Genomic DNA, 53326 nt, shown 5'->3' on the forward strand with positions numbered 1-53326 from the left:
GTTGCCCGGCATCCAACGCCATTCATGGCCATATCAATGATTTTCTGGTGCGTACCGGGTTGAGAAGCGGTGTAAGTGAACTGCAGTTGCCATGTTTTACGGCAGTGAGAGCAGAGATAGCGCTGATGTCCGGCAGTGCTTTTGCCGTTACGCACCACCCCGTCAGTAGCTGAACAGGAGGGACAGCTGATAGAAACAGAAGCCACTGGAGCACCTCAAAAACACCATCATACACTAAATCAGTAAGTTGGCAGCATCACCGCGGATTTACGTGCCGCGATTGAGCTGGCCCAGCGTATTAAGATGGAAGGTCGCCGTCGTCAGCTGCAGCTGATTGGCAAAATGTTGCGCCAGCGCGATGTTGATCCTATCCGTCAGGCGTTGGACAAGCTAAAAAACCGTCATAACCAACAGGTCGTTGTCTTCCATAAGCTGGAGCAACTGCGTGACCGTATGGTTGACGGTAGCGATGAAGCTATCGAAGAAGTGATGAACCTGTGGCCTGACGCCGACCGTCAGCAACTGCGTTCGCTGGTGCGTAACGCCAGGAAAGAAAAAGCGGGCAACAAGCCGCCAAAATCTTCCCGCCAGATCTTCCAGTATCTGCGTGAACTGGCGGAAAACGAGGCCTAACCTCTTCGTCCGCCGAAAGTGCCGGATGGCGGTGCAAATACCTTATCCGGCCTACGATCCGTTGTAGGCCCGGTAAGCGTAGCGCCACCGGGCATTTTTTTACTCTTCTTCCACCTGAGCTTTCTTCGCCAGACCATCCAGCAGTTTTTGATGAATGCCGCCAAACCCGCCGTTGCTCATCACCAGAATGTGATCGCCAGGCTGCGCGGTTTTCACCACCATATCTGCCAGTGCATCCACATCGCCGCTCCAGTGTGCCGGCTGAACGCAGGCTTCAGCGACTTCTGCTACCTGCCACGGAATGTGCGGGGGTTGCAGCAGGAACACTTCGTCTGCACGCCCTAACGACGGCGCCAGGTCATCTTTGCACAGGCCCATTTTCATGGTGTTCGAGCGAGGTTCCAGCACAGCGATGATGCGCGCCGTGCCGCCCACTTTACCGCGCAGTGCCGCAAGCGTTGCCAGAATGGCCGTCGGGTGATGGGCAAAATCGTCATACACCGTCACGCCATTGGCTTCACCGCGCAGCTCAAGACGGCGACGGGCGTTGATGAACGAGCCCAATGCATTGGCCGCATCCGCAGGCACGACGCCAACATGACGCGCGGCTGCAATCGCCATCAGGCCGTTGTGCATGTTGTGCTCGCCCACCAGGCCCCACTTCACTTCGCCGACTTTTTCACCGTCCAGCCACACTTCCCACTCGGAGGCATCGGTGGTCAGTTTTTTCGCCTGCCAGTGACCTTGTTCGCCCACCAGCTCTTGTTCGCTCCAGCAGCCCATCGCCATCGTCTGTTTCAGATTGATGTCGTTTTCCGGGTAGATGATGCGTCCCTGGCCCGGCACGATACGCACCAGATGGTGGAACTGTTTCTGAATAGCTTTCAGATCGTCAAAGATATCCGCGTGATCGAACTCAAGGTTATTGAGGATCAGCGTGCGCGGGCAGTAATGCACGAATTTAGAACGCTTGTCGAAGAACGCACAGTCGTACTCATCCGCTTCAATCACGAAGAAGTCGCTCTCGCCGAGGCGTGCGGAAACCTCAAAGTTGCCCGGAACGCCGCCAATCACAAAGCCAGGTTTATAGCCGCAGGCTTCGAGGATCCAGGTCTCCATCCCGGCGGTGGTGGTTTTGCCGTGCGTACCAGCAACCGCCAGTACCCAGCGATCGCGCAAGACAAAGTCATGCAGCCACTGCGGGCCGGACATGTACGGAATGTTCTTTTCCAGCACCGCTTCCACGCATGGATTACCACGGGTCATGGCATTGCCGATGATCACCAGGTCCGGCTGTGGGTCGAGCTGGCTGGCATCGTAACCCTGAATCAGATCAATGCCTTGCTTCTCAAGTAAGGTACTCATCGGCGGATACACATTGGCGTCCGAACCGGTTACTTCATGACCGAGCGAGCGCGCCAGCATCGCCAGACCGCCCATGAAAGTGCCACAAATTCCCAAAATATGAATGCGCATACGTCACTATCCTTTTTTAATCTGGGGGCCATTTTACGCACATGTCCGGCAAGTGAGAAACGCATTTCAGGATATTCCGCAGTTTGCTGGCGCGATTCACCTAAGCGCAGCAATGGAAATATTTGTTAATATTGTTGCGGTCGCTTTACTCCACATAAATTGCAGGGAAAGTGTTATGAAAACGTTAGGTGAATTTATTGTCGAAAAGCAGCACGAGTTTTCTCATGCTACCGGTGAACTCACTGCTTTGTTGTCGGCAATAAAGCTGGGCGCCAAGATCATCCACCGCGATATCAATAAGGCCGGTCTGGTCGATATCCTGGGTGCCAGCGGTGCTGAGAACGTGCAGGGAGAGGTTCAGCAAAAACTCGATCTGTTCGCGAACGAAAAACTGAAAGCTGCACTGAAGGCGCGCGACATTGTGGCGGGCATTGCCTCAGAAGAAGAAGATGAAATCGTCGTCTTTGAAGGCTGTGAACACGCTAAATACGTTGTGCTAATGGATCCGCTGGATGGCTCATCCAACATCGATGTTAACGTCTCTGTCGGTACGATTTTCTCTATTTACCGCCGCGTAACCCCAGTCGGCACACCGGTCACGGAAGAGGATTTCCTGCAACCGGGCAACAAGCAAGTTGCTGCAGGTTACGTTGTTTATGGTTCTTCCACCATGCTGGTGTATACCACCGGCTGTGGCGTACATGCCTTCACTTACGATCCTTCTCTGGGCGTATTCTGCCTCAGCCAGGAACGTATGCGCTTCCCGGCGAAAGGCAGCACGTACTCCATTAACGAAGGTAACTACATCAAATTCCCGAACGGCGTGAAGAAGTACATTAAATTCTGCCAGGAAGAAGATAAGCCAACCCAGCGCCCGTATACCTCGCGCTACATTGGCTCTCTGGTTGCGGATTTCCATCGCAATCTGCTGAAAGGCGGGATCTACCTGTACCCAAGCACCGCCAGCCACCCGCAAGGGAAACTGCGTCTGCTGTATGAATGCAACCCGATGGCCTTCCTGGCCGAGCAGGCGGGCGGCAAAGCCAGCGATGGTAAAGAACGCATTCTGGATATCACCCCAGAAAGCCTGCACCAGCGCCGCTCCTTCTTCGTGGGTAACGACCATATGGTTGAAGATGTAGAACGCTTTATCCGCGAGTTCCCGGACGCGTAAGTATCATTCATCGCACGGACGTAGGCCGGATAAAACGCGTAGCGTTGCCATCCGGCCTACAAAATCCATCGTCTGCTTACGCTTTCTGTAGCTTAAATACGGCCATTGCTTCGATTAGCGCTGAAGACTGCTCTTCCAGCGAGCGGGTAGCCGCTGAAGACTGCTGCACCAGCGCCGCGTTTTGCTGCGCCGTTTCATCCATCTGAATTACCGCGATATTCACCTGCTCTATGCCGCGACTCTGTTCCTGGGACGCACTGGCAATTTCACGCATCAGTTTGGTCATACGCATAACCTCGGTCGCGATTTCATCCATGGTTTCGCCCGCCTGCTGCGCCAGTTCACTGCCTTCCCCCACATGGGTGTGCGAATCGCTGATTAGCGTACGGATCTCTTTGGCCGCCTCGGCGCTGCGACTGGCCAGATTACGCACTTCACCAGCAACAACCGCAAAGCCCCGCCCCTGCTCACCAGCTCGCGCCGCTTCAACGGAAGCATTGAGCGCCAGAATATTGGTCTGGAAAGCAATGCCATCAATCACGCTGAGGATGTCGGCGATTCGGCTGGAACTTCCTGAAATATCGCGCATTTTCTCGATCACATAGCACACCATTTCGCTACCGCGATCGGCGGTATCCGACACCGATTTTGCCAGCTGGTGCGCCTGTTCCGCGTTCTGCGCATTCTGTTTCACCGTCGCCGTGAGTTCTTCCATGCTGGCGGCGGTCTGCTCCAGCGAAGTGGCTGTAGATTCAGTGCGTTGCGCCAGATGCTGGTTACCGGCCGTCAGTTCACGACTGCCAATATCAATTTGCGAGCTGGCATCGCGTACGCGCTGTACCGAGTCGCCCAGCGCATGGCGCATGTCATCCATTGCCGCATTCAGGCGGTTGAATTCGGCGCTGGCCGACAACGCGGTAACCGGCGACAAATCCCCCGTTGCCAGACGTTCCAGTTGCTCAACCATGTTATCCAACGGTTTGAGAAACTTATTTCGCAGCATAAACCAAATGACCGCCAGCAATGCGATAGCAGCCAACATCGCAGCGCTCATAATACCGTGATAAATCAACGATGTAATGACACGGGTAGAAGCATATAGCCCCATACCACCGGTCAGTAACAGAAGGAACGTCAGCAGAGACAATAACACCAACAAACTTGATCGAATTGAAAGGGATTTTGGCATCGTTATATTTCCGGTTGTAGGGTTAAAACAGACCTGTACAGAACCTATCGACTACAACCGGAAAAAGTTTAGGTATTTAAATGTTTTGTGCAAAATCAGGATGTTACTTTGGTGTTGCCGCCGTACCCACTCGGGTCACCGGCGAGCTTTGACGATTTTCCCAAAGCACCGTCAGACCGCGTTGTAACGCTATAAATATAAACAATAAAATGCCAATCGCGATCTTCGTCCACCAGGAACTTAATGTGCCGTCAAAATTAATGTAGGTCTGGATCAGCCCCTGAATGGCGACGCCAAACAACGTCCCTAACACTGTACCGACTCCACCGCTGAGCAGCGTTCCGCCAATCACCACTGAGGCTATCGCATCCAGTTCGACGCCAACGCCCGCCAGCGCATAGCCCGCCTGGGTGTAAATGGAAAAGACAATGCCGGCAAGCGTCGCAAGCCCGGTAGACAGCATATAAATGCGGATGGTGGTGCTGCGAGTTGAGATGCCCATCAGGTTGGCAGAGGTGGCGTTGCCGCCAATCGCGTAAACCTGATTACCAAAGCGCGTACGGTGCGCCAGGAATATGCCGATGACGACAACCGCCAGCATCAGCAATCCCATCGCGCTCAGGCGACCACCGCCGGGAATTTTCCATGCCAGGCTTGAGAGCGTGTCATAAACCGGATGATTAATTGGGATAGATTCTTCAGAGACCAGATAGCTGACGCCGCGCAGGAAGAACATTCCCGCCAGGGTGATAATAAATGCCGGGATCTTCAGCGCATCAATCAGTAACCCCATAAACGCACCAAACGCGCAGCCCATCAGCAAAACCAATGGGAACGCCAGCAGCGGGGAAATGCCCCAAAAACCAATGGCCTTTGCCAGAAATACGCCGGTAAAGGCGATCACCGAGCCAACGGAAAGGTCGATCCCGCCAGAGAGGATCACGAAGGTCATGCCTACGGCAATGATGCCCAGAAAGGCGTTATCGGTCAGGATATTGCAAATGACCCGGGTGGAAGCAAAAGCGGGAAACTGCGTCAGGCAGTAGAGATAACCCAGCACAAACACGCCGAGGGTGATCATCAGCGGTAAATTACGTTTTATCATGACCACGCACTCCTTTTATCAGGCTGATAAAGCGTTGCGACTGCACGACCAGCACACACAACACCACCACGGCTTTGACCACCTGATTCAGTTCCGGCTGGAAGCCCGACAGCAAAATCCCGGTGTTCATGCCCTGAATAATCAACGCGCCTACCACCGACAGCAGCAGGTTAAAGCGCCCGCCCATCAGCGAGCCGCCGCCGATAACCACCGCCAGGATGGCATCCAGCTCCAGCCATAATCCGGCGTTATTGGCATCTGCCCCCCGGATATCCGCCGTGACGATAATGCCGGCGATAGCCGCGCACAGGCCGCTCAGCACATAGGTGAGCATCACGATAATGCGGGTATTCACCCCGGCGTTTTTTGCCGCACGAATGTTGATACCCACCGCTTCGATAAACATACCCAGCGCCGTTTTCCGCGTCAGCAGCCAGAACACCACCAGCGTTAACAGTGCAATGATTACTGGTGTGGGGAACAGTAGGAGCGAACCGCTACCAAACCATGACAGTTCAGGCGAGTTGAAGGTGACGATCTGCCCGGAGGTGATTAGCTGCGCCACCCCGCGCCCGGCCACCATCAGGATAAGCGTGGCGACGAACGGTTGGATCTTAAGGATGGCCACCAGTATCCCGTTCCACAGCCCAGCCAGAATACCGGAACCTAAGGCGGCAAGTAGCACCACCGGCAGACTGTGCCCAGCCACCGTCATCGCCGCGGTGGTGGCACCAGCAATAGCCATAACGGCGCCAACGGAAAGGTCGATGCCGCCGGTGGCAATCACCAGCGTCATACCTATCGCCAACAGCGCCACGGGTGCGGCACGGTTGAGAATATCAATCGGGCTACCGAACAGCCGACCATCCTGCAAAATCACCTGGTAGAAGTGCGGCGCGACCAGGCTATCCACCAGCAGCACCAGCAACAACGCCACCAGCTGTGGCATCCCCTTTGGCCAACGGAACCGCCGTTTAGGCGGATTGGATTGAGGGAGAGATTGAGGCATCACCATAGTCTCCTTAGGCCGCAATGGCGTTCATGATTGCCGGTACGGACAGTTCAGCCAGTGGGATCTCTGCCACCTGTTTGCGATCGCGCATAATAATGACCCGATCGGCATAGCCCACTAACTCTTCCAGTTCGGATGAAATGACCAGCAGCGCCAGACCATCCGCGCACAGCGTTTCGATCAGGCGGATGATCTCCGCATGCGCGCCAACGTCGATCCCACGCGTGGGTTCATCGAGGATCAGGAACTGCGGTTTGGTCAGTAACCAGCGCGAGAGCAATACTTTTTGCTGATTGCCGCCGGAGAGAAATTCGATCGGTTGCTCGGCGTTTGGAGTACGAATACCAAGCTGGCGGATAAACCGCTCGGCAATCTCGTTTTGCTCTTTACGGGGAATAGGCCGCAGCCAGCCGCGCTGCGCCTGCAATGCCAGAATGATGTTTTCCCGCACCGAAGCGGCGGCAATAATGCCATCCGTTTTGCGATCCTCCGGACAGAAACCGATCCCCAGACACGAAGCCTGATGTGGCGAGCGCAAAGTCTGCGATTTGCCTTTGATCAGCGCACTTCCGCTGTCGGCGGGTTTAATACCGAAGATCACCTCCGCCGTTTCCGTTCGCCCGGATCCCAGTAGTCCGGCGAGACCGACGATCTCACCGGGACGCACCTGTAGATCAAATGGCGCGATGGTGCCTTTTTTGCCAAAGCCGCTGAATGCCGCCACCGGTTTATCACTCAGCAACGTGCGGCCCGCACGCTGTAGTGCATGGGTATCCAGTTCACGGCCCAGCATCATTTTGACCAGTTCGATCTGAGGCAGTTCTCGGGTTTCACGGCAGCCAACGAAGCCGCCGTTACGCAGAACGGTAATGCGATCGCTGACCTGATAAACCTGATCGAGAAAGTGGGTGACGAAGATCAGACTGACGCCCCGATCGCGCAGATGTCGCATCAGGCCAAACAGCATTTCAACTTCCTGGGTATCAAGGCTGGCGGTCGGCTCATCGAGGATCAGCACTTTCGCGGAGAGATCGATCGCCCGACAGATGGCGACGATTTGTTGCATCGCCACGGAAAAGCGGTTCAGCGGCTCGCGCACGTCGAGGGAAAAACCGTATGACGCCATCAGCTCCGTCGCGCGTTTTTCCATCTGTTTGCGCTGGAGCAGGCCAAAGCGCCGCGGTTCACGACCAATAAATAAGTTATCGGCAACCGACATATTGGGCAGCAGGTTCACTTCCTGGTACACGGTGCCAATCCCCAGTTGCTGGGCATGGGCGGTGTTTTTGGGGGAAATCGGTTGGCCTTCGAGCCAGATAGTGCCACGATCGGCATGGTAAACGCCGGTCAGCGCTTTGATGAGCGTCGATTTGCCGGCTCCGTTTTCTCCCAGCAGCGCCATAATTTCACCGCGACGCAAGCTGAAATCCACGTTATCCAACGCTTTGACGCCGGGAAAGAATTTGCTTAATCCTTCGGTGCGGAGGATTTCCTGATGTTGGTCGGTGGTCATGGCATTCCTCCGGTACGAGGTCACGGCGTTTCGTAGGCCTGATAAGCGCAGCGCCATCAGGCAACAAATGCCGGATGGCGGCGTAACGCCTTATCCCGCCTACGGAAAACCGACAGAAAAACTAGTAGCCCATGTTTTTCTTCTTCTCTAACTCTTCTTTCGCCGTATCCGGCAGATAGAGGATCGATTTGGTAATGGTCAGCTTCTCAGGCATCGTGCCGTCTTTTTTGAATTTCTCCAGCGCGTCGAATGCCGGGCCGGCCATATTCGGCGTCAGTTCGACGCTGGCGTTGGCTTCGCCGTCAATCATCGCTTTGTAGATATCCGGTACGCCATCGATAGAACCGGTGAGAATATCTTTGCCAGGTTTCAGGCCCGCTTCTTTGATCGCCTGAATCGCACCGATCACCATGTCATCGTTGTGTGCGTAAACCATACAGATGTTCTTGCCGTTGTTTTCCGCTTTGATAAAGCTCTCCATCACTTCTTTCCCTTTACTGCGGGTGAAGTCGCCGGACTGAGAGCGGATAATTTTGATGTTTGGCGCGTTAGCGATAGCTTCAGCAAAGCCTTTTTTACGATCGATCGCCACGCTGGCCCCGACGGTCCCTTGCAGCTCAACGACGTTACACGGCTTGCCGTCCACTTGTTTAATCAGCCAGTCGCCGATCAATTTACCTTCCAATACGTTGTCGGCGGTGACGGTGGTCATATAGAGAGATTTGTCTTTTACATCGATGGAACGATCGAGCAAAAAGACCGGAATGTCGGCATCTTTAGCTTCTTTTAAAACCGGCTCCCAACCCGTTGCCACGACCGGCGCAATAAAGATCGCGTCAACGCCCTGCGCAACAAATGAGCGAACTGCTTTAATCTGGTTTTCCTGCTTTTGCTGGCCGTCAGCGATTTTCAGCGTAATACCACGCTTTTCAGCCTCGCTTTTCGCAACGTTGGTTTCTGCGGCGCGCCAGCCGGATTCAGAGCCAACCTGCGAAAATCCTACGGTTAAAGGGGCTGCCATTGCCATAGACGACATGGCTGCCGAAACTGCTGTGACTAAAAGTAAGCGCTTCCACATAAGTGCGTCCTCGTAGGGTGATTATTGTTGGTTAATTAACCGTTGCGAAAAAACTATAGACAATTGAGCATGTAACGGATTGCGTTACATCACACTTCAAAAAAGTAAATAAAACGTTAATCACAACTTTGTAATCGCTTTCATCTCACTATGAAAAATGCGGCTGAAGATATGGATTTTTCTGTCACGAGAGAGAGGTAAAAAGAAGAAAATGCACGCAGAGAAAGCGAAAACAAGCGGAGACATTCCGCGCGAGTTGGCTATAATACCCGCCACTTGTTTGCCATAGCTTATTTAAAGGAAACAGACATGAGCTTACTCAACGTCCCTGCCGGTAAAGACCTGCCGGAAGATATCTACGTTGTTATCGAGATCCCTGCAAACGCAGATCCGATCAAATACGAAGTTGACAAAGAGAGCGGCGCCCTGTTCGTTGACCGCTTCATGTCCACCGCGATGTTCTATCCGTGCAACTACGGTTACATCAACCACACCCTGTCTCTGGATGGTGACCCGGTAGACGTTCTGGTCCCGACTCCGTACCCGCTGGAGCCAGGTTCAGTGATCCGCTGCCGTCCGGTTGGCGTACTGAAAATGACCGACGAATCCGGTGAAGATGCGAAACTGGTTGCTGTACCGCACACCAAGCTGAGCAAAGAATACGATCACATCAAAGATGTGACCGATCTGCCGGAACTGCTGAAAGCGCAGATCACCCACTTCTTCGAACACTACAAAGATCTCGAAGCGGGCAAATGGGTGAAAGTTGACGGTTGGGACAACGCTGAAGCTGCTAAAGCTGAAATCGTTGCTTCCTTCGAGCGCGCGAAGAAGTAAGTTCGCGTTAGCGTAAAGCCCTGAACGCCAGCCCCTGGTTAGTAAGGGTTTCTTAATTTCTACTTTCTTTTCCCCCTCCCCTTCGCTGTTTCTTTTTGACCTACCAGATTGGGTAGTCACATTTCATTTATGTTAATTGCGAATGAGATTAGATCTCATTATCATTCTCAGCATGTAAATAAATGTGAATAAAAGTCAATGAACCTCCACAATGTGAAGTCCCTGAAACGCTATTCCTGCGTGGCTCTCGCCATAGCACTGTTATTTACCAGCCTGTCCAGCGTGGCACAGACGCTACCTGAGAAAGATTTTCTGACCCGCGACGTTGGCAACGGCGTGTATGAACTGGCGGTTGATAGCCAGCAGAATGCGCTTTTTGCTGCCTCGTCGCCGTCGTTTGATAAAGATAAAACCAGCGGGCTTATCTATAAACTCGATCTGGAGAAACTCACCACGACTGAAGTTATCGAAACCAGCCGTCGTGCCTTTGCCACTGCCCTGGATGAAGAAAATCAGGTGCTGTACGTGGGTAACACGCTGGAGGGTTCCGTCACACTCATTGATACCCGCAGCGGTAAAGAGCTGGCGATACTGCAACTGAGCGAAGCCAAAAACCCGAAAGAAATTGTCCATACCCGCGAAATGGTGCTCGATAAACAGCATCACCGCCTGTACGTTTCCGGCGTGGCTGAAAAAGGCATTGTCTGGGTGGTGGATACGCAAAAGCGCGAGAAAATCGCTACCCTTGAAAACATGGGCCAGTATCCGACCGGCATGGCCGTCGATGCAAATAAGAACCGCCTGTATGTCGTAAATGGCCGCAACGAACTTATTACACTGGATACCACCAACCATCAAATTATTAGCCGCTTTAGCATTGAGCCAGGCAAAAAACATTTTTTCCTGAATATTGCTTTGGATGCAAAAAATAATCGCGCATTCCTGACCGATCCTGATTTAGCGGATGTACTGGTTGTTGATATTAATACCGGTAAGGTTATTGCCCCCATTAAGGTTATCAACTCGCTGGCGGTGATATATAACGAAAAACGCCAAGAAGTGTATATCACCCACCGAAATGCAAAACGCATCAGCATTGTGGACAGCAAGACTTATCAGGTAAAACAAAGCATTGAAACCAATGCGTTACCTAACAGCCTGGCGCTCTCGTCTGATGCCAACACCCTGTATGTCAGCGTCAAACAGCCGGAAAAAATGGCAGGTGTGAAGCCCGACTACGTGCTGAAAATCGACCTCTCCAAATATTAATAATTAAAAACGCTTCTGACACCTTGCAGCTTTTCTGGGCTGCAAGGTGATGCTTTTATTTTTTACTTTTCAGGTGTCTATATTATGAAAACGCGTCAACTTATTACGCTGACAGGGATCGTTGCATTCTCAGGCGGTGTTATTTTCCCCACTCAGGCAGAAGAACTCACCGAAACCTCACGCAATAGCGAAGATGAAATGGTGATCACCGCATCCGGGTTCTCGCAGCAAAAGCGCGAAGCGCCAGCCACCATTTCCGTTATCGATCGTAAAACGCTGGATATTCAGCCGGACCGTAGCATTGGTGAAGCGATTAAAAACCTTCCTGGCGTCTCGGTCACTAACAGCAGCGGCATGAACGCTGGCAGCATTATGATCCGCGGCATGGACCCGTCCTATACCGCGTTTATGGTCAACAGCGTCAAACAAAATACCGGTGAATCTCGCCCTTACGGGCATGACATCGGTACTGAAGCCAACTTCTTACCGCCGATGGAGGCCATTGAGCGTATCGAAGTTATCCGCGGGCCCATGTCCTCGCTGTACGGCTCAGATGCCATCGGCGGTGTGGTCAACGTTATTACCAAAAAACCGTATGGTGCAAAAGAGTGGACAACGGCAATTGCCGCCAATACCTGGCTTCAGGAGCACCAGTATTTGGGTAATACCAGCCAGATGAATCTGTTTACCATGGGGCCGATTGTGCCCGATGTTCTCGGCCTTAGCGTAGCGGCCGACTGGCTCGACCGTCGCGATGACGATCGCAATAACTATTTCGGCAAACACAACCGTAAATCCGTTGATATGACGCTGGGCCTGGCCGCTAGCGAAAATAACCTGTTCGACCTCAATGTGGTCACCGGTGAGCAGGAGAAAAACCGTACCCAGAAGCGCGGCGCGCCGTGGTCATGGCTGTTCGATCGTAACGCCGCCACCCTAACGCATACCGGCTGGTATGCCGACGACACCATCGCAACGACCAACTACATAAACTATGAAAAAGGCCGTTCAAAGTACGTTTATGACAGCCAGTCGCCGCAGTATGTGCAGATGGAGAACTACGTCGCCAATTCGCAAACCACCTTCACGCTCGACAACCATAAACTGACCGTTGGGGCGAATTTCACCCGCGAAGAGCTGAATGACCGCTTTGATGTGGCCAACAAAACGCTGCCCGGATCTGAGCCAGTGACAAAAATCAGCCGTAACGGTTGGGCATTGTTTGCTGAAGACGGCTGGAGCATTGACGACTTCATCCTGACCACATCAGCGCGTATGGACCAGGATGATAACTTTGGCACACATATTACGCCGAAAATGTACGGTAACTGGGCCTTCAGCAATGACTGGGCGCTGAAGGGCGGCGTTTCCGCAGGTTATAAAAAACCTGAGCTGCGTGCGACATCCAGCGACTTTGTCACCCCATACGGCTCGACTGTACCTTATCCCTTCCTGACCGTCGGTAACGACGATCTGAAACCAGAACAAAGCGTTAACTCTGAGCTGGGCCTCTACTGGACGGGGAATGCGCTGTCGCTGGATAGCACCGTCTTCTATACGCAGTTCAAAGACAAAATTGCTGAACAAACCATTTGCGAAACCACATCGACGAATCAGTGCTCCGTGAATGGCTACAAGGCGGACTCCGTCAGTAAATACTTCAACGTCAGCAAGGCGGACGTGTACGGTATAGAACTGAATGCCGACTGGCAGATTAGCACCGATGTGAAAGCCAACGCTAACTACACCTGGAACCACAGCGAACAGAAAAGCGGCGTAAACAAAGGCTACGCGCTCAACGATTATCCGCGCCATATGGCGAACCTGTCGCTGAACTGGGCGGCAACGCAGAGTCTGGACGTATGGAGTACGGTGAATTACCGCAGCAGTAACCGCAACAGCGGCAATAACTATAAGTATGATGACTACACGATGGTCGACGTAGGCGTACGTTATAAGCTCAATAAGCACACGCAGCTGATGGCAGGGATCTACAACGTGCTGGATGAGGATCCGAAACTGACGACTGCATGGAATGAATCCGCGCAGGTGGAAGGACGCCGCTATAACCTCGGCGCGCGCGTGGAGTTTTAAGCCTTTAATAAACAACGCCACCCGAAGGCGGCGTTGTTTATTCTGGTAGGCGATATATCAGTACTGGTCTCTGTCTAACCAGTTACCGCTTTCAATCAGCGTTAAGCCATCAACCGGACGTTGGTACACGTACATCCATGCACTTCCGTACGGCGTTTGAATTAACTGGCGTGCGTATTCACCGCCGCGGGTACGCAGAGCGTCAAGCTCTGCCAGCGTGGCGTTATCAATACGATAAACTTCCCCGTGTACTGTTCCATTTCCCGGAACCGCGCCTGGATAGTGGCCCAGGCTGTACAACTGGTAGTTATCGATACTGAAATTTCCCAGCAACAGGGCATTGGTCATCCAGTGGCTGTTGCCTTGTTTGGTTCGTAAACTGCCGTAGACAAATATTCGCATTGCTAAAACTCGAACTGATAGAGCAAATCAAGTGCCTGATCTACGCCAGACACTGCTTCCAGATATAGCTTAGGCATCAGACGATAACGTAGCGTGAGTGTCGCTAAGGAGTCAAATATACCCACACCATATTTCACCTGCAGACCTGGCAGTACGTATCCGCTGACAACCACCTGAGATGAGTCGCCCACCCCTTGCGTGTCCAGTGCCAGATTGCTTACGCCAAATGTCTCCCCGATTTTACCCACAACCTGACCACTTTGTGCAACCCCCAGACCAATAAGCATTGAAGTCATCGCTGCGCTATCGCTCTGTTCGCTATCCAGCCCTTGTCCACGTAGCAGGTAGGAAAGCGCCATTTGCTGCGACATTGCCGGGTCGGAGAAGATCTCCGCCTTCGGTTCATCGGCGGTACCGGTGACGCGAACGCCAGCGATCACATCGTCTTCGGTGGCATCTGGGTTACGAATCGCTTCGATGTTGAGCAACGGCTGATCCGGCGGACCGGAGAACAACAGCTCGCCCTTACGCACAATCAGATCCTGACCATAGGCGTGGAAGCGACCGCTCGGGATATTAATTTGCCCGTTAAGCCCCAGACCTTGCTTATCCTGCACCACTTTCAGATCGCCCGTCAGACGCGCTTTCAGACCAAAGGCGTCAAGACGCACGTTGTTACCAACGTGGATGTGCAGGTTGCTGTTGATCGGAATACCGGCGGTCTGCGGTTTCTCGGGCTGCAGATTGTTGTTAAGCATGACCATATCGCTGGAAACCCCAACCGCGCTTTCCGGCAGGTCATGTACCACGATACGCGCCCACGGCACATCCACGTTGCCATCGAGAGTAAACAGGCTTGGTGTAGCTTCAAAGACCACGTCCGGCGATACATCCAGGCGGACCATCGGCGGTACGGTAATACGTACCCTGCTGCCTTTAGCCGCAACGCGCGCCCGCCAGTTGTCTATCTGACTCCAGTCGGCATCGCCGCTCAGGTTAATTTCGCCCTGCTGCGTACGCACCACGCCCGCCAGCGTTGAGCGTGTTCCGGCGAAGTTAACAGCTAACTGGCTTGGCTGCATGTCAAATGGCATGAAGTTACCGTCAATATCCAGACCGCTCAGTTGCAGCTGTCCGAGCAACTGCGGGCTTTGCACATCTCCGCCCAGCCGCAGGTTGGCGTTGATCATCCCTGCCGCTTTTTCACCGCGCGAGAAGATGGGGTTCACCATCGCCAGATTGAAGTTGCGAATATTGACGTTACCGCCCAGATTACGACGCCCTTGCGGGTCCGTTACCTGAACCTGCCCGTCAAACTGCCCGTTGTTGGTCAGACGAATCAGCCAGCCCAACTCGGCACGGTTATTGTGCAGGTCGGCGGTCAGATTCAGCGTTTCAAACGCTACGGGGAGCGGGGCATCATTCACGCTTTGCGTGACCTTGACGTTACGTCCGCTCAGGGTGACCTGCCCCTGTGGCAGCCCCTCTTTGGTGGTGTCCCAGCTCACATCAGCTTTGCCGGTGAACACACCGCTGGCCTGGGTTGTCTCCGGCATAAACGGTTTTAGCATAGCCAGGTCGAAGCGGTTAAGGTTCACCACCGCGCGACCTTCTGCACCGGCATCAATGGTTTGTGGTACGCACAGCTCCGCATTCGGGTTGTTCCAGCAGTGCGGCCCGATACTAATTTTCTGTTCCTGATTACGATAATCCAGCGCGATAGCCCGGTTGAGCGACCACGGACCGACCGGCGTCTGGAAACGGGTATTGCTTAACTCTCCTTTCCAGCGCTGTTCTTTGCGATCAAAGCTCCCGGCAAGATCCAGTTGCCCGGAAACCGGCTCACCCTGAATGCGTAACTGCAGCTCATGCTGCTTTTCACTGCCTTTGGCGTTGAGCGTCACCAGACCAATATTCACGTCAGGTTGTACAATCCGCTCTACGCGAACGTTGAGATTACCGGCGATTTGCTCGGCCGATTTCACATCGCCTTCGACGCGCACCTGAGCAACGGAAAGTTCCTGCCAGCGCAGACCACGGGCGGTAATATCCGCCAGCAGCTGTGGTGCTTCAACCGTACCGCGAACTTTTACCAGCCCTTTCGCCGTACCGCCCAGCCCCGGCAGCGCGTTATCCAGGCTTGGGGCATCAATCGTCGCGTCGAGGTTAAGGTCTTTAACCCCCAGTTCGCCTTTTACGTCCGCACTGTTACGTCCCAGCTCCAGATGCAGGCCCGGGATCGTCCACTGCAGGTAGCTATTCCCCTTCAGCGAACCGTTCACATTGACCTTGTTCTGTTTCACGTTGCCGGTCAGCTTCAGCTCCGGAACCTCCATCTGCCAGCTTCCGCCGTACAGACTGCCGCGCGTTTTCACCAGGCCATTCAGTTTTGACGGCCAGTCCGGGATCGCTTTCACGGTATTGATACCATCCAGCGTTAGCTCCCCGCGCCAGCTGATCGCCTGCTGCCAGTCCACCAGCGCTTTCAGCTCAGTTTTCCCTTCCAGCGCCGCAACGCTGAGTTTATCGAGATTGATCTGTTGCTCGTTGCCTTTGGCGTCCAGCGTGATAATAGCCGGAGGAATATCCTGACCTTTCACGGCGGTACGCATCGACAGCGTATAGTCGGTCATCTTGCCGGTCAGTTTGAGCTTGATGTCATCGGCCTGGAACTGTTTCTCACCGGTAAACGGCCAGTAAACCTGCTTACTCACCACCTCAATGTTGAGCGGCAATCCGGCTTCTGCCAGGCGCGTCTGCGCACGCAGGTCCATATCCACCGGACCAGACAGATTGACGCCGACTTCCAGCTGTTCGCGCAGCGCGCCGCCAACCTTCAGCTTCACCTTTTCGCCTTTTAACGGGTCGATGTTTAGCGTGCTGTTTAACGTAATATCAACCGACCACGTGTCGGTCAGTTGCGCCGTGCCGCTGGCTTTTACCGTTCCCTGATTCGAGTCGATATCCAGCGCGTCGAGCTTCATGTTGCCGTCTATGCTGCTCACTTTCAGCAGCATGCTATGTACCGTTAAATCCGTATCCCCAGTCACGCGCAGCTGCTCGCCGCGAAACTCTTCAATATTGAGATTGAGCGGCAGATGGACATCGGTCATTTCCGGCAGTACCGGCTTTGAGAACAGATCTTTTAGCGTTTCGCCGAGCGGCTTTTCATCCGGCTGCGGGTTTTGAATCTTCGGTTCGACAACCTCTTCCTGTGCCACTTCCGCCACTTTAGGCAGAGCAATCAGCAGCCCCTGTAATGACGTTGGCTTCAACGTCAGCGTTTTTTCCTGCCAGTTCAGGCCGGAAGTAAAATCCAGCACTGAAACCGTGGTGTCATCGATTTTGATATTGATGTTGTTCAGCGCCACGCGCGAAAGCGTGATGGGGTAAGGCGTGGAAAGATTAAGCGGACCGCTCTCTTCTTCCTCTACCGGCGCGGATGGCGGCATCTTTTTGCTGTCGATTGCCACGTTGATGTTTTTCAGCGCCAGATCGTTGACGCACAGGCTGCTGTCCCACAGACAGTTAAGCCCCACGGCCAAATGCACTTCACCAGCATTCACCGCCACGCCTGGCTGGTCGTAGCGAATATTTTTCAGTGATAGATCCCGCCAGCCGCCGGTGACCTGACCAATTTCCAGACCCGGAACCCACCGATTAGCTGCTTTGAAGATCAGATGCAGGCCCGAGGTGGTACCGACGAGGAACGCCACCGTGCCTAACAACAGCAGGATAAAAATCAGCACGCCGAGGCTTATCTTCTTCCATAAACTCATAATTCAGGCCCCAGACCGATGTAAAACTGTAAACCATGTTCATCTTTGTCGCCGACCGGGACGGCAAAGTCGAGCTTGATAGGTCCCACTGGTGATTGCCAGCGTACGCCGACCCCGGCACCGGTTTTGAAATCGCTTCGGCGAATATCGCTGACCGCTTCACCGCTATCGACAAACATCGCGCCCCACCATTTACCGGTCACGTTGTACTGGTATTCCAACGAGCCAGTTGCCAGCTTAGAGGCCCCTTTCAGCTTGCCGTCGCTGCCTTCCGGCGAAATAGATTTGTATTTGTAGCCGCGAATACTGCGATCGCCCCCGGCAAAGAAACGCAGGTCCGGCGGTACTTTGTCGAAGTCTCCGGTTTCAATCCAGCCGAGGTTGCCGCGCATCACAAAGCGATGCCTGTCGTACAGCGTGCGGATCCAGACGTTTTGCGCCTGGAAGACGGAGAAATCAACGTCTGAACCCCAGGCCGTGTTGGAGTAATCAATGGAATAACGCTGAGAGTCGCCCCAGACAGGCATCAGGCCGCCGCGTGAGCGCGTCCGGCTGATCATCACGCCCGGATAGAGCAGCATAGTGGTGTTGGTGACGTTACCCTGGGTAAAGTGGTCGAGACTCCAGCGCAGGTTAATCGCGCGCTGCCAGCCGCTGGAGAGGTCCCAGTAGCGGGAAACCGCAAGCGTTGTGGAATCCTGCTCGGTGTCGTTTAAATCGGTACGCTTAAAGCCGCCCTGTACCAGGTAATACTGTTCCAGCGGGTTCTTTAACAGCGGCATTTTATAGCTGAAATCAAGCACCTGCTCTGGCGCCGAGATACTGGCGCTGGTCGTCAGGCTATGGCCGTAGGAGTTCATCCACGGCTTTTTCCACGAGGTCTTCACCCGTGGCCCGACGTCAGTTGAATAGCCGACCCCGGTTTCGATGGTGTTTTCGGTTCGCGGTGAGACCACGCCTTTCAGCGGCAGCACTTTGGTTTTGCGGGCTTTATCAAACTCCGGTGCGACGACCACGGAATTAAACCATCCGGTCGCCGACAGACGACGGTTCAGTTCGCCCAGATCTTTCGACTCGTACTCTTCACCTTCTTTAAAGGGCACCAGATTTTGCAGATACTCATCGCGAATTTGCGAGCCTTCAAAAGTGACATGCCCAAAGCGATAGCGTTCGCCGCTGTTGTAATCGATATCCCAGAACGCCTGGCGACGCTCAAGCGCTATTCCAAGCTGGCTTTTATTAAATTCACTGTCGAAATAACCTTTACGCAGCGCCACGCTGGTGAGTGACTTTTTGAAGTTGTCATAGTCCCCCTGATTCAGCACGGTGCCGATTGCCGGGCGCGTTTTCAGCAGATCCAGATAATCTTTATCCGTACGCGCGCCACCGCGCAAAATCACCTCAGTGCCACCAATCAGCACCGGCTCGCCGGGGGTCACTTTGGCAATCAGCACCTGGCGGCCTTTCGCCGGCGGTGGACGCAGTTCAAAATCAATGGTCGGCTCAAAGTAGCCCAGCGCTTTTAGCCCTTCGCGGATGGCATCATCAACGCGCGCACGAAAGCGTCGGTCTGGAGTGACTTCATCACTTTGAATCGTGGACAGCTGCGCACGGACGTTTTTCTCCAGCGGCCCTGATAATCCTTCGACCTGTAAGCGTACATTCGCGGCGGCGGCGGAGCCACTTAAGCACAGTAATCCCACCCAACATAACTGACGGATATGTGGCACATTTTCTCCTGAATATCCTTTTTTCCCACCCCTGGAAAAAAATACTATGCCGTTCCTCGGCTTAACAAAAAATCAACAATAAGAGTTGAAAAACAGACGACAACCCAAATATTTCTTATGTTTAACTCTAGACGTATTCATGCCGTTTATTGTGGGCAAAGACGCGTCTCGTTACAACCTTAACCCAAATGACTGATTTCGGGAGAACGGCCATGAGTTTATTTGATAGAAAGCATCTTGTTACTCAAGCAGATGCGCTACCTGGACGCAACACCCCGATGCCAGTGGCAACGCTGCATGCGGTTAACCAACATTCGATGACCAATGTGCCCGACGGTATGGAGATAGCTTATTTCGCCATGGGATGCTTCTGGGGCGTTGAGCGTTTATTTTGGTCATTGCCAGGGGTCTACAGCACGGCGGCCGGGTACACCGGCGGCTACACCCCAAACCCAACCTATCGGGAAGTCTGTTCTGGCGATACCGGGCATGCCGAAGCGGTACGCATCGTCTATGACCCGCATGTTATCAGCTACGAACAACTGCTGCAGGTGTTCTGGGAAAATCACGACCCGGCTCAAGGCATGCGTCAGGGGAACGACCAGGGCACGCAGTATCGCTCCGCCATTTACCCGTTAACGCCGGAACAAACCGCCGCCGCACAGGCCAGCCTTGAGCGTTTTCAGGCAGCAATGACCGCCGCAGGCGACGAGCGCACCATTACCACGGAAATCACTACGGCAACCCCGTTCTATTATGCCGAGGACGATCACCAGCAGTATCTGCACAAAAATCCTTACGGATATTGTGGTATTGGTGGTATTGGTGTTTGCCTGCCGCCACAAGGATAATTTCCCCCTCTGGCGACTTTACAGTGCCTTACGCTATACTAGCTTCTGAATTTACCGGCTCACTTCCACGAGCCGGTTTTCAATGAATATTCCATTGGATTTATACTCTAAGGATTTCGAGTTGCAGGCAGGCGGCAAACTCGTGAATCCCCAGGAGCATAGAGAACTATGTGACTGGGGTGAATGAGTGCAGCTAACGCACCTGCAGCTTGAAAGACGACGAGTATCAACTTCTCCCTTCCGAGGATCTGACCCGAACGGTCGGATAAGATATGTTAAACAGTATTTTAGTCATTCTCTGCCTGATCGCCGTGAGTGCGTTTTTCTCGATATCTGAGATCTCGCTTGCTGCATCACGCAAAATAAAACTTAAACTGCTTGCCGATGAAGGCAACGTAAACGCACAACGTGTTTTGAAGATGCAGGAAAACCCCGGCATGTTTTTTACCGTCGTGCAAATTGGCCTTAACGCGGTCGCCATTCTCGGCGGTATCGTCGGTGATGCAGCATTCTCCCCGGCGTTTTACAGCCTTTTCTCGAAGTACTTCACTCCAGAGCTGTCCGAACAGTTAAGCTTTATTCTGTCGTTCTCGCTGGTTACTGGCCTGTTCATCCTGTTCGCGGATTTAACCCCGAAACGCATCGGTATGATTGCGCCAGAAGCTGTGGCTTTGCGTATCATCAACCCGATGCGCTTCTGCCTGCTGGTCTTCCGCCCGCTGGTATGGTTCTTTAACGGTCTGGCAAACAACATTTTCCGTCTGTTTAAGATCCCAATGGTGCGTAAAGATGACATCACCTCGGACGACATTTACGCCGTGGTCGAAGCGGGTGCGCTGGCGGGTGTTCTGCGCAAGCAGGAGCATGAGCTGATTGAAAATGTGTTCGAACTGGAATCCCGTACCGTCCCGTCTTCAATGACCTCGCGCGAGAATATTATCTGGTTCGATCTCCATGAAGATGAGCAAAGCCTGAAGAACAAGGTGGCGGAACATCCGCACTCCAAATTCCTGGTGTGTAACGAAGATATCGACCACATCATTGGTTATGTTGATTCAAAGGATCTCCTCAACCGCGTACTGGCGAACCAAAGCATGGCGCTGAACAGCGGCGTACAGATCCGCAATACGCTGATCGTCCCGGACACGCTGACGCTCTCTGAAGCGCTGGAAAGCTTCAAAACCGCAGGTGAAGACTTTGCCGTCATCATGAACGAGTACGCGCTGGTGGTGGGGATTATCACCCTCAACGACGTTATGACGACGCTGATGGGCGATCTGGTAGGTCAGGGTCTGGAAGAGCAGATTGTGGCACGTGATGAAAACTCATGGTTAGTCGACGGCGGTACACCGATTGATGACGTGATGCGCGTGCTGGATATCGACGAATTCCCGCAGTCTGGCAACTATGAAACCATTGGTGGTTTTATGATGTTCATGCTGCGTAAAATCCCGAAACGCACCGACTCGGTGAAGTATTCAGGCTACAAATTTGAAGTGGTGGATATCGATAACTACAAGATCGATCAGCTGCTGGTGACGCGTCTGGACAGCAAACCTACTGTTTTGGTACCAAAACTGCCAGATGCAAAAGAAGAGGCAAAGGCGTCTTAACGCCCTACAGAAACATCAACGGCTCCCATCAGGAGCCGTTTTTTTAACTACTGCATAGCACTTTGATCAAGCCATCTCAGTTTGCAGACGCAAGACCTGACGGTTAACTTCGGACATCACGGAAAAATGCAGTTTGTCCTTCACTTTTGGGATAAGAATCTTACCCTTATCAAATTCAAAAGCGCCTACATCCTTGATATATAACCGTCCACGAAACAGGATCTTCACGTACTTCGCCACCTGCAGCGGGTTGTATCGTTGGAAAATTTTCATTGTTGTCTCCTGCTGAGCATTACGCCTTTGCGGAACCACAATCGGTCCGACAATCCTCAGGCGCAAATTTTAATGCCCTATGACTATAGACTATCTCGTTGATGTTTCCAGCGTGTATAAGTTTATTTACCTTCAAGTTACAATTATTCAGAATTATCTTTTCAACGCTTCGCTGTCTTCAGTATAAGCCTTCATTTTTCGCAGGATTTGTGCGCCCGTCCGCAAACTGGCATCGCGCTTGCGGGAAAAAGCATCATTCGCACATATGATTAAATTCCAGACCCAAGTGGTCGGATCACCTGCAAAATAAAAGAAAGAAGGAAAAACTATGACCTTACGAAAACTGCTGGCGCTGTCGTGCCTGCTACTGCCGATGATTGCCTCCGCACATAAGTTTGAGACTGACCAGCGCGTACCGCCGGTGGGGATCGCCGATCGCGGCGAACTGATTCTCGATAACGATAAGTTTAGCTACAAAAGCTGGAATAGCGCGCAGTTGCCAGGCAAAGTGCGAATTGTGCAACACATTGCCGGACGCACCTCCGCCAAAGAGAAAAATGCGACGCTGATCGAGGCAATCAAAGCCGCCAACCTGCCTCACGACAAATACCAGACCACCACTATCGTCAACACGGATGACGCCATTCCCGGCTCCGGTATGTTTGTGCGCAGCAGTCTGGAGAGCAATAAGAAGCTCTACCCGTGGTCGCAATTCATTGTCGACAGTAATGGCATTGCGCGTAAAGCCTGGCAACTGGATGAAGAGAGCTCCGCTATCGTCGTACTCGACAAGGACGGACGCATGCAGTGGGCAAAAGATGGCGCATTAACGCAGGAAGAGGTGCAGCAGGTAATTGCCCTGCTGCACAAATTACTCAGTAAATAGAGACGCGGAAGCCGGGGTTGAGGAACGATTCACGTGGGGTGTAATCCAGAGGTTTCCCCTGCCAGTCGTGAACGTGCGCTCCGGCTGCGGCGGCAACGGCATGGCCAGCGGCGGTGTCCCACACGTTGGTTGGCCCAAAACGCGGATACAGCTGTGCGTGCCCTTCCGCCACCAGGCAGAACTTCAGCGATGAGCCAATCGAGGTGGTCTGGTGCTCACCCAACTGTTGCAGATACTCTTTTAACTCATTGTCGGCATGCGAGCGGCTAATGACCACCAGCGGCGGACGCGCGTCACGAACCTGAATTTGTTTGCGTACGCCGCACTCTTCTTTCCACGCTTTACCTTCTGCTGCGCAGTACATCACTTTCATTACCGGCGCGTAAACCACGCCCAGAACCGGCTTTCCTTTCTCGATTAGCGCAATATTGACGGTAAATTCACCGTTACGCTTAATGAACTCTTTGGTCCCGTCCAGCGGGTCCACCAGCCAGTAGCGCTGCCAATGCTGGCGAACATCCCAGCCAGGAGGCGCCTCTTCAGACAGAACCGGAATATCCGGCGTCAGCGCCAGTAATCCTTCGAGGATCACCGTATGCGCGGCGATATCTGCCGCCGTGACCGGAGAATCATCCTGCTTGCTGGTAATCTCCATCGGTTTGATTCCATCGTAGACCTGCATAATGGCATCGCCCGCGTTCCGTGCAAGCTGGCATACATGTTCTAGCATTCTCCACCTCGTTTCTGTCAGTGGTGTTAACTCGTTGTTTTACTTATACCCGATCGTCAGGGGATCCGCCAACTGTGATAGCGTCTGCGGTTTTAAACGCTATATTCATGTCATGATTCACAGTTCTGTAAGCAAGAAGATTTATATACATTTTCTTTTGTGGTTTAGATCTTAAAAGGATGCCCCTGATGATTAAGTTTAGTGCAACGCTTCTGGCAACGCTGATTGCAGCCAGCGTCAATGCCGCGACCGTCGATCTGCGTATAATGGAAACCACTGATTTGCATAGCAATATGATGGATTTCGATTATTACAAAGATACACCGACTGAAAAATTCGGTCTGGTACGTACGGCAAGTCTGATCAACGCTGCGCGTGGTGAAGTCAAAAACAGCGTGCTGGTTGATAATGGCGATCTGATTCAGGGCAGCCCGCTCGGGGATTACATGGCGGCCAAGGGGCTGAAAGCGGGCGAAACACACCCGGTATATAAGGCGCTGAATACCCTGGATTACGCGGTGGGTAACCTCGGCAACCATGAATTCAACTACGGTCTGGAGTATCTGCACAACGCGCTGGCCGGGGCGAAATTCCCTTACGTTAACGCCAATATCATCGACGTTAAGACCAAGAAGCCGCTATTTACGCCTTACTTGATCAAAGACACTGAGGTGGTCGACAAGGAAGGGAACAAGCAAACGCTGAAGATTGGCTATATCGGCTTTGTGCCACCGCAGATTATGACCTGGGATAAAGCCAACCTCAGCGGCAAAGTCACGGTGAACGACATTACGGAAACTGCACGCAAATACGTTCCGGAAATGAGAGAAAAAGGCGCCGATGTCGTGGTGGTGGTTGCTCACTCCGGGCTTTCTGCCGACCCATATCAAACGATGGCGGAAAACTCCGTTTATTACCTCAGTGAAGTACCGGGCGTGGATGCCATTATGTTTGGTCACGCTCACGCCGTCTTCCCGGGTAAAGACTTTGCCAATATTAAAGGCGCAGATATCACAAAAGGTACGCTGAATGGGGTTCCTGCTGTGATGCCGGGTATGTGGGGCGATCACCTGGGCGTGGTGGATTTAGAGCTGAATAACGACAGCGGTAAATGGCAGGTCACTCAGGCGAAAGCCGAGGCGCGCCCGATCTATGACGCCGCAGCCAAAAAATCACTGGCAGCAGAAGACAAAAAAATCGTTGAGATCCTGAAAGCCGATCACGACGCCACGCGTGAGTTTGTCAGCAAACCGATCGGTAAATCCGCCGACAACATGTACAGCTATCTGGCGCTGGTACAGGATGACCCGACCGTACAGGTGGTGAACAACGCGCAGAAAGCCTATGTGGAACACTTTATTCAGGGCGATCCGGATCTGGCAAAACTGCCGGTACTTTCCGCCGCCGCGCCGTTTAAGGTCGGTGGACGCAAGAACGATCCGGCAAGCTTCGTAGAAGTCGAAAAAGGTCAGTTAACCTTCCGTAACGCCGCTGATTTGTATCTCTATCCCAACACTCTGGTGGTGGTGAAAGCCAGCGGTAAAGAGGTGAAAGAATGGCTGGAATGTTCCGCCGGGCAGTTCAATCAGATTGATATCCACAGCAGCAAACCACAGTCGTTGATTAACTGGGATGGCTTCCGTACCTATAACTTCGACGTGATTGACGGCGTGAATTATCAGATTGATGTTTCACAACCCGCCCGCTACGACGGTGAATGTCAGACCATTAACCCGAAAGCGGAACGTATTAAAAATCTGACCTTTAACGGCAAACCAATCGATCCGAATGCCACCTTCCTCGTCGCGACCAACAACTACCGCGCCTACGGCGGTAAGTTTGCCGGAACCGGCGACAGCCACATCGCGTTTGCCTCTCCGGATGAAAACCGCTCGGTGCTGGCGGCGTGGATTGGTGCAGAGACGAAGCGTACCGGTGAAATTCACCCGGCGGCAGATAACAACTGGCGTCTGGCGCCAATTCATAGCGACACACCACTGGATATTCGCTTTGAAACATCACCGTCTGATAAAGCCGCGGCATTTATTAAAGAGAAAGGCCAGTATCCGCTGAAGAAAGTCGCGACCGATGACATCGGTTTCGCTATTTATCAGCTGGATTTAAGTAAGTAATTTTCGTGCCGGATGCGGCGCAATAGCGTCTTATCCGGCCTACAAAACTACGCAGCCCGTTCGTCCCGCTGCGCTAAAACCTGCGGCAAATTCAGTTCTATCCAGTCCGCCAGCGCGGCAACTTTATCGCTCACCTGCTCACCCAACGGCGTCAGGCTATACTCCACGTGCGGCGGTACCACCGGATACGACACCCGATTGATAAACCCGTCATGCTCTAACGCTTGCAGGGATTGCGCCAGCATCTTTTCACTGACCCCGCCCATCTTACGGCGCAAATCGCTGAAACGGTGCGTACCGTCGCGCAGCGCCACCAGAATCAACACGCCCCAGCGGCTGGTGACATGTTTTAACACCTCGCGGGAGGGACACTGTTCGGCAAACAAGTTGCCATCACGTAACTGCTGGGAGAGCGTCGAAGCTGTCATTTTCATACTAACCTTTTTGTGCGTACTTACTAAAAGTAAGTTTAGGTGTTAGCGTGATTAAACACAAGACCAATACCAAGGAGTCACTCCATGATCGCAATTACCGGCGCCACCGGCCAACTGGGCCAACATGTTATTGAATCTCTGCTGAAAACCGTTCCTGCCAGCCAGATTGTGGCAATTGTGCGTAATCCCGCTAAAGCGACGGCGCTTAGCCAGCAGGGCATTACCGTTCGTCAGGCGGATTACAGCGATGAAGCCGCCTTGACGGCTGCCTTACAGGGTATCGACAAGCTACTGCTAATCTCCTCCAGCGAAGTGGGACAACGCGCCTCGCAGCATCGCAACGTGATTAACGCAGCGAAAGCCGCGCACGTGAAATTCATCGCCTACACCAGCCTGCTGCACGCCGACACCTCCCCGCTGGGGCTGGCTGATGAGCATGTGGCAACCGAGAAGATGCTGGCTGAATCCGGTATCGCATACGCGCTGCTGCGTAACGGCTGGTACACCGAAAACTATCTCGCCAGCGCACCGGCTGCACTGGAACACGGCGTGTTTATCGGGGCTGCAGGTGAAGGCAAAATCGCCTCAGCGACCCGCGCCGACTATGCCGCTGCCGCCGCGCGCGTCATCAGTGAAGACGTTCATTCCGGTAAAACTTATGAGCTGGCGGGCGACGCAGGCTGGACCCTGAGCCAGTTGGCTGCCGAGCTGGCAAAACAGAGTGGTAAAAAAGTGGTGTATCAGAACCTGAGCGAAGCAGATTTTGCCGCCGCACTTAAAGGTGTAGGCCTGCCTGCCGGGCTGGCGGACATGCTGGCTGACTCAGACACTGGCGCCTCCAAAGGCGGTCTGTTCGACGACAGCCATACGCTGAGCAAACTGATTGGTCGCCCGACCACCTCGTTGGCTGACAGTGTCAAAGGCATCGTGTAAGTGTTAAAAATTAGTTAATTGTGGTGGCATCCCCGCGCATCCTCTCTGATAATGACAGGATGATGCGTGGGGAGAGAAAACGTGCAAGGTGTACCTGAGCAGTTTATTGATGAGAAAGACAGCGCCCGCTTTCGCCATCTGGCGCAGGTGCCGGGCGTTGAGCTGTATCATGCGCACATCTCGCGTTACGCTTTCGAGCCGCACACCCATGAAGCGTTTGGCATTGGCGCGATAGAAGTCGGAGCCGAACGTTTTCGCTATCGCGGCACGCAGTATGTTGCCCCCGCCCATTCCGTCGTCACCATGAATCCCGATGAGCTGCATACCGGCGAAGCCGAAACCGCCGACGGCTGGCGCTATCGGATGATTTATCTTGAACCCTACCTTCTGGAAGAGGTCACCGGGATCCGCCACTGGTGGTTTCATGACGTAACGCGTCACGATCCGCTGCGCTCGCGCCAGATCTGCTCGCTGATCCACAGCCTGTGGAACACGGAAGATCCGCTGACGCAAAAAGGACTCCTACTCGATCTGATCGACACGTTCCAGCCACTGGCCCGCCATGCGCCGGTATTGACGGAGGGGGCGCATCGCTTTGAACGGGTACGCGAGTATCTGCACGATAATTATATGCATCCGGTCACGCTCGACGAGCTGGCGCGGGTTGCATCGCTGAGTCCCTGGCATTTTCAGCGCCAGTTTAAATCTCATTTCCACGTCACGCCGCACCAGATGCTGATGGCGATCCGCCTATGGCGAGCCAAAGGTTTTCTCACTTACGGTATGCCCGCCGCAGAGGTCGCCGCCGCAACCGGCCTCACCGACCAGTCGCATCTCACCCGCGCGTTTACTCATCGCTACGGCATTACGCCGGTACGTTATCAGAAACAAGTCGTCCGGCGTTGATCAGCAATCTCATACAATACGGCGGCATTTTTCCTGCCTACACTCGACTCATTGTTAAACGATGTGGATGTCAAAAATGATTAGCGGTGTGTTGTATGCCCTGTTGGCCGGGCTGATGTGGGGATTAATTTTTGTTGGACCGCTGATCGTACCGGAATACCCGGCGGTATTGCAGTCGATGGGGCGTTATCTGGCGCTGGGGCTGATCGCATTGCCGATTGCCTGGCTGGGACGTGCGCGCCTGCGTCAACTTGTGCGGAAAGACTGGGTAACTGCGCTGACGCTAACAATGATGGGGAATCTGATTTATTACGTTTGCCTGGCAAGCGCCATCCAGCGCACCGGCGCACCGGTCTCCACGATGATTATTGGTACATTACCGGTGGTGATCCCGGTCTTCGCTAACCTGCTCTACAGCCAGCGTGACGGCAAATTATCATGGTGGCGTCTGTCGCCTGCGCTGGTATTGATTGGTATAGGACTGCTGTGCGTGAATATCTCGGAGCTGAATCAGGGGTTACCAGACTTTAGTGGCTGGCGTTATGGTTCCGGCATCGCGCTGGCGCTTGTCTCGGTGGTGTGTTGGGCATGGTATGCGCTGCGTAATGCCCGCTGGCTGCGCGAGAATCCGGATAAGCACCCGATGATGTGGGCGACGGCCCAGGCTCTGGTAACGTTGCCTGTTTCTCTGCTCGGTTACATTGCCGCCTGCCTGTGGCTTAACGGGCAAACGCCGGACTTCGCTCTGCCCTTTGGTCCGCGTCCGGGCGTGTTTATCGGTCTGATGATAGCCATTGCGGTATTGTGTTCGTGGGTTGGCGCATTGTGCTGGAACGTCGCCAGCCAAAAATTACCGACGGTGATCCTCGGCCCGCTGATTGTCTTCGAAACGCTGGCTGGCCTGTTGTACACCTTTATTCTGCGCGAGGAATTTCCACCTCTGCTGACGGTTAGCGGAATTGCGCTGCTGATGGTTGGGGTGGTGATAGCCGTCAGAGCCAAGCCACAGAAACCGAGCGTCGTGGTGGTTTCACAATCATAATGTGCCGGATGGCGCTGCTTATCCGGCCTACAAGGATTGTACGATCTCATGTAGGCCGGATAAGGCGTTTACGCCGCCATCCGGCGCGACACTTTAAACACCGCTACCGTCTGGTTCAACCGCGCGGCCTGCTCTTCAAGCGCGGCAGCGGCGGAAGCGGACTCTTCTACCAGCGAGGCGTTTTGCTGGGTCACGCGATCCATTTCGGCAACCGCCTGGCCTACCTGATCGATACCCCGACTTTGTTCATCAGAAGCTGAGGCAATCTCCCCCATGATGTCGGTCACGCGGGTCACGGCGCTAACTATTTCCGCCATCGTTTCGCCCGCTTCATGCACCAGCGCCGTGCCGGCATTGACCCGATACCCCGAGTCATCAATCAGCGCTTTGATCTCCTTCGCCGCCTGGGCACTACGCTGCGCCAGCGTCCGAACCTCGCCTGCGACCACGGCAAATCCGCGTCCCTGCTCGCCCGCACGCGCCGCTTCCACCGCCGCGTTTAGCGCAAGGATATTGGTCTGGAAGGCAATGCCGTCGATAACATTGGTAATTTGCGCGATTTTGCTGGAACTGGTGGCGATTTCATCCATCGTACGCACCACGCCATCGACCACGTTTCCGCCTTTTTGCGCCGTTTGTGAAGCATTTTTTGCCAGACTGGTCGCCTGACGCGCGTTATCTGCGTTCTGTCTCACGGTTGCGGTAAGTTGTTCCATGCTGGCAGCAGTCTCTTCCAGAGAGGCGGCCTGCTGCTCGGTACGTGAAGAGAGATCGTTACTGCCTGCGGCGATTTCACCCGCGCCGGTATAGATGGTATCGGCCCCGTCACGCACCACGCTGACCGTATTCGCCAGCGCCTGCTGCATGTCACGGACGTTGCTTGCCAGCAGCGCCATTTCATTACTGCCATCGGCGCTGATGGGGTGCGTCAAATCGCCTGCGGCAATGTGGCGAATATGTCCCATCACCTCGTGGAGCGGCTTGAGCAGCACTCGCTGCATCGCCAGCCAACTGGCGATAATCACGGTGACGACAATCAGCATCACCGCGGACAGCAGCCAGATTATCTTCTGGTAATCACTCTCATTGTCCTGCACTCCGGCAGTGGCCAGCGCCGTTTGCGCACTACGCCATTGCCGATAAACTTCCTGCATGGCCGTTTGCTTTTGCTCGGCATTCTGCTTGAACATCTCTTCCAGCTTTCCTTCAGCCAGCAGCACGTTCATTTTTGCCAGCGTCGCAGAATAGATGCCGTACTGCTCTTCCAGTCGATCGGCCAGATGCTCATCCAGCCCAGGCGTTTCCGGCAGAGCGTAGTATTTATCGTAATGATCTTTCGATTCGGCCAACAGGCGATTTGCCGTGTTCACCAGCTCCTGCAACTGACCGCCGTTAATCTCGCTGGCCATCGTTCCCTGTAAACGCAGCATGCCCCGGTTGAGCGTGACGCGAGCCTGGTTCAGGCTAATCCACGCATCGGTAAACTCGGCCACGTTCTGGCTGGAAAGTTGAGACACGTTAAAGTTCTGCTTATCGTTATTGAGTGCACCAATAAAGACGCCCGCGGAGATGAGCTGCATTGCGCCCAGCGCGAGTAACACGGTGATAAGTAAGGTTATCACTTTGATTCGTTTGAACATCTGTAGCCTTTTATTATGCAGGTATTGTCTGAGGTCTAACTATCGGCAGCGGCGTGCGCTTATTTAATCCTGTCGTGCGGCTTTTTTCACCGTACCTCTCCTTTCCAATAAGATTCAGCATCTTAACGAGATAAGAAATTTTCGTGACATCCATCACAAAACACCCCACCCCGAAAGGGTTATATCCTTTGCCATAAGTTGCATTTAAAATACATCTTATATTATTGAGAATGAGGTAACGGCAATGTCATATCGCGATCAACCTTTAGGTGAACTGGCGCTCTCTATTCCTCGCGCTTCGGCCCTGTTTCGTAAATACGATATGGATTACTGCTGCGGCGGTAAGCAAACGCTGGCACGCGCTGCCGCGCGTAAAGAGCTGGATTTAGACGTTATTGAGGCGCAGCTTGCGCAGCTGGCTGAACAGCCGCTGGAGAAAGACTGGCGTACCGTGGCTCTGGCTGAAATCATCGACCATATCATCGTGCGTTATCACGACAGACACCGCGAACAGCTGCCGGAGCTGATCCTGCAGGCCACTAAAGTTGAACGCGTTCACGCAGACAAACCGAACGTACCGCGCGGTCTGGCGAAAAACCTGACCATGCTGCATGAAGAGCTGTCCAGCCACATGATGAAAGAAGAACAGATCCTGTTCCCGATGATCAAACAGGGCATGGGTAGCCAGGCGATGGGGCCAATCAGCGTGATGGAAAGCGAACATGACGATGCGGGTGAACTGGTAGAAGTGATCAAACACATCACCCATAACGTAACGCCGCCACCAGAGGCCTGCACTACCTGGAAAGCCATGTATAACGGCATTAACGAGATGATCGACGACCTGATGGAACACATCAGCCTGGAAAACAATGTGTTGTTCCCGCGTGCCCTCGCAGGTGAATAAAAAAGCCCGGTGGCGCTAGCGCTTACCGGGCCTACAACGACCTCAAACGTAGGCCTGATAAGGCGAAGCCGCATCAGGCAATCCCGCCAGCATAGTGCCGGATGCGGCGTAAACGCCTTATCCGGCCTACATCTCACTGCTTAGCAATTATCGCGTACCTGCCATACGTTTCTTACCGATGAACAACCAGCCCAGACCCAGCGCGATGAACCACAGCGGCGTGACGATCAGCGCCTGACGGGTATCATCTTCCAGCGTCAGCAGTACCAGTACGAAGACGAAGAACGCCATACATACCCAGCACATCAGCTTGCCTAACGGCATCTTGTAGATTGATTTTTCATGCAGGTGAGGACGCTGCTTGCGGTACACCAGGTATGAGCAAAGAATGATGGTCCAGACGAACATGAACAGAATCGCCGATACGGTGGTGATCATGGTGAAGGCGCCAATCACGCTCGGGTTCACGTACAGCATCACCACGCCGCCCAGCAGACAGATACAGGAGAAGGTTAAACCCTTCGCCGGAACTGCGCGTTTAGACAGCTTGGCAAACGCTTTAGGCGCAACGCCTTCCTGCGCCAGACCGAACAGCATACGGCTGGTAGAGAACACGCCGCTGTTTGCAGAAGAGGCAGCTGAAGTCAGCACCACAAAGTTGATCAGGCTCGCCGCAGCAGGCAGACCAACCAGCACAAACAGTTCAACGAATGGGCTCTTGGTTGGCACTACCGAGCTCCACGGCGTAACGGACATAATCACGATCAGCGCAAAAACGTAGAACATGATGATACGGATCGGAATCGAGTTAATGGCGCGCGGCAGCGATTTTTCCGGATCCTTGGTTTCCGCTGCGGTCGTACCCACCAGCTCAATACCCACAAACGCGAACACCGCTATCTGGAAGCCGGCAAAGAAGCCGCTCAGACCTTTCGGGAACCAGCCACCGTCATTCCACAAGTGCGTGAACGATGCCTGAACGCCGGTTGGCGACTGGAAGTGCGTCAACACCATCACCAGACCGACGACAATCAGGCCGATGATGGCGACGATTTTGATCATCGCAAACCAGAACTCCATCTCACCGAACATTTTTACGGTGGCGAGGTTGAGGCTCAGCAGCAGCACGATCACCGCCAGCGAGGCGACCCAGTCTGACAGTTCGGGGAACCAGAATTGCGCATACGCGGTAATCGCGACAACGTCTGCCATTCCGGTAACGACCCAGCAGAACCAGTAGGTCCAACCGGTAAAATACCCAGCCCATGGCCCGAGCAGGTCGGAGGCGAAATCACTAAACGATTTGTACTCCAGATTCGAGAGCAGCAATTCACCCATTGCACGCATCACGAAAAACAGCATAAAACCGATGATCATATACACAAAGATGATCGACGGTCCGGCGAGACTGATGGTTTTACCGGAGCCCATAAACAGGCCAGTACCGATAGCGCCACCAATAGCAATAAGTTGAATATGACGGTTTGTGAGATTGCGCCGTAGCGACTGTTCAGACGACGCCTCTTCAGCGGTGTCGACTTTTACCTGATCTACCATGTTTTTTCTTCCTGTACCTGTCTGTGTTGTTCAGGCTCTACGGCCTTTAGTGTGTCTATGATACGACGATCCTGTTATCAGGACTCATCGATATTAGGTAAGAATTGGCGGGATGAATACTAAGATTTAGATATAATGTTAATTTAATGTTTAAAGTGAGTGTCATATCACTCTGATAGCGCGAATCAGCTCACAAAAATACACACTGATGGGGCATTTGCAAGATAAAATATCGACAACGACGTAACTATAGCTTTTCACGCTATTTTTTTGTTCCCCCCGGCCTTGGGGGGAACAGAAGTCACTGCTTACAGGATCTCAAGCAGCTCAACTTCGAACACCAACGTGCTGAACGGAGGAATGGACGCGCCAGCGCCACGCTCGCCGTAAGCCAGTTCCTGAGGAATAGTCAGTTCCCATTTGGAACCTACCGGCATCAGGGTCAGCGCTTCAATCCAGCCTGGGATTACGCCGTTAACCGGGAATTCAGCTGGTTCGCCACGTGCGACAGAGCTGTCAAACACGGTACCGTCGATCAGTTTACCGGTGTAGTGCACGCGAACGCGGTCAGTACGTGCCGGAATAGCACCTTCACCCTGGGTCAGAACACGGAACTGCAAACCAGATTCAGTGCTGTTCACACCGTCTTTCTCACGGTTTTCTTCCAGATATTTGACGCCATCAGCCGCCATAGCCTGGAAACGCTCGCGACGTACTGCGTCAGCGCGTTCGTGGATTTCACGCAGTGCGCGATGCACAACATCAACCGGCACTGCCGGGTGCTTACCTTCCAGCGCGTCAGCGATACCCGCTACCAGCGCTTCAGGCAACAGTCCTTCCAGTCCGGATTCGCTCAGCTGTTGTCCTACCTGCAAACCAATGCCGTAGCTTGCTTGCGCTTCGATAGTGTCAAAAGTCGGGTTAGCCATCATATTTCCTTTCATCGGATGTAAAGTAGCGGGCAGCATATCAGCCATGCCGCATCCGGTAAAACTTTGTCTCGGGAACAGATGACAAATCGCGAGGAAACATAAACAATAGGAATATCCCGCGTTGACGTCACGAAAGCGGGTAATATGACGAACATCATAGCGTTAGCCATCTATACTCTATGATCGAGGAACGAGACGCGGAGCAGGAGGAAAGCCATGCCCGGGCGCTTTGAATTAAAACCAACCCTGGCGAAAATCTGGCATGCACCGGACAATTTTCGCATTATGGACCCGCTACCGCCTATGCACCGCCGCGGCATTATTATTGCCGCTATTGTGTTGGTGATAGGTTTCCTGCTCCCTTCCAGTGACACCAGCGATGCCCCTGTGGTGACGCGTACTGCCCAGCTGGATTTACAGTCACAGTCGCAGCCACCGACCGAGGCTCAACTGCAGGCACAGCTCGTCGCGCCGCAAAATGATCCCGGCCAGGTCGCTCCGGTTGCGCCAGAGCCAATCCAGGAAGGAGAACCTGATGCGCAGCCTCAGGTCCAGCAATCTCAGCCGCAGACACAACCTTTCCAACAGGATAGCGGAATTGACCAGCAGTGGCGCTCCTACCGCGTAGACTCAGGTAAAACGCTGGCGCAGGTATTCCGTGACCATAACCTCCCGCCAACCGATGTCTATGCGATGGCACAGGTTGAAGGCGCCGGAAAACCACTGAGCAATCTGAAAGACGGTCAGATGATACAGATCAGGCAGAATGCCAATGGCGTGGTGACGGGATTAACCATTGATACCGGGAATGGTCAGCAAGTACTGTTTACCCGCCAGCCTAACGGCAGTTTTATCCGCGCCCGTTAAGCGCTGTGACCCCGCGATTCCAGGCCTGATAAGCGATAGCGCCATCAGGCATCAAGGTGAAACGTCAGCGTTTCACCTTGTTCACCCACCAGATCCCCGAACACACCAGCACCAGCGCTACCGCATATTTCCATTCGAGAATGTTTTCACCGAGGAATATTGCCGACAGTACTGCTCCCGAAACCGGGATCAGGAAGTTAAACGGCGCAATCATCCCCACGCGATTATGCTTGAGCAGAATACTCCACAAGGCGAAAGCGACCGAAGAGAGTAACGTCAGGTAGCCGAGAATCGCCACCGAAGATGCACCGTGTACGGTTAGCGTGCCGCCAAAAGCGTAGCCGCCGATAACCAACGCCAGGCCGCCACCGCCCAACTGGTACCCTGTCATTACCGTCGGGTCCACCGTCTGAGAAATACGTTTTCCATATAGCGTGGCAGCAGAGAGAATAAAAGCTGCCATCACTACTGAGCCGTCACCTAACAGGCTGAAGCTAAAATCCATTCCGCTGCTAAAGTTCACCACCATTACGCCGGTAAAGCCGAGAATACAGCCCAGCGCTTTGTTGTAACTCAGTTTGTCGTTATGGTAGATAAAATGGGCCAGCAGCACGCTGAAGAAGGTCCCGGTCGCATTCATGATGGACCCTTTCACTCCCGTCGTGAACGCCAGGCCAATGTAGAAAAAGATGTATTGCAGCGAGGTTTGCGTTAGCCCCAACAGCGTGAGTTGGCCGTACTGACGCGGACTTAACCGGCCAATCGGTTTACGCTGCGCTACCGCCAGCAGTAGCAGCAATAATCCCGCAAACAGAAAGCGATATCCGGCAAAGACAATCTTTGAGGGAATGTCATCCGTGGCAATCTGGAAGATCTCATATCCGCTTTTGATCGCCGGATAGGCACTCCCCCACAGTAGGCAGCAGAACGCCGCGCTCAGGTAGACAACATTTTTACGCGCAAACAGAGGTTGGTGCGTTGGTTCCATTCCATCACCACTTTGAAATAATGTTTTATTTTTTTGATTATCCCGAAAAGGATAAAGAATAGCCAGAGAGAAAAGCGGGGGAACAGAAAAGCAAAACGCCGGCACAGGGCCGGCGCTTTTACGCGGTCATCAGAATAAAAACTTATTCTGCAACTACGTTTACAGTCAGCTTAGCAAACACTTCGCTGTGAACCTGGAAGCTCACTTCGTGCTCGCCAGTGGTACGCAGAACGCCGTTCGGCAGACGAACTTCGCTCTTAGCTACTTCAACGCCAGCTGCAGTTACAGCGTCAGCGATGTCGCGAGTACCGATGGAACCGAACAGTTTACCTTCGTCGCCAGCTTTAGACGCGATGGTTACGGTTTCCAGTGCGTTGATTTTCTCAGCACGAGCTTCAGCAGCGGACAGAACGTCAGCCAATTTAGCTTCCAGCTCAGCGCGACGCGCTTCGAAAAATTCAACGTTTTTCTTGGTAGCAGGAACAGCTTTACCCTGTGGTACCAGGAAGTTACGAGCATAGCCCGCTTTAACGTTAACCTGATCACCCAGGCTACCCAGGTTTGCTACTTTATCAAGCAGAATAACTTGCATTACCTTATCCTCTCAAAGTCGTATTAATGGACCGTGACCGATTACTGATGACGATCAGTGTACGGCAGCAGGGACAGGTAGCGAGCGCGTTTGATAGCGCGAGCCAGCTGACGCTGGTATTTTGCACGGGTACCGGTGATACGGCTTGGGACAATCTTACCGCTTTCGGTGATGTAGTTTTTCAGCGTAGCGATATCTTTATAGTCGATCTCTTGAACGCCTTCCGCGGTGAAACGGCAGAACTTGCGACGACGGAAATAACGTGCCATATGGCTAGTCTCCAGAATCTATCAATTCAATCTGCTCGGCATGCAGAACCATTTTGCTCAGGCCGTTCTTTGCTTTGTGGCAAGAGATGAACCCCTGAACGGTCACTGCGCTACCGACCGTTATACTGTGAGTAATGGCTTGGTTTTCGTGTCCGCTAATAATAACGGGCATTTGGCACCACGCCTGCCGGTGAAACCCGGCTTCCTCCTGCACAGAACGATGCTCAAGCACGAACTGGCAATGAGGAATTCCTGATGGACTGACCTTTCGAAGGGGGGCCCTGCACACAGTGCCGGACAACGCCAGACGGTTGGTCATCAGAAATTACTCTTCAGAATCCCCAGCTTCAGCATCATCTGCGGTTTCGTTAGCGAAATCATCGCGACGTTCACGACGCTCGTCTTTCGCTTTAACCATCGGAGATGCTTCGGTAACAGCGTGTTTAGTACGCATAACCATGCTGCGGATAACGGCATCGTTGAAGCGGAAGGTAGTTTCCAGCTCATCGATCACTTCCTGCGGCGCTTCAACGTTCATCAGGACGTAGTGAGCTTTGTGCAGTTTGTTGATCGGGTAAGCCAGCTGACGGCGGCCCCAGTCTTCCAGACGGTGGATCGTGCCTTCTGCACCAGTGATGGCAGCAGTGTAGCGTTCGATCATACCCGGAACCTGTTCGCTCTGGTCAGGATGGACCATAAAAACGATTTCGTAATGACGCATCGAATTGCTCCTTACGGATTATTCAGCCTCCTGTCTGGGTCAGCCGAGGCCCATGGAGGCAAGGAACGTGTTAAAGGTCGGCTGAAAAATGACGCGTCATAATACTGGGGTCAGCAGGTAAACTCAAGGTGCTTGTACGATTATTTATCATGTCACTATTAATACATATCCAGCAGCATTTTGATGCTGATGCAAATGGAGACAATGACAATCATGGGTCGGATGACTTTCTTACCGCGCGTCAGTACGACTGTCGCACCAAGACGTGCGCCAAGGGATTGCCCTGCAAACATCACCAGCCCAAGCGACCAGATCATTTTACCGCCGAAAATGAAGAACAAAATCGAGGCGATGTTCGACGCCAGGTTAATAAAATTCGAGTGGATTTGCGCTTTATCAATACTGTATCCCCACAGCAGGATATAGCTGAGGGTATAAAAGGAACCTGCCCCAGCACCGAGAAAGCCATCATAAAAACCAATACATCCCCCACCGATCAACGAGAAGAGAAACAGGGATACCTGCTGCTTTCTTTTCGGTTCGCTAAGGTTTGGCGCAAAAATAAAGTAAATGGCGACTGCGATAATCAGGATTGGGAGCAGTTTCTTCAGCAGTTCCGGTTCAATGAACTGGATAAGCGTCGTTCCCAGCGCAGAACCGATAAAGGCAGATAAAAACACATACTTGTGCTCCTGCACGTTGATATGTCCCCGGCGTAAAAAGTAAATTCCAGAGGTCAGAGAGCTACCCAGAGCCTGAATTTTATTGGTTGCCAGCGCATTAGCCGGGGGTAAACCAGAAATTAAGAGTGCGCCAATAGAGAGAAATCCACCACCGCCCGACACCACGTTAATAAAGCCAGCCACCAGCGCGACCATAAACATAACCACGAAATAGCTGAAATCCATGAATGAAGTATCCATAAGTTTTTGCCTTATTATCATAAAGTTATATTAATTATCCGGCTCACTATAAACGGCGTACTCAACCGATTAAATTGACTATTTGGTAAGAGCTTATGCGCGAAAGGCAGGTATTTTTTCACCGCAGCGGTATACACCAGCAGACTGTTAATTAAAGAAAAGATGGCTATGCGGTAATTTTTTGAACAACTGCATCAGAAATGGTCGCTATCGACTGCGCTGGTAGCGGTTAAAATTACATCAGAAGTTAATCACTCACAGGAGAGAGGCAACCAGAGACCGCAGTCGAGGAGGTACATATGCGAGCCCGTGTTTTGACCCTTCTAGCTGTGCTTTTGCTCAGTGCAAATGCAACGGCAGCCATCAAAATTGATAACCATCAGGCCAGGAACATGGATGATGTGCAGAGCTTAGGCGTCATTTACATAAATCATAACTTCGCCACTGAAAGTGAAGCCACTCAGGCCCTGAATGAAGAGACCGATGCGCAAGGCGCAACCTACTACCACGTGATCCTCACCAGGGAACCCGGTAGTAACGGAAATATGCACGCCAGTGCAGATATTTATCGTTAACACCAGAAATAACCAACGAGAACGTTGCCACAGTTTGACTTGCCCCCTTCACTGGGGGCTTTTTTTGCAAAACAATCCCGAAGCCAGACCGATCTCATCCCCATGAAGAGTTGGCTCCGGAACGTTTATTCCTACTTCTGCCCGTAATAGGCATTTGGGCCGTGCTTACGCATGAAGTGCTTATTCATCAGATAACTGTCGATGGGGCTGAGCGCCGGATTAATACCGCGCGCAATCCATGCCATTTTTGCCACCTCTTCCATCACCACCGCGTTATGTACCGCGTCGTGAGCATCTTTGCCCCAGGCAAACGGGCCATGCTGGTACACCACTACGCCTGGCGTATGCAAAGGTTCCACCTCCCCCAGCGTTTCAACAATCACCCTGCCGGTATTCAGCTCATACTCATCCTGAACTTCCGCTTCAGTTAACGCCCGGGTGCAGGGAATATCACCAAAGAAGTAGTCCGCATGCGTCGTACCGAGCGCGGGTATTGCCAGACCTGCCTGCGCCCATGCCGTCGCGTGGGTTGAGTGAGTATGCACCACGCCGCCAAGAGAGGAATAGCGACGAAACAGCGCCAGATGGGTGGCGGTATCGGAAGAAGGACGATAGCGTCCTTCCACCACGTTGCCGTACAGATCCACAACTACCATGTCGTCCACTGTCATTGTTTGGTAGTCGACGCCGCTGGGCTTAATCACCACCAGCCCGCGTTCGCGGTCGATGGCGCTGACATTACCCCAGGTAAACGTCACCAGCCCGTAGCGCGGCAGATCCATATTGGCCTCAAAAACCTGCTGTTTGAGTTTTTGCATTATACCGCCTCCACCAGACCGGCGCTGGCCATACGCGCTTTCACCCAGTCGCGCGCCTTCACCACTTCACGTGCCGGGTCGTCCGACGTTTCACTCCACATCTCAATCAGGTATGGCCCGCAATACCCACTCTGTTTGAGCGTCGCAAAACAACGTTCGAAATCGACAACCCCTTCACCAAACGGCACATTTTTGAATACGCCGGGTTTGGTATCCTTCACGTGTACGGCAACGATATGGCCCATTCCCGCCTGCAGCTCCATCTGCACATCGTTGTCCCACGCCGACAAATTGCCGATATCGGGATACAGCTGGAACCACGGATTGTTGAGATAGTGAGCGTATCCCAGCGCCTTACTGATCGAATTCATCAGTGGATAATCCATGATTTCCATCGCCAGCGTCACCTGCGCACGGCTCGCCATCTCTACGCTTTCTTTCAGCCCATCGCGAAACCGACGACGCGTTTCGTTATTGGCCTGCTGGTAATAAACGTCGTAACCCGCCAGTTGAATAACGCGAATACCGATATCCTGCGCAAACTGAATGGCTTTACGCATGATCTCCAGCCCCTGTTCGCGTACCGCATCATCTTCACTACCAAGCGGGAAACGACGATGAGCGCTCAGGCACATGGACGGTACCCGTATCCCTGTCTCAGCGATTGCGGCCACCAGCGCCAGTCGCTGCTCGCGGTTCCAGTCAAGACGCGCCAGGCGAGCGTCGGTTTCATCAACCGACATTTCGACAAAGTCAAAGCCCAGTTCCTTCGCCAGCTGCAAACGCTCCAGCCAGCACTCCCCGCCGGGGAGTGCCTTTTCATAAATACCGAGCGGGACCTGTTTCGACAACATAGTCGCTCCTTATCCCCACAGCTGGGCGATAGAACGTTTGAACTGACGGGCCGCTTCCACCGGAGAGGCGGCATCGCGAATGCTGCGACCGGCAATAAATACGTGAATCGGAATTCCCTGAAACAGCGGCAGATCTTCCAGCGCCAGACCGCCGGTGACGGTGACTTTAAAGCCCATCTCGGACAGGCGTTTGATCGCGCTGATATCCGCTTCTCCCCACGCCACGCCCGCCGCCTGCGCATCACGGCTGCGGTGATACACAACTTGCCCAATCCCTGCGTCACGCCATTCCTGGGCCTGCTCCCAGGTCCAGTAACCGGTCAGTTCAATCTGCACGTCGCCGTTAAATTCTTTCGCTACCTCCAGTGCCCCCTTGGTGGTGTTGATATCCGCACAGCAGATGACGGTGACCCAGTCAGCGTTGGCTTCGAAACACATGCGGGAGAGGATTTTTCCCGCATCGGCAATTTTGGCGTCCGCCAGCACAATTTTATGCGGGTAAAGCGCCTTCAGATCGCGAACGGCGCGCACACCCTCTGCCACGCAAAGAATAGTTCCCACCTCAATGATATCGACCTCTTCGGCAATCAGACGCGTCGTTTCATACGCAGAAGACATTGATTGGTTATCCAGCGCAACCTGCAACATAGGTAATGACATTTTGGTATCCTTTTAAACAGCCGCCGCAGTGGCGTTATCAATTAAATCCAACACTTCCTGCGCGGTGCGACAGGCGCGTAAACGGTCGAAATTGGCTTCGTCATCAAAGAGATTCACGATCTGCATGATGCCCACTTCCTGATGTGTGTTGGCGTCAACTGCCGCCATCGTTATCAGAATATCGACCGGGTCGTTATCTTCGTGGTTAAACACCAGCGGTGATTTCAGCGTCACCAGCGCAAAACCAGTTTTCTTGACCCCTTCCTCCGGACGGCCGTGCGGCATTGCCAGGCCAGGCGCAATCACAAAGTACGGGCCAAACTGCTCAACGCCATCAAGGATGGCCTGGTAGTAGCGTGGTTCAACCACATCGGCCTTAACCAACAGATCCACACCAAGCTTTACCGCTTCCTGCCAGGTACTGGCCTCGGCTTGCAAAAGGATGGAATTATTGTCTGTTAGCGAGTCACGTAATTTCATATGCCGCCCCCTACTTCACGTCCTGCGGGAAATGCGCTTTGATCACTTCCAGCAGTTTTGGCCCAAAATCGGCAGGAGACAGCATGTTGCGTACGCCAACGACATATTTATTGCCAGAAACGGTAATCTCACCGGCGATATGCGTAGAGGCGATGATGATATCCGCGCCGCTCAGTTCACTTTTGTATTCACCCACAGCGCAGCTGTTTACCGTATGGTCAATATTTGACTGGGTTAAAAACTGGTCCACCTTCATTTTCATGATCATGGAACTGCCCTGCCCATTGCCACACACAGCCAGAATACGTACGGTCATAATCGGAACTCCTTATTAAGCAGAGTGTTCTGCCAGTTGTTTTTCTGCGTCTTCCTCAGCGCGCAACGTGCGTCCTGCGAAAAACATATAAGCCAGTGCAATCAGAATAATGACGGCCATAAACACGATGCCGATGGAGGCAAAGCCTTGCATCATCGGCGGTGCCAGAATTGACCAGTCCGCCATGCCCATCCAGGCGCTCATACCGGTGAGTTTCACCGCCCAAACGCAGCCGAAGATTTCGATCATCCCCATCACCAGGCAAATCTTGAGCGCCGCGCGCCAGCCGCCAAAGTGGTTAGCAAATACGCCGATGGTGGCGTTCGAGAAGAACATCGGGATAAAGCCTGGGATAATCAGGATGGAAGAGCCGCAGGCAACCAGAATACCTACCGCAATCAGTTGGCCGATGGTGCCCCACATAAAGCCCCAGACCACCGCGTTGGGGGCAAAGCTGTAAATGGCTGCGCAGTCGATAGCCAACACCGCGCCGGGGATCAGACGTTGAGAGATACCGTTGAACGCTTCTGAAAGTTCAGCAACGAACATACGTACGCCCTGGGTGATGATGAAGATAGCGACAGCAAACGAAAAACCGGTTTGCAGGATATACACCGTCCAGTGGGTTTTACCCGCCATCGCCTGAACCACATCAATGCCGAAAGAGAGCAGGATCGCCCCGAAAAAGATGGTCATCACAATCGCGGTGGAAACGATGTTGTCATGGAAGATATTCAGCCAGCCTGGCAGCTTGAGATCTTCTACGCTCTCCTCTTTCTTACCCAGATACGGCGCGACTTTGTAAGCAATCCAGGAGGCGAACTGCTGCTGGTGACCGATGGAAAAACCGCAACCGTCAGTTACTTCCTGCGTCGGTTTGTACATCATATTGGAGGTAATGCCCCAGTAGAGCGACACCAGCACCGCGGTACAGATGATGGTGGTCCACATCGGGTAACCAAAGATGTAGAAAGAGACAGCAATCAGCCCCGCCTGCTGGAACATGATGTGCCCAGTCAGCATGATGGTTCGAATGCCGGTAATACGCCGTAGCAGTACGTAACAAATGTTCAGCGCCAGCGCTAACAGTACGGCGTACCCTACCCAACTGTATGCATCGCCCATTCGTTCGATGGTTGCCATCATGGAGGCATAGGTATCGGAGATCGCGCCATTGATACCGTAAACCTCAGACATCTTCGCCACCACCGGTTTAAACGTGCTGGTCAGAATGCCCGACCCTGCCTGCAATAACATAAAACCGATAATCGTTTTGATCGTGCCTTTGATAATGACGCTGACACTTTTACGCAACAGGATGTAGCCGAGGCAGGTCACAATACCCAACAGCAACGGTGCATTGGTCATGACCTGATTAAAAAAGACGGTAAAGATGTTGTAGAGGATCTCCATAACGATCTCCAGTAGACGAAGTTGCTGAACATTCATTACAGATGCCCAGGATGTTGTGCCCTCACTCTAATTTTCAAAAGTAATCACAACAAGATTGAATTTGATTAAATGTGATGAAGTACGCAAATAATTCTCTTACTTGCAGAGTGGATTTACTTCAAATTCACACTCGTCAAAATAAATTCATTTAAAACAATAAAATACAAAAATATATTTCATATAAACCATCTTGTCACGTTGTAATTTGTTCGCATTTTCCCATTCAACACCAAAAATCAGCGCATTGCCTTCTTGAGAAAATGATGCCAGTATCAATCAAAACAAATCATAATTTGATTCAACTTGAACAAACATGAAGGTAATTGCGATGAGTAAAGTAAAAAGCATCACGCGTGAATCATGGATTCTGAGCACATTCCCGGAGTGGGGAAGCTGGCTCAATGAAGAGATCGAGCAGGAACAGGTCGCACCTGGCACTTTCGCTATGTGGTGGCTTGGCTGTACCGGTATTTGGCTAAAGTCTGAAGGCGGAACTAACGTCTGCGTCGATTTCTGGTGCGGTACGGGTAAACAGAGTCACGGTAACCCGCTGATGAAAACCGGTCACCAGATGCAACGCATGGCGGGCGTGAAGAAGCTGCAGCCAAACCTGCGCACCACGCCGTTTGTTCTTGATCCGTTTGCCATTCGTCAGATCGATGCGGTGCTGGCCACGCACGATCATAACGATCACATCGACGTAAATGTTGCGGCAGCCGTCATGCAGAACTGTGCCGACGACGTACCGTTTATTGGACCGCAGACTTGTGTGGATCTGTGGATCGGTTGGGGTGTACCAAAAGAGCGCTGCATCGTGGTAAAACCTGGCGATGTGGTGAAAGTGAAAGATATTGAAATTCATGCGCTTGATGCGTTTGATCGTACGGCATTGATCACGCTTCCTGCCGATCAAAAAGCGGCAGGCGTGCTGCCGGATGGTATGGATGCCCGCGCCGTAAACTATCTGTTCAAAACGCCGGGCGGTACGCTTTATCACAGCGGTGATTCACACTACTCCAACTACTATGCAAAGCATGGCAATGAGCACCAGATCGACGTCGCGCTCGGATCCTACGGCGAGAACCCACGGGGTATTACGGACAAAATGACCAGTTCCGACATGCTGCGTATGGCGGAGGCCCTGAATACAAAAGTGGTGATCCCTTTCCATCACGATATCTGGTCAAACTTCCAGGCCGATCCTCAGGAGATCCGCGTACTTTGGGAGATGAAAAAAGATCGGCTGAAGTATGGCTTTAAGCCTTTTATCTGGCAGGTGGGTGGCAAGTTCACCTGGCCGCTGGACAAAGATAACTTTGAATATCACTATCCGCGCGGCTTTGACGACTGCTTCACGATTGAACCGGATTTACCGTTTAAATCGTTCTTGTGATCCACACAAAATGCCGGGCCATCCCGGCATTTTTTCCCATTTACTTTAGTATTTCCAGGCTATTTCAAATATCATCTTTTCAAATCAATTTGTATCGGAATAGCTCATGACTGAAGCACAAAGACATCAAATACTGCTGGATATGCTGGCGCAGTTGGGCTTTGTTACCGTTGAGAACGTGATTGAGCGTCTGGGGATTTCACCCGCCACAGCACGCCGGGACATCAACAAACTCGATGAAAGCGGCAAACTCAAGAAAGTCCGCAACGGCGCAGAAGCTATTACCCAGCAGCGACCGCGCTGGACGCCAATGAATCTGCACCAGGCACAGAACCACGATGAAAAAGTTCGCATTGCCAAGGCGGCATCCCAGCTTGTGAATGCAGGTGAAAGCGTGGTGATCAACTGCGGATCGACCGCCTTTCTGCTGGGTCGCGAAATGTGCGGCAAGCCGGTGCAGATCATCACTAATTATCTGCCGCTGGCGAACTATCTGATCGACCAGGAGCATGACAGCGTGATCATCATGGGAGGGCAATATAACAAAAGCCAATCCATCACGCTTAGCCCGCAAGGCAGTGAAAATAGCCTGTATGCCGGGCACTGGATGTTCACCAGTGGCAAAGGGTTGACCGCGGACGGACTGTATAAAACGGATATGCTGACCGCGATGGCCGAGCAGAAGATGCTTAACGTGGTGGGCAAACTGGTGGTACTGGTCGATAGCAGTAAAGTCGGTGAACGTGCGGGAATGCTGTTCAGTCGCGCCGACCAAATCGACATGCTGATTACTGGCAAAAATGCAAACCCTGAGATTCTGCAACAGCTTGAAGCTCAGGGCGTGAGCATTATGCGCGTTTAAAGGTGCTGGCGGAAAAACGTCACTGTTGCGGCCAACGCTTCTGGCGTGATGCGATGTCGTACGCCCGCTTCCCACAGGCAGGTCAGATTGTTGTCCAAACCTGCCTGAATCAGCGCTTGCTGTAAGCGGAAGGTTTCAACAGCCGGTACAACATCATCATCCTGTCCATGCCACAGCAGCAACGGCCTGTCAGCGAGGCGTGGTAACTGATGCGTAACATCCCATTCGGCAAGCGGGGCGATAACGGCATCAAATTCCGCCTGCTGCTCTGGGGTCTGAACCAGTAAAGGGGGAAAAAGCGTCTGCGCAAGCCGGGTAAAATAGCCTGAACCCATCAGGCTGGCTACACATTTAACCTCAGGATGGCGCGCCATTATGCCCAATGCTGTCATTCCCCCCATCGACGCCCCACCGACGGCAAGCCGCTCATCTGAAAGCCAATTTTCCGCCTCCAGCGCCGCACGTAACGTCGTAAACTCCTGCATATTTTGCTGCAAAATATGCCAGAAGCGGCGCATTCGCACCCTGGCATCGCTTTTGAAGCGAGCGCCATGGTCGGGCGCATCTGGCATGACGACACGGAACCCGGCCTGAGCCAGCGCAACGGCAAAATAGCTGTAAACCAGGCTTGAAGAGGTAAACCCGTGATAGAAGATAACACAAGGGAGTGAACATTCGCGTTTGCCAGCCGGAACGGCGTGCAGGACAGGTATACCCGCCAACTGTCGTGTTTCAATTTCGATCATTTGTCGCCTCTTTCTTTCTGGTATGCCATGCAGCAATACTTAACGCAAGCGAATGTGTTCGGCAATGATTCATAATGTTGAGAACTGGGTTACGCTTTCGCAACATTTTCATTCGAAAATCGCGTGAGAGATAACAATTCGGGAACATTCCCCTAAAGGGAAATTAATAAGGCACTACACTATGGCTATCAGGAAACGAGATAGAGTTATGCGTCGGTTTGCCTCTTTGTTGTTGGTTATGTTTTTAAGCTCCTGTAGCGTGCTACAGGGAACGCCACAACCCGCACCGCCCGTTGCCGACCACCCGCAGGAGATCCGCCGTGACCAGAGTAATGGGTTACAGCGATTAGGGACGGTTAGCGCGCTGGTAAGAGGCTCTCCGGATGATGCGCTGGCAGAGATCCGTGCCAAAGCCGCCGCGGCTAAAGCTGATTACTACGTGGTTTTATTAGTGGATGAAACTATCGTGACAGGCCAATGGTATTCACAGGCTATTTTGTATCGTAAATAACATTGGGTTGAAATTTAGTCAGCTTTACATTGCTTTGCGCCCCTATGCGTTTACCTGTGCACAATAAACCAACAGCAGGAAGCTTGAGGTTTATTATCGCGATGGAATGCCCTGCCGTGTGTAGGGGTACGAATAATGGAGCTGACGATGAAACAATCACTTGCCTTATCCTCACTGCTGCTTTCTGCCGGACTGGTAGGTACTACGGCACAGTCTGCCGAATTCGCCAGTGCTGACTGTGTTACTGGCCTGAACGAAATTGGCCAGATATCTGTCAGTAACATTGCAGGAAATCCGCAGGATGTAGAACGTGTTGTCGCGTTAAAAGCGGATGAACAAGGTGCCTCATGGTATCGGATCATTCAAATGTACGAAGATCAGCAGCCCGACAACTGGCGCGTACAGGCCATACTCTATGCTTAACACATTGCCGGATGGCGTAAACTTATCTGAGCTACAGTGAACTGTAGACATGATAAGACGCGAAAGCGTCGCCATCAGGCATATTATTACCGTAATCCCCCCGTTGCCCGCAGAAGCAAATCGTTCAGCACCTGCTCAGACAATCGTAGTCCCCCCCGCGTATCAAGCATAATTTGGCACCAGGCCTGCGCCACTGGTGGAGAGGCATAGCGCAACATCTGCGCTCCGCAACCAAGCAGGAAAAGCTGCTGCGTAATCTCCCGCCCCAATGCCTCGCTGGGTTTACGTAAACGCTGCTGGAGCTGACGCACCATTCGATCGTAATGTCGGTCTTGCCCTTTGACTTCCGCAAAGGCTTCACTGAGCATCTCGTATATGCCGGGTTGTTTGGTTAGTACCCGCAATACATCAAGGCACATAATGTTGCCAGAGCCTTCCCAGATACTGTTTACCGGCATTTCACGATACAAACGCGGCAGCTCGCTCTCCTCGCAATAGCCAATCCCACCCAGCACTTCCATCGCTTCTGCCACAAATGGCATACCGCTTTTGCAAACGGAGAATTTCGCCGCTGGCGTGAACAACCTGGCCCACAGCGCTTCTTTAGCATCAGCACGACGGTCCCAGGCCCGCGCCAGTCGAAACAGTAACGCCGTTTGACCTTCCAGTTGGAGCGCCATCCGACCTAACACTTGGCGCATCATCGGTTGTTCAATCAATGGCTTGCCAAAAACTTGCCGCTGGTGAGCATGGTAAATCGCGACGGAAAAAGCACGTCGCATCATACCGTGACTGCCGAGCGCACAGTCAAAACGCGTCATCCCCCCCATTTTCAGGATATGGCGTATACCTTCCCCTTCTTCACCCAATAGCCAGCCAATCGCATCGTGGAATTCAACCTCGCAGCTGGCGTTGGAGCGGTTGCCTAACTTATCTTTCAATCGCTCAAGACGGATAGCATTACGCTGCCCGTCAGGTAAAAATCGCGGCACAAAAAAGCAGGATAATCCTCCCTTAGCCTGGGCCAGCACTAAATGGGCATCGCTTTGCGGCACGGAGAAAAACCACTTATGTCCCACCAGCCGATACGAGCCGTCAGCAAGACGTTCTGCCTGAGTGGTATTGCTCAGCACATCTGAACCACCCTGCTTCTCGGTCATGCCCATGCCGATAAGCAGCCCACGCTTTTGCCCTCCGGGCAGTAAATGCGAGTCATAACGGTCGCTTAGCAGCGGCGTAAGCCAGTCGTGAAAGGGGGCGGGTAACATTTGAAGTAACAGCGGCGTGGCGGCAAAAGTCATGGTCACCGGACACAACGTGCCAGCTTCAACCTGCGCATGCAGCATGAAACGCGCGGCCCGTGCAACAAATGTTCCCTGCCTCGCATCTTCTTCCCAGGCCAGATTATGTACGCGGTTGGCGCACAATCCCTGCATCAGCAAATGCCAGGCAGGATGAAAACGCACATCATCCAGCCGCTGCCCCTGCGGGTCGTAGCGCAACAGTTCAGGTGGAAAAGCATTGGCCAGACGACCCAGTTCGAGCGACTCGGCAGTCCCTAGCTGCTGACCAATACTGGCGAGAAGATCGCTATCCCAGCCAGCGCCTTCACGGATAACCGCTTCGCACAGCGCGCCATCGGACAAATATAAGTTACTGTTATTGAGCGGTACAGGTTGGTTAAAAACGGTATGCGTTTGCCAGTGCATTGTGTCTCCCTCCGTCAATGGCCGTCGCTTTAAGTATGGTCAGAACCACATTATTCGCGACGGAGGGAGATCACAAAAGTACGGTTAGCCAGCAATATAATGAGGAATAAAACGAGAAGTATCTTTAGTGATCAAAGTATTATCCTCGCGGATCCCCATACCACAGGCTTCATCATCCACGATCCAGCTACCGATCAACGTGTAGCTGTCGCCAAAGCGCGGTAATGGCTGAAATGCCTGATAGATCATCGGTTCTTCGGCGTAATCACCCTCGGCATGCTCAACGACCTGCTGCTGACCATCAAAAATGGTGACATTTCCCCCTTCACGGGAAAATATCGGTTTGCGTACATAGCTTTCACCAGCCGCAATTTGTGGCGTTTCACCGTCAAACCAGGCGGGCAGCAGGTTGGGATGGTTGGGAAAAAAATGCCACAGCAAAGGCATTAGCCCTTTATTGCTGAGCACACTCTTCCACAACGGCTCAACCCACTGTTCGCGGCGATGGCGCAGCAAAGGGCCATTCTCATCTCGCATCATCCACTCCAGGGGATAGAGCTTAAAGGCGCGACGAATGACGTTATCATCCAGGTCCGTGAGAACACCGCCAACGCCAAGCCCCAGATCTTCGACGTAAATAAACCGTGACTCTTGCCCAGCCTGCTGCGCGCAATCCTGTAAATACAGCACCGTGGTACGATCTTCGTCAGTATCTTCGCAGCAGCAAAAATAGAAGGGCTCCGGGCTATAAAGCTCAGCAAAACGGGAGATTAGCCGCTCTTGAATGGCGTTGTACTGGTCGGCGTCGCGTGTGATCACCCCGCTGCGACGCGCATCTTCCAGCCATAGCCACTGGAAATACGCTGACTCATAAAGCGACGTTGGTGTATCCGCGTTGTACTCCAGCAGCTTGACCGGGGCGTTATTTCCGCACCAGACAAAATCCATGCGGCCGTACAGGGAGGGATCGCGATTGCGCCAGCTTTCGGCAATAACGTCCCAATACAGCGGCGGGATCGCCAGTTGCTGCATAATCTGTTCGTCGTTAACTGCTCGTTCGACGACATCCAGACACATCTGGTGCAGTTCCGCAGTGGGTTTTTCGATCTGCTCTTCCACTTGCCGGAGCGTAAAGCGGTATGCCCGGCTCTCATCCCAGTAAATCTCGTTATCGATAATATGAAAATCAAAGCCGTGATCGTAGGCGATCCGGTCCAAATCCTGACGAACAGGGACATCATGTCGCAGCATCGTTAACCTCCCCAGTGCCCACGCGCGCTGGACGAACGCCCGTAGCCGCCGCGTGAAACCGTCGAGACTTTCTTCGTCGTATAACTATGGCTGGTTGCAGTATCATGTTTTCCACTACCGGAACGCCAACTGTAATCCCCGGAAGTTGTACGCCAGACCGGGCGCGAAGCATAGGAAGAACCGCCGCTGCTATAAACATATTGTTCGTCGCGATTTTTGCGAATGACGCGGCTGAGTAAAAAACCGGAGAATATCGGCACCCAGCTTTGATCGATGCTGTCGAGATAACAGTCGCCAAACTGTGTCTGACAGCTCTGCTTGCTCATTTGCTTTGGCAGGTTAGAGTAGAACTCTGCTTTCGCATTGTTCCAGCCATCGGCACAAACGGTGGCGCTATTGCCATCGTCAATACATTCACTCACCGCGGAGTAAAAGGTACCATCACCATCGTTATTGCCGTCATCAGCACATCCTTTGAGGACAAAAAATGCCGCTCCGCCCATAATGGCCAGCGTCAGGTATTTTCCACTGTAACGGCTGCGTTTTCTTGCAAAGGAGTTCGCCGGACGCCCAATTCGCGTGATGGCAGAATGCCCTTGCCCCCTGTTTTTGTTTCCGGATTTACGTTTTCTTGCCATGATCGTCCATTACCATGTCATGCAGGCGGCGTTAAAAATACCCCCCGCCAGGGCGGCGGTCCCCATAAATAATCCCGCTGCAGTATTATGATTAATAATTTTTTCACTCAGTGCCGGCATGTATAAACGCACACCGCCGTAAATGACGAGTTGTATCACCAGCGCGATGCCGCCCCAGGCGAAATAATCCGGAATGCTGACGGCGTTAATTGCCGCGCTGGATAACGGAATAACGTAGCCCAGCAACGTGCCGCTAAAGGCCAGTGACGCTGCTGTATTATTATTTTTAATCAGTTGCCATTCATTGTGCGGCGTAATTTTTGAGTATATAAACAGAAAAACGATCACCATGGCTGCGCCAATAAAAAAATAGGCGCAAAAAGCCAGCAATGAATCCAGTATGTGCATTGTGTAACCTTCCCTGAAATTAACCAATTACATTAAGTGATGTTAATGGAATATCTACACCCAGCGCCCGCGAGAATACCCATTCAGGCTCTCCCAGCTCATTAAATGATTCTTCACCGTTCAACAGCAGGTATTCCCAGGTATCATCTGTAACCTGTCGCTGATAGCCCATGGTAAAATTATGTACATTCCATATGGCATGCTGATGATTTTCTACTTTTTCCAGCATATAAACCGGCTCAATATTCCCCGGTTCTTCCTCGTTAAAAAAGCGTTGCCAGCGCTCTTCCTGCCAGCTCAGCGTCGGCGTTCCTATTACGGACGGGCTAATGGCAGACTGCCAGTGTTTTTTCTGCGAAATCCCGTAACTTTCCGCATAAACAAAGAATTTGATATCGTCGATATCATCGATGTCTGAGCCGCCCGTGGTATTGATTTGCAGAAACTCTTCTCCGGACGTGTAGTAGCGAAAAATCTGGCTTCCGCCGCCTAAATCAATGTGGCTGGCGGCTGCAACGGTGTACTCCTCACCAGGCAATTCGATCAATAGTGACTCTTCAAGCAGACGAAATGCCAGCGTGTTAAGCGTAAAACCAGCATTCAGATGTAACCCTAACGGCCCGCGAGCTGGCGCAACAGCAGCCTCTTTACCGAATAAGCGCTGGAAAAAACTCATCATGATTTTCCCTTAATGATCTGCCAGCCTTCTTTCGAGGCTGGCGCATTTCACGACGTTTACTCGCCTTGCTGACGCTGCAGTCGTGCCAGTACATCCTGAGCCGAACTTTTATTGCTCGCCCCAATGCCGGCTTCGGCCAGCTTCTCATCCAGGTCACGCCCATCCGCAACCTTTTCCAGCTGCGCAGCGGCATCCAGACGGGCCTGACGCTCAGCCTGTCGCGTTTGCAAACGCTTGAGCGACTCTGCGGCTGTAGACACACTCGAAGACGCGCCTACGGTCGAGGTAGTCACTGCCTGCTGGGCGCGCTGCATCGCTTCCGTCGCCTTTACCACCTCAAGCTGCTGTTCAAACTGTGCAATCCGTTGTGCGGTTGCACTCACCGCTTTTTCAACGCTATCCCGCGACACTTCAAGGTTAGCGAGTACTTGCTCTTCTGCAGCAATGACATTCTCTAAGCGGGCAATTTCTTCTGCAACTTCGTTGATCAGTGACGGGTTAGCGTTTTTACTCAGCGCTTCCAACACTCGTGTTTCCAGACTAGATTTACGCTCACGCAGATCGTTCAACTTGTCATTACTCAGCCTCACGCGCGCCAGCAAGTCTACTCGTGATTTTCCGGCTTTATCCAGCTCACCTTTCGCATCACGGATATGCTGCTCCAGCATGCGGACCCCCTGCGCTTCTTCAATTGACTCTTCCGCCTGAGAAAGTACGGACTTGCCGAGGGTAAACAGGCTTTTTAAAATTCCCATAAATAGCGTTCCTTGTTATTCGTGAGTGTATTCTTCAGTGATTTCAGCCAGATCTAGCGCGTTTTCCGCAAGCGTAGTCATCTCCAGCACTACATCATCCAGTGATGAATTAAGCGAAAGTGCTCCAAATGCGACGTAATATTCATCCTGCTGAACGCGAGAAATCCCCACGGAAGACAGAGGAAGGAGTTTCTGATTACGTAATAAGAAAATATTGAATTCATTTTGCTGGTGATGCTGCCAACTTACTGATTTAGTGTATGATGGTGTTTTTGAGGTGCTCCAGTGGCTTCTGTTTCTATCAGCTGT

At 52.8% G+C, this 53326-nt stretch carries 54 protein-coding genes and 1 pseudogene; 19 read left to right on the forward strand and 36 right to left on the reverse strand.

Annotated features, from left to right (window positions below; all coding sequences use genetic code 11):
• Window positions 1-206: IS1 family transposase (locus OGX92_RS07185; RefSeq protein ID WP_000179203.1), on the reverse strand; the 206-nt coding region annotated here is incomplete at its 3' end.
• A 49-nt stretch (window positions 207-255) separates the two neighbouring features.
• Between OGX92_RS07185 and yjgA the strand changes: the two are divergent.
• A pseudogene (gene yjgA, locus OGX92_RS07190) lies at window positions 256-633 on the forward strand (ribosome biogenesis factor YjgA); the annotation flags it as partial.
• A gap of 99 nt (window positions 634-732) precedes the next feature.
• Here the strand turns inward: yjgA and mpl are convergent.
• Window positions 733-2109 carry a UDP-N-acetylmuramate:L-alanyl-gamma-D-glutamyl-meso-diaminopimelate ligase gene (mpl, locus tag OGX92_RS07195; RefSeq protein ID WP_286586376.1) on the reverse strand — a complete coding sequence of 459 codons (1377 nt, stop codon included), beginning with the start codon at window positions 2107-2109 and terminating at the stop codon, window positions 733-735.
• 175 nt (window positions 2110-2284) lie between these two features.
• On the opposite strand from mpl, the gene fbp reads away from it, so the two are divergent.
• Window positions 2285-3283 carry a class 1 fructose-bisphosphatase gene (fbp, locus tag OGX92_RS07200; protein WP_003830390.1) on the forward strand — a complete coding sequence of 333 codons (999 nt, stop codon included), beginning with the start codon at window positions 2285-2287 and terminating at the stop codon, window positions 3281-3283.
• A gap of 76 nt (window positions 3284-3359) precedes the next feature.
• On the opposite strand, the gene OGX92_RS07205 is transcribed toward fbp, so the two are convergent.
• From OGX92_RS07205 to ytfQ, 5 genes are all read right to left on the reverse strand, one after another.
• On the reverse strand, window positions 3360-4472 hold the full coding sequence (locus tag OGX92_RS07205) for a methyl-accepting chemotaxis protein (protein WP_008786037.1): 1113 nt from the start codon (window positions 4470-4472) through the stop codon (window positions 3360-3362).
• Between the two features lie 103 nt (window positions 4473-4575).
• Window positions 4576-5577 carry a galactofuranose ABC transporter, permease protein YjfF gene (gene yjfF / locus OGX92_RS07210; protein ID WP_063941641.1) on the reverse strand — a complete coding sequence of 334 codons (1002 nt, stop codon included), beginning with the start codon at window positions 5575-5577 and terminating at the stop codon, window positions 4576-4578.
• On the reverse strand, window positions 5564-6586 hold the full coding sequence (gene ytfT / locus OGX92_RS07215; RefSeq protein WP_008323019.1) for a galactofuranose ABC transporter, ATP-binding protein YtfT: 1023 nt from the start codon (window positions 6584-6586) through the stop codon (window positions 5564-5566). Before ytfT ends, yjfF begins: the two co-directional genes overlap by 14 nt.
• Before the next feature lie 13 nt (window positions 6587-6599).
• Window positions 6600-8102, reverse strand: a complete 1503-nt coding sequence (gene ytfR / locus OGX92_RS07220; protein WP_191221901.1) for a galactofuranose ABC transporter, ATP-binding protein YtfR — start codon at window positions 8100-8102, stop codon at window positions 6600-6602.
• A gap of 121 nt (window positions 8103-8223) precedes the next feature.
• Window positions 8224-9180 (reverse strand): galactofuranose ABC transporter substrate-binding protein YtfQ, encoded by a 957-nt coding sequence (ytfQ, locus tag OGX92_RS07225; RefSeq protein WP_008786033.1) that lies wholly within the window; start codon window positions 9178-9180, stop codon window positions 8224-8226.
• A 309-nt stretch (window positions 9181-9489) separates the two neighbouring features.
• Between ytfQ and ppa the strand changes: the two genes are divergently transcribed.
• From ppa to OGX92_RS07240, 3 genes are all read left to right on the forward strand, one after another.
• Window positions 9490-10017 (forward strand): inorganic diphosphatase, encoded by a 528-nt coding sequence (gene ppa / locus OGX92_RS07230; RefSeq protein ID WP_003025726.1) that lies wholly within the window; start codon window positions 9490-9492, stop codon window positions 10015-10017.
• A 198-nt stretch (window positions 10018-10215) separates the two neighbouring features.
• Window positions 10216-11286, forward strand: coding sequence for a 7-bladed beta-propeller protein YncE (gene yncE, locus OGX92_RS07235; protein ID WP_003830402.1), 1071 nt, complete (start codon window positions 10216-10218; stop codon window positions 11284-11286).
• A gap of 84 nt (window positions 11287-11370) precedes the next feature.
• Entirely contained in the window at window positions 11371-13380 is a 2010-nt protein-coding gene (locus tag OGX92_RS07240) for a TonB-dependent receptor domain-containing protein (protein WP_286586377.1), read from the forward strand.
• Window positions 13381-13437: 57 nt separating this feature from the next.
• Here OGX92_RS07240 and OGX92_RS07245 read toward each other — a convergent pair whose 3' ends face one another.
• From OGX92_RS07245 to tamA, 3 genes are read right to left on the reverse strand one after another with little or no spacing between them, the layout of a single operon-like run.
• A complete protein-coding gene (locus OGX92_RS07245) occupies window positions 13438-13782 on the reverse strand; it encodes a gamma-glutamylcyclotransferase family protein (RefSeq protein ID WP_003025723.1) in 345 nt (114 codons plus the stop codon).
• Window positions 13783-13784: 2 nt separating this feature from the next.
• A complete protein-coding gene (gene tamB, locus OGX92_RS07250) occupies window positions 13785-17561 on the reverse strand; it encodes an autotransporter assembly complex protein TamB (RefSeq protein WP_286586378.1) in 3777 nt (1258 codons plus the stop codon).
• Window positions 17558-19291: an autotransporter assembly complex protein TamA gene (gene tamA, locus OGX92_RS07255; protein WP_003025718.1), complete on the reverse strand. Its 1734-nt coding sequence runs from the start codon at window positions 19289-19291 to the stop codon at window positions 17558-17560. The genes tamB and tamA overlap by 4 nt, the downstream gene beginning before the upstream one ends.
• Before the next feature lie 212 nt (window positions 19292-19503).
• Here tamA and msrA point away from each other — a divergent pair, with 212 nt between their 5' ends.
• Together msrA and paeA are read left to right on the forward strand one after the other, a co-directional pair.
• On the forward strand, window positions 19504-20142 hold the full coding sequence (gene msrA / locus OGX92_RS07260) for a peptide-methionine (S)-S-oxide reductase MsrA (RefSeq protein WP_003830412.1): 639 nt from the start codon (window positions 19504-19506) through the stop codon (window positions 20140-20142).
• 272 nt (window positions 20143-20414) lie between these two features.
• Window positions 20415-21755: a polyamine export protein PaeA gene (gene paeA / locus OGX92_RS07265; protein WP_003830418.1), complete on the forward strand. Its 1341-nt coding sequence runs from the start codon at window positions 20415-20417 to the stop codon at window positions 21753-21755.
• Between the two features lie 66 nt (window positions 21756-21821).
• On the opposite strand, the gene OGX92_RS07270 is transcribed toward paeA, so the two are convergent.
• Window positions 21822-22028, reverse strand: coding sequence for a DUF1107 domain-containing protein (locus OGX92_RS07270; RefSeq protein WP_003025710.1), 207 nt, complete (start codon window positions 22026-22028; stop codon window positions 21822-21824).
• 328 nt (window positions 22029-22356) lie between these two features.
• Between OGX92_RS07270 and OGX92_RS07275 the strand changes: the two genes are divergently transcribed.
• Window positions 22357-22914 carry a YtfJ family protein gene (locus tag OGX92_RS07275; protein WP_206160193.1) on the forward strand — a complete coding sequence of 186 codons (558 nt, stop codon included), beginning with the start codon at window positions 22357-22359 and terminating at the stop codon, window positions 22912-22914.
• On the opposite strand, the gene cysQ is transcribed toward OGX92_RS07275, so the two are convergent.
• Entirely contained in the window at window positions 22904-23644 is a 741-nt protein-coding gene (gene cysQ / locus OGX92_RS07280; RefSeq protein ID WP_003830423.1) for a 3'(2'),5'-bisphosphate nucleotidase CysQ, read from the reverse strand. The two genes, OGX92_RS07275 and cysQ, sit on opposite strands and share 11 nt — an antisense overlap.
• Window positions 23645-23832: 188 nt before the next feature.
• Here cysQ and cpdB point away from each other — a divergent pair, with 188 nt between their 5' ends.
• Window positions 23833-25776 carry a 2',3'-cyclic-nucleotide 2'-phosphodiesterase gene (gene cpdB / locus OGX92_RS07285; RefSeq protein WP_257662243.1) on the forward strand — a complete coding sequence of 648 codons (1944 nt, stop codon included), beginning with the start codon at window positions 23833-23835 and terminating at the stop codon, window positions 25774-25776.
• Window positions 25777-25823: 47 nt separating this feature from the next.
• Here the strand turns inward: cpdB and OGX92_RS07290 are convergent, their stop codons facing one another.
• Window positions 25824-26204: a winged helix-turn-helix transcriptional regulator gene (locus tag OGX92_RS07290; RefSeq protein WP_032934267.1), complete on the reverse strand. Its 381-nt coding sequence runs from the start codon at window positions 26202-26204 to the stop codon at window positions 25824-25826.
• A 90-nt stretch (window positions 26205-26294) separates the two neighbouring features.
• On the opposite strand from OGX92_RS07290, the gene OGX92_RS07295 reads away from it, so the two are divergent.
• From OGX92_RS07295 to OGX92_RS07305, 3 genes are all read left to right on the forward strand, one after another.
• On the forward strand, window positions 26295-27143 hold the full coding sequence (locus OGX92_RS07295; protein WP_063941647.1) for an SDR family oxidoreductase: 849 nt from the start codon (window positions 26295-26297) through the stop codon (window positions 27141-27143).
• Between the two features lie 81 nt (window positions 27144-27224).
• Complete coding sequence (locus OGX92_RS07300) at window positions 27225-28049, forward strand: AraC family transcriptional regulator (RefSeq protein ID WP_286586379.1); 825 nt, start codon at window positions 27225-27227, stop codon at window positions 28047-28049.
• Window positions 28050-28125: 76 nt separating this feature from the next.
• Window positions 28126-29091 (forward strand): DMT family transporter, encoded by a 966-nt coding sequence (locus OGX92_RS07305; protein ID WP_003830433.1) that lies wholly within the window; start codon window positions 28126-28128, stop codon window positions 29089-29091.
• Window positions 29092-29159: 68 nt separating this feature from the next.
• On the opposite strand, the gene OGX92_RS07310 is transcribed toward OGX92_RS07305, so the two are convergent.
• On the reverse strand, window positions 29160-30731 hold the full coding sequence (locus tag OGX92_RS07310) for a methyl-accepting chemotaxis protein (RefSeq protein WP_126957068.1): 1572 nt from the start codon (window positions 30729-30731) through the stop codon (window positions 29160-29162).
• Window positions 30732-30975: 244 nt separating this feature from the next.
• Here OGX92_RS07310 and ytfE point away from each other — a divergent pair, with 244 nt between their 5' ends.
• Window positions 30976-31638: an iron-sulfur cluster repair protein YtfE gene (ytfE, locus tag OGX92_RS07315; RefSeq protein ID WP_003025690.1), complete on the forward strand. Its 663-nt coding sequence runs from the start codon at window positions 30976-30978 to the stop codon at window positions 31636-31638.
• A 147-nt stretch (window positions 31639-31785) separates the two neighbouring features.
• Here the strand turns inward: ytfE and cycA are convergent, their stop codons facing one another.
• Both cycA and bamJ read right to left on the reverse strand, forming a co-directional pair.
• Window positions 31786-33195, reverse strand: coding sequence for a D-serine/D-alanine/glycine transporter (cycA, locus tag OGX92_RS07320; protein ID WP_003830438.1), 1410 nt, complete (start codon window positions 33193-33195; stop codon window positions 31786-31788).
• Between the two features lie 308 nt (window positions 33196-33503).
• Entirely contained in the window at window positions 33504-34124 is a 621-nt protein-coding gene (gene bamJ / locus OGX92_RS07325; RefSeq protein WP_032934269.1) for a BamJ family beta-barrel-assembly machinery protein, read from the reverse strand.
• 219 nt (window positions 34125-34343) lie between these two features.
• Here bamJ and OGX92_RS07330 point away from each other — a divergent pair, with 219 nt between their 5' ends.
• Entirely contained in the window at window positions 34344-34994 is a 651-nt protein-coding gene (locus tag OGX92_RS07330) for a LysM-like peptidoglycan-binding domain-containing protein (RefSeq protein WP_003830442.1), read from the forward strand.
• Window positions 34995-35058: 64 nt separating this feature from the next.
• Here the strand turns inward: OGX92_RS07330 and OGX92_RS07335 are convergent, their stop codons facing one another.
• The 6 genes from OGX92_RS07335 to OGX92_RS07365 all read right to left on the reverse strand — a co-directional run bounded on the left by OGX92_RS07335 (window position 35059) and on the right by OGX92_RS07365 (window position 38487).
• A complete protein-coding gene (locus OGX92_RS07335) occupies window positions 35059-35982 on the reverse strand; it encodes a DMT family transporter (RefSeq protein ID WP_008786017.1) in 924 nt (307 codons plus the stop codon).
• A gap of 142 nt (window positions 35983-36124) precedes the next feature.
• Window positions 36125-36574, reverse strand: coding sequence for a 50S ribosomal protein L9 (gene rplI / locus OGX92_RS07340; RefSeq protein ID WP_003025676.1), 450 nt, complete (start codon window positions 36572-36574; stop codon window positions 36125-36127).
• Window positions 36575-36615: 41 nt separating this feature from the next.
• The gene (gene rpsR / locus OGX92_RS07345) at window positions 36616-36843 is read right to left on the reverse strand and encodes a 30S ribosomal protein S18 (RefSeq protein ID WP_000135199.1); all 228 of its coding nucleotides are present in this window, start codon (window positions 36841-36843) and stop codon (window positions 36616-36618) included.
• Between the two features lie 4 nt (window positions 36844-36847).
• Window positions 36848-37162: a primosomal replication protein N gene (gene priB / locus OGX92_RS07350; RefSeq protein WP_003025674.1), complete on the reverse strand. Its 315-nt coding sequence runs from the start codon at window positions 37160-37162 to the stop codon at window positions 36848-36850.
• Window positions 37163-37168: 6 nt separating this feature from the next.
• A complete protein-coding gene (rpsF, locus tag OGX92_RS07355) occupies window positions 37169-37564 on the reverse strand; it encodes a 30S ribosomal protein S6 (protein WP_003025672.1) in 396 nt (131 codons plus the stop codon).
• A 158-nt stretch (window positions 37565-37722) separates the two neighbouring features.
• Entirely contained in the window at window positions 37723-38487 is a 765-nt protein-coding gene (locus OGX92_RS07365; protein ID WP_003830447.1) for a TSUP family transporter, read from the reverse strand.
• A 299-nt stretch (window positions 38488-38786) separates the two neighbouring features.
• On the opposite strand from OGX92_RS07365, the gene yjfY reads away from it, so the two are divergent.
• Window positions 38787-39062: a DUF1471 family protein YjfY gene (yjfY, locus tag OGX92_RS07370; protein WP_003025668.1), complete on the forward strand. Its 276-nt coding sequence runs from the start codon at window positions 38787-38789 to the stop codon at window positions 39060-39062.
• Window positions 39063-39193: 131 nt separating this feature from the next.
• Here yjfY and OGX92_RS07375 read toward each other — a convergent pair whose 3' ends face one another.
• From OGX92_RS07375 to ulaA, 6 genes are read right to left on the reverse strand one after another with little or no spacing between them, the layout of a single operon-like run.
• Entirely contained in the window at window positions 39194-39880 is a 687-nt protein-coding gene (locus OGX92_RS07375) for an L-ribulose-5-phosphate 4-epimerase (protein ID WP_286586380.1), read from the reverse strand.
• On the reverse strand, window positions 39880-40734 hold the full coding sequence (locus OGX92_RS07380; protein ID WP_003830452.1) for an L-ribulose-5-phosphate 3-epimerase: 855 nt from the start codon (window positions 40732-40734) through the stop codon (window positions 39880-39882). The genes OGX92_RS07375 and OGX92_RS07380 overlap by 1 nt, the downstream gene beginning before the upstream one ends.
• A 9-nt stretch (window positions 40735-40743) precedes the next feature.
• Window positions 40744-41394: a 3-keto-L-gulonate-6-phosphate decarboxylase UlaD gene (ulaD, locus tag OGX92_RS07385; RefSeq protein WP_003025660.1), complete on the reverse strand. Its 651-nt coding sequence runs from the start codon at window positions 41392-41394 to the stop codon at window positions 40744-40746.
• Between the two features lie 12 nt (window positions 41395-41406).
• The gene (gene ulaC / locus OGX92_RS07390) at window positions 41407-41874 is read right to left on the reverse strand and encodes a PTS ascorbate transporter subunit IIA (protein ID WP_003830454.1); all 468 of its coding nucleotides are present in this window, start codon (window positions 41872-41874) and stop codon (window positions 41407-41409) included.
• 10 nt (window positions 41875-41884) lie between these two features.
• On the reverse strand, window positions 41885-42190 hold the full coding sequence (gene ulaB, locus OGX92_RS07395) for a PTS ascorbate transporter subunit IIB (RefSeq protein ID WP_003025655.1): 306 nt from the start codon (window positions 42188-42190) through the stop codon (window positions 41885-41887).
• A gap of 15 nt (window positions 42191-42205) precedes the next feature.
• A complete protein-coding gene (gene ulaA, locus OGX92_RS07400) occupies window positions 42206-43603 on the reverse strand; it encodes a PTS ascorbate transporter subunit IIC (RefSeq protein WP_003830456.1) in 1398 nt (465 codons plus the stop codon).
• A gap of 367 nt (window positions 43604-43970) precedes the next feature.
• Here ulaA and ulaG point away from each other — a divergent pair, with 367 nt between their 5' ends.
• A complete protein-coding gene (gene ulaG, locus OGX92_RS07405; RefSeq protein ID WP_003025649.1) occupies window positions 43971-45035 on the forward strand; it encodes an L-ascorbate 6-phosphate lactonase in 1065 nt (354 codons plus the stop codon).
• Window positions 45036-45141: 106 nt separating this feature from the next.
• Complete coding sequence (gene ulaR, locus OGX92_RS07410; RefSeq protein WP_003025646.1) at window positions 45142-45897, forward strand: HTH-type transcriptional regulator UlaR; 756 nt, start codon at window positions 45142-45144, stop codon at window positions 45895-45897.
• Here ulaR and yjfP read toward each other — a convergent pair.
• Window positions 45894-46643 (reverse strand): esterase, encoded by a 750-nt coding sequence (gene yjfP / locus OGX92_RS07415; RefSeq protein ID WP_063941654.1) that lies wholly within the window; start codon window positions 46641-46643, stop codon window positions 45894-45896. The two genes, ulaR and yjfP, sit on opposite strands and share 4 nt — an antisense overlap.
• Before the next feature lie 181 nt (window positions 46644-46824).
• Here yjfP and bsmA point away from each other — a divergent pair, with 181 nt between their 5' ends.
• The gene (bsmA, locus tag OGX92_RS07420) at window positions 46825-47154 is read left to right on the forward strand and encodes a biofilm peroxide resistance protein BsmA (protein WP_286586381.1); all 330 of its coding nucleotides are present in this window, start codon (window positions 46825-46827) and stop codon (window positions 47152-47154) included.
• Window positions 47155-47301: 147 nt separating this feature from the next.
• A complete protein-coding gene (gene yjfN, locus OGX92_RS07425; RefSeq protein ID WP_003830465.1) occupies window positions 47302-47577 on the forward strand; it encodes a DUF1471 family protease activator YjfN in 276 nt (91 codons plus the stop codon).
• An 86-nt stretch (window positions 47578-47663) separates the two neighbouring features.
• On the opposite strand, the gene OGX92_RS07430 is transcribed toward yjfN, so the two are convergent.
• The 7 genes from OGX92_RS07430 to OGX92_RS07460 form a co-directional block, all read right to left on the reverse strand.
• On the reverse strand, window positions 47664-49286 hold the full coding sequence (locus tag OGX92_RS07430; RefSeq protein ID WP_149335660.1) for an isovaleryl-CoA dehydrogenase: 1623 nt from the start codon (window positions 49284-49286) through the stop codon (window positions 47664-47666).
• A gap of 84 nt (window positions 49287-49370) precedes the next feature.
• Complete coding sequence (locus OGX92_RS07435) at window positions 49371-50537, reverse strand: glutathionylspermidine synthase family protein (protein ID WP_063941656.1); 1167 nt, start codon at window positions 50535-50537, stop codon at window positions 49371-49373.
• Between the two features lie 2 nt (window positions 50538-50539).
• A complete protein-coding gene (locus OGX92_RS07440; RefSeq protein WP_149281791.1) occupies window positions 50540-51175 on the reverse strand; it encodes a DUF1190 domain-containing protein in 636 nt (211 codons plus the stop codon).
• Window positions 51176-51184: 9 nt separating this feature from the next.
• Window positions 51185-51583, reverse strand: coding sequence for a DUF350 domain-containing protein (locus OGX92_RS07445; protein ID WP_003830474.1), 399 nt, complete (start codon window positions 51581-51583; stop codon window positions 51185-51187).
• A gap of 19 nt (window positions 51584-51602) precedes the next feature.
• Window positions 51603-52262, reverse strand: coding sequence for a YjfK family protein (locus OGX92_RS07450; protein ID WP_003830476.1), 660 nt, complete (start codon window positions 52260-52262; stop codon window positions 51603-51605).
• A gap of 56 nt (window positions 52263-52318) precedes the next feature.
• The gene (locus OGX92_RS07455) at window positions 52319-53017 is read right to left on the reverse strand and encodes a PspA/IM30 family protein (RefSeq protein ID WP_286586382.1); all 699 of its coding nucleotides are present in this window, start codon (window positions 53015-53017) and stop codon (window positions 52319-52321) included.
• A 15-nt stretch (window positions 53018-53032) separates the two neighbouring features.
• Window positions 53033-53326 (reverse strand): DUF2170 family protein (locus tag OGX92_RS07460; protein ID WP_286586383.1); only part of this gene is annotated, 294 nt, incomplete at its 5' end.

This window comes from Citrobacter sp. Cpo089 (assembly GCF_030332695.1).
Taxonomy (GTDB): Bacteria; Pseudomonadota; Gammaproteobacteria; order Enterobacterales; family Enterobacteriaceae; genus Citrobacter; species Citrobacter portucalensis.

Coding starts and splice junctions, on each gene's coding strand:
- ulaB (WP_003025655.1), bottom strand. CDS start 42,190: ATGACCGTACGTATTCTGGCTGTGTGTGGCAATGGGCAGGGCAGTTCC.
- ulaA (WP_003830456.1), bottom strand. CDS start 43,603: ATGGAGATCCTCTACAACATCTTTACCGTCTTTTTTAATCAGGTCATG.
- msrA (WP_003830412.1), top strand. CDS start 19,504: ATGAGTTTATTTGATAGAAAGCATCTTGTTACTCAAGCAGATGCGCTA.
- mpl (WP_286586376.1), bottom strand. CDS start 2,109: ATGCGCATTCATATTTTGGGAATTTGTGGCACTTTCATGGGCGGTCTG.
- ulaD (WP_003025660.1), bottom strand. CDS start 41,394: ATGTCATTACCTATGTTGCAGGTTGCGCTGGATAACCAATCAATGTCT.
- OGX92_RS07375 (WP_286586380.1), bottom strand. CDS start 39,880: ATGCAAAAACTCAAACAGCAGGTTTTTGAGGCCAATATGGATCTGCCG.
- rpsR (WP_000135199.1), bottom strand. CDS start 36,843: ATGGCACGTTATTTCCGTCGTCGCAAGTTCTGCCGTTTCACCGCGGAA.
- ytfR (WP_191221901.1), bottom strand. CDS start 8,102: ATGACCACCGACCAACATCAGGAAATCCTCCGCACCGAAGGATTAAGC.
- ytfE (WP_003025690.1), top strand. CDS start 30,976: ATGTCATATCGCGATCAACCTTTAGGTGAACTGGCGCTCTCTATTCCT.
- ulaR (WP_003025646.1), top strand. CDS start 45,142: ATGACTGAAGCACAAAGACATCAAATACTGCTGGATATGCTGGCGCAG.
- OGX92_RS07435 (WP_063941656.1), bottom strand. CDS start 50,537: ATGCTGCGACATGATGTCCCTGTTCGTCAGGATTTGGACCGGATCGCC.
- ulaC (WP_003830454.1), bottom strand. CDS start 41,874: ATGAAATTACGTGACTCGCTAACAGACAATAATTCCATCCTTTTGCAA.
- ytfT (WP_008323019.1), bottom strand. CDS start 6,586: ATGCCTCAATCTCTCCCTCAATCCAATCCGCCTAAACGGCGGTTCCGT.
- OGX92_RS07430 (WP_149335660.1), bottom strand. CDS start 49,286: ATGCACTGGCAAACGCATACCGTTTTTAACCAACCTGTACCGCTCAAT.
- OGX92_RS07240 (WP_286586377.1), top strand. CDS start 11,371: ATGAAAACGCGTCAACTTATTACGCTGACAGGGATCGTTGCATTCTCA.
- priB (WP_003025674.1), bottom strand. CDS start 37,162: ATGACCAACCGTCTGGCGTTGTCCGGCACTGTGTGCAGGGCCCCCCTT.
- OGX92_RS07275 (WP_206160193.1), top strand. CDS start 22,357: ATGACCTTACGAAAACTGCTGGCGCTGTCGTGCCTGCTACTGCCGATG.
- ppa (WP_003025726.1), top strand. CDS start 9,490: ATGAGCTTACTCAACGTCCCTGCCGGTAAAGACCTGCCGGAAGATATC.
- OGX92_RS07270 (WP_003025710.1), bottom strand. CDS start 22,028: ATGAAAATTTTCCAACGATACAACCCGCTGCAGGTGGCGAAGTACGTG.
- cpdB (WP_257662243.1), top strand. CDS start 23,833: ATGATTAAGTTTAGTGCAACGCTTCTGGCAACGCTGATTGCAGCCAGC.
- yjfF (WP_063941641.1), bottom strand. CDS start 5,577: ATGATAAAACGTAATTTACCGCTGATGATCACCCTCGGCGTGTTTGTG.
- cycA (WP_003830438.1), bottom strand. CDS start 33,195: ATGGTAGATCAGGTAAAAGTCGACACCGCTGAAGAGGCGTCGTCTGAA.
- bamJ (WP_032934269.1), bottom strand. CDS start 34,124: ATGGCTAACCCGACTTTTGACACTATCGAAGCGCAAGCAAGCTACGGC.
- tamB (WP_286586378.1), bottom strand. CDS start 17,561: ATGAGTTTATGGAAGAAGATAAGCCTCGGCGTGCTGATTTTTATCCTG.
- OGX92_RS07330 (WP_003830442.1), top strand. CDS start 34,344: ATGCCCGGGCGCTTTGAATTAAAACCAACCCTGGCGAAAATCTGGCAT.
- paeA (WP_003830418.1), top strand. CDS start 20,415: ATGTTAAACAGTATTTTAGTCATTCTCTGCCTGATCGCCGTGAGTGCG.
- OGX92_RS07305 (WP_003830433.1), top strand. CDS start 28,126: ATGATTAGCGGTGTGTTGTATGCCCTGTTGGCCGGGCTGATGTGGGGA.
- OGX92_RS07365 (WP_003830447.1), bottom strand. CDS start 38,487: ATGGATACTTCATTCATGGATTTCAGCTATTTCGTGGTTATGTTTATG.
- OGX92_RS07440 (WP_149281791.1), bottom strand. CDS start 51,175: ATGGCAAGAAAACGTAAATCCGGAAACAAAAACAGGGGGCAAGGGCAT.
- OGX92_RS07290 (WP_032934267.1), bottom strand. CDS start 26,204: ATGACAGCTTCGACGCTCTCCCAGCAGTTACGTGATGGCAACTTGTTT.
- OGX92_RS07455 (WP_286586382.1), bottom strand. CDS start 53,017: ATGGGAATTTTAAAAAGCCTGTTTACCCTCGGCAAGTCCGTACTTTCT.
- rplI (WP_003025676.1), bottom strand. CDS start 36,574: ATGCAAGTTATTCTGCTTGATAAAGTAGCAAACCTGGGTAGCCTGGGT.
- OGX92_RS07245 (WP_003025723.1), bottom strand. CDS start 13,782: ATGCGAATATTTGTCTACGGCAGTTTACGAACCAAACAAGGCAACAGC.
- OGX92_RS07445 (WP_003830474.1), bottom strand. CDS start 51,583: ATGCACATACTGGATTCATTGCTGGCTTTTTGCGCCTATTTTTTTATT.
- yncE (WP_003830402.1), top strand. CDS start 10,216: ATGAACCTCCACAATGTGAAGTCCCTGAAACGCTATTCCTGCGTGGCT.
- bsmA (WP_286586381.1), top strand. CDS start 46,825: ATGGCTATCAGGAAACGAGATAGAGTTATGCGTCGGTTTGCCTCTTTG.
- OGX92_RS07450 (WP_003830476.1), bottom strand. CDS start 52,262: ATGATGAGTTTTTTCCAGCGCTTATTCGGTAAAGAGGCTGCTGTTGCG.
- ytfQ (WP_008786033.1), bottom strand. CDS start 9,180: ATGTGGAAGCGCTTACTTTTAGTCACAGCAGTTTCGGCAGCCATGTCG.
- OGX92_RS07310 (WP_126957068.1), bottom strand. CDS start 30,731: ATGTTCAAACGAATCAAAGTGATAACCTTACTTATCACCGTGTTACTC.
- fbp (WP_003830390.1), top strand. CDS start 2,285: ATGAAAACGTTAGGTGAATTTATTGTCGAAAAGCAGCACGAGTTTTCT.
- yjfY (WP_003025668.1), top strand. CDS start 38,787: ATGCGAGCCCGTGTTTTGACCCTTCTAGCTGTGCTTTTGCTCAGTGCA.
- rpsF (WP_003025672.1), bottom strand. CDS start 37,564: ATGCGTCATTACGAAATCGTTTTTATGGTCCATCCTGACCAGAGCGAA.
- OGX92_RS07380 (WP_003830452.1), bottom strand. CDS start 40,734: ATGTTGTCGAAACAGGTCCCGCTCGGTATTTATGAAAAGGCACTCCCC.
- yjfP (WP_063941654.1), bottom strand. CDS start 46,643: ATGATCGAAATTGAAACACGACAGTTGGCGGGTATACCTGTCCTGCAC.
- OGX92_RS07295 (WP_063941647.1), top strand. CDS start 26,295: ATGATCGCAATTACCGGCGCCACCGGCCAACTGGGCCAACATGTTATT.
- cysQ (WP_003830423.1), bottom strand. CDS start 23,644: ATGCTAGAACATGTATGCCAGCTTGCACGGAACGCGGGCGATGCCATT.
- ulaG (WP_003025649.1), top strand. CDS start 43,971: ATGAGTAAAGTAAAAAGCATCACGCGTGAATCATGGATTCTGAGCACA.
- yjfN (WP_003830465.1), top strand. CDS start 47,302: ATGAAACAATCACTTGCCTTATCCTCACTGCTGCTTTCTGCCGGACTG.
- OGX92_RS07205 (WP_008786037.1), bottom strand. CDS start 4,472: ATGCCAAAATCCCTTTCAATTCGATCAAGTTTGTTGGTGTTATTGTCT.
- OGX92_RS07335 (WP_008786017.1), bottom strand. CDS start 35,982: ATGGAACCAACGCACCAACCTCTGTTTGCGCGTAAAAATGTTGTCTAC.